This is a genomic window from Rhizobium sp. MHM7A, assembly GCF_005862215.1.
Lineage (GTDB): Bacteria > Pseudomonadota > Alphaproteobacteria > Rhizobiales > Rhizobiaceae > Rhizobium > Rhizobium bangladeshense.
This window is the reverse complement of record NZ_VCHT01000022.1, coordinates 1-57125: the sequence shown is the minus strand read 5'-3', so window position 1 is coordinate 57125 and position 57125 is coordinate 1. Positions and strand designations below refer to the sequence as shown.

53 protein-coding genes and 10 pseudogenes are annotated in these 57125 nt (G+C 55.6%); 28 read left to right on the top strand and 35 right to left on the bottom strand.

What is annotated here, in order from left to right:
- Window positions 1-33 precede the first annotated feature (33 nt).
- Together FFR93_RS36950 and FFR93_RS36945 are read right to left on the bottom strand one after the other, a co-directional pair.
- Window positions 34-736: pseudogene (locus FFR93_RS36950) on the bottom strand (IS6 family transposase).
- Window positions 737-920: 184 nt separating this feature from the next.
- On the bottom strand, window positions 921-2156 hold the full coding sequence (locus FFR93_RS36945) for a PLP-dependent aspartate aminotransferase family protein (RefSeq protein WP_138396820.1): 1236 nt from the start codon (window positions 2154-2156) through the stop codon (window positions 921-923).
- 79 nt (window positions 2157-2235) lie between these two features.
- On the opposite strand from FFR93_RS36945, the gene FFR93_RS36940 reads away from it, so the two are divergent.
- On the top strand, window positions 2236-3714 hold the full coding sequence (locus FFR93_RS36940; RefSeq protein WP_138396819.1) for a PLP-dependent aminotransferase family protein: 1479 nt from the start codon (window positions 2236-2238) through the stop codon (window positions 3712-3714).
- A gap of 122 nt (window positions 3715-3836) precedes the next feature.
- Window positions 3837-4640 (top strand): annotated as a pseudogene (locus FFR93_RS36935) (AMP-binding protein); the annotation flags it as partial.
- A 292-nt stretch (window positions 4641-4932) separates the two neighbouring features.
- Here the strand turns inward: FFR93_RS36935 and FFR93_RS36930 are convergent.
- The 3 genes and pseudogenes from FFR93_RS36930 to FFR93_RS41165 form a co-directional block, all read right to left on the bottom strand.
- Window positions 4933-6051 (bottom strand): ferritin-like protein, encoded by a 1119-nt coding sequence (locus FFR93_RS36930; protein WP_138396818.1) that lies wholly within the window; start codon window positions 6049-6051, stop codon window positions 4933-4935.
- Window positions 6052-6150: 99 nt separating this feature from the next.
- A pseudogene (locus tag FFR93_RS42105) lies at window positions 6151-6882 on the bottom strand (GMC oxidoreductase).
- Window positions 6883-6894: 12 nt separating this feature from the next.
- Window positions 6895-7059: a hypothetical protein gene (locus tag FFR93_RS41165; protein ID WP_164054955.1), complete on the bottom strand. Its 165-nt coding sequence runs from the start codon at window positions 7057-7059 to the stop codon at window positions 6895-6897.
- Between the two features lie 326 nt (window positions 7060-7385).
- Between FFR93_RS41165 and FFR93_RS36915 the strand changes: the two are divergent.
- A pseudogene (locus tag FFR93_RS36915) lies at window positions 7386-7829 on the top strand (transposase); the annotation flags it as partial.
- Between the two features lie 55 nt (window positions 7830-7884).
- On the opposite strand, the pseudogene FFR93_RS41725 reads toward FFR93_RS36915, so the two are convergent.
- Window positions 7885-7980: pseudogene (locus FFR93_RS41725) on the bottom strand (transposase); the annotation flags it as partial.
- A gap of 195 nt (window positions 7981-8175) precedes the next feature.
- Here FFR93_RS41725 and FFR93_RS36905 point away from each other — a divergent pair.
- From FFR93_RS36905 to FFR93_RS36850, 12 genes are all read left to right on the top strand, one after another.
- The gene (locus FFR93_RS36905) at window positions 8176-8544 is read left to right on the top strand and encodes a transposase (RefSeq protein WP_138396816.1); all 369 of its coding nucleotides are present in this window, start codon (window positions 8176-8178) and stop codon (window positions 8542-8544) included.
- Window positions 8541-8942, top strand: coding sequence for an IS66 family insertion sequence element accessory protein TnpB (gene tnpB, locus FFR93_RS36900; protein ID WP_138396815.1), 402 nt, complete (start codon window positions 8541-8543; stop codon window positions 8940-8942). Before FFR93_RS36905 ends, tnpB (FFR93_RS36900) begins: the two co-directional genes overlap by 4 nt.
- Before the next feature lie 8 nt (window positions 8943-8950).
- Window positions 8951-10573, top strand: a complete 1623-nt coding sequence (locus tag FFR93_RS36895) for an IS66 family transposase (protein ID WP_138396814.1) — start codon at window positions 8951-8953, stop codon at window positions 10571-10573.
- On the top strand, window positions 10573-10869 hold the full coding sequence (locus FFR93_RS36890) for a hypothetical protein (RefSeq protein ID WP_138396828.1): 297 nt from the start codon (window positions 10573-10575) through the stop codon (window positions 10867-10869). The genes FFR93_RS36895 and FFR93_RS36890 overlap by 1 nt, the downstream gene beginning before the upstream one ends.
- Window positions 10870-11494: 625 nt before the next feature.
- Window positions 11495-12163, top strand: a complete 669-nt coding sequence (locus tag FFR93_RS36885) for a hypothetical protein (protein ID WP_131624552.1) — start codon at window positions 11495-11497, stop codon at window positions 12161-12163.
- Window positions 12164-12272: 109 nt separating this feature from the next.
- On the top strand, window positions 12273-12551 hold the full coding sequence (locus FFR93_RS36880; RefSeq protein ID WP_018068327.1) for a hypothetical protein: 279 nt from the start codon (window positions 12273-12275) through the stop codon (window positions 12549-12551).
- A 244-nt stretch (window positions 12552-12795) separates the two neighbouring features.
- Window positions 12796-13221, top strand: a complete 426-nt coding sequence (locus FFR93_RS36875; RefSeq protein ID WP_138396813.1) for a hypothetical protein — start codon at window positions 12796-12798, stop codon at window positions 13219-13221.
- A 140-nt stretch (window positions 13222-13361) separates the two neighbouring features.
- Window positions 13362-13859 (top strand): hypothetical protein, encoded by a 498-nt coding sequence (locus FFR93_RS36870; protein ID WP_138396812.1) that lies wholly within the window; start codon window positions 13362-13364, stop codon window positions 13857-13859.
- A 114-nt stretch (window positions 13860-13973) separates the two neighbouring features.
- Window positions 13974-14975 carry a hypothetical protein gene (locus FFR93_RS36865; protein WP_077988171.1) on the top strand — a complete coding sequence of 334 codons (1002 nt, stop codon included), beginning with the start codon at window positions 13974-13976 and terminating at the stop codon, window positions 14973-14975.
- Between the two features lie 84 nt (window positions 14976-15059).
- Window positions 15060-15998 (top strand): hypothetical protein, encoded by a 939-nt coding sequence (locus FFR93_RS36860; RefSeq protein ID WP_138396811.1) that lies wholly within the window; start codon window positions 15060-15062, stop codon window positions 15996-15998.
- Between the two features lie 339 nt (window positions 15999-16337).
- Window positions 16338-16574: a type II toxin-antitoxin system VapB family antitoxin gene (gene vapB / locus FFR93_RS36855; RefSeq protein WP_018496487.1), complete on the top strand. Its 237-nt coding sequence runs from the start codon at window positions 16338-16340 to the stop codon at window positions 16572-16574.
- Window positions 16574-16993 (top strand): type II toxin-antitoxin system VapC family toxin, encoded by a 420-nt coding sequence (locus FFR93_RS36850; protein ID WP_018068333.1) that lies wholly within the window; start codon window positions 16574-16576, stop codon window positions 16991-16993. Before vapB ends, FFR93_RS36850 begins: the two co-directional genes overlap by 1 nt.
- A gap of 635 nt (window positions 16994-17628) precedes the next feature.
- On the opposite strand, the gene FFR93_RS36840 is transcribed toward FFR93_RS36850, so the two are convergent.
- The 3 genes from FFR93_RS36840 to FFR93_RS36835 all read right to left on the bottom strand — a co-directional run bounded on the left by FFR93_RS36840 (window position 17629) and on the right by FFR93_RS36835 (window position 20333).
- Complete coding sequence (locus FFR93_RS36840; RefSeq protein ID WP_138396810.1) at window positions 17629-19224, bottom strand: asparagine synthase-related protein; 1596 nt, start codon at window positions 19222-19224, stop codon at window positions 17629-17631.
- A gap of 73 nt (window positions 19225-19297) precedes the next feature.
- Window positions 19298-19456 carry a hypothetical protein gene (locus FFR93_RS41160; protein ID WP_018484260.1) on the bottom strand — a complete coding sequence of 53 codons (159 nt, stop codon included), beginning with the start codon at window positions 19454-19456 and terminating at the stop codon, window positions 19298-19300.
- 322 nt (window positions 19457-19778) lie between these two features.
- The gene (locus FFR93_RS36835; protein ID WP_028734672.1) at window positions 19779-20333 is read right to left on the bottom strand and encodes an acyl-homoserine-lactone synthase; all 555 of its coding nucleotides are present in this window, start codon (window positions 20331-20333) and stop codon (window positions 19779-19781) included.
- A gap of 566 nt (window positions 20334-20899) precedes the next feature.
- Between FFR93_RS36835 and FFR93_RS36830 the strand changes: the two genes are divergently transcribed.
- Together FFR93_RS36830 and FFR93_RS36825 are read left to right on the top strand one after the other, a co-directional pair.
- The gene (locus FFR93_RS36830) at window positions 20900-21595 is read left to right on the top strand and encodes a protein rhiA (protein WP_077988165.1); all 696 of its coding nucleotides are present in this window, start codon (window positions 20900-20902) and stop codon (window positions 21593-21595) included.
- Between the two features lie 49 nt (window positions 21596-21644).
- On the top strand, window positions 21645-22304 hold the full coding sequence (locus tag FFR93_RS36825; RefSeq protein WP_131624562.1) for a tail fiber protein: 660 nt from the start codon (window positions 21645-21647) through the stop codon (window positions 22302-22304).
- A gap of 755 nt (window positions 22305-23059) precedes the next feature.
- Here FFR93_RS36825 and FFR93_RS36815 read toward each other — a convergent pair.
- On the bottom strand, window positions 23060-23803 hold the full coding sequence (locus tag FFR93_RS36815; protein WP_131624566.1) for a LuxR family transcriptional regulator: 744 nt from the start codon (window positions 23801-23803) through the stop codon (window positions 23060-23062).
- 363 nt (window positions 23804-24166) lie between these two features.
- On the opposite strand from FFR93_RS36815, the pseudogene FFR93_RS36810 reads away from it, so the two are divergent.
- A pseudogene (locus FFR93_RS36810) lies at window positions 24167-24271 on the top strand (IS6 family transposase); the annotation flags it as partial.
- Window positions 24272-24299: 28 nt separating this feature from the next.
- Here FFR93_RS36810 and FFR93_RS36805 read toward each other — a convergent pair.
- Together FFR93_RS36805 and FFR93_RS36800 are read right to left on the bottom strand one after the other, a co-directional pair.
- Window positions 24300-24950 (bottom strand): outer membrane beta-barrel protein, encoded by a 651-nt coding sequence (locus FFR93_RS36805; protein WP_138396827.1) that lies wholly within the window; start codon window positions 24948-24950, stop codon window positions 24300-24302.
- 536 nt (window positions 24951-25486) lie between these two features.
- Complete coding sequence (locus FFR93_RS36800) at window positions 25487-25753, bottom strand: hypothetical protein (RefSeq protein WP_138396809.1); 267 nt, start codon at window positions 25751-25753, stop codon at window positions 25487-25489.
- Window positions 25754-25855: 102 nt separating this feature from the next.
- On the opposite strand from FFR93_RS36800, the pseudogene FFR93_RS36795 reads away from it, so the two are divergent.
- Window positions 25856-26110, top strand: a pseudogene (locus FFR93_RS36795) (acyl-CoA dehydrogenase family protein); the annotation flags it as partial.
- A gap of 320 nt (window positions 26111-26430) precedes the next feature.
- Window positions 26431-27288, top strand: coding sequence for a calcium-binding protein (locus tag FFR93_RS36790; RefSeq protein ID WP_138396808.1), 858 nt, complete (start codon window positions 26431-26433; stop codon window positions 27286-27288).
- 704 nt (window positions 27289-27992) lie between these two features.
- On the opposite strand, the gene FFR93_RS36785 is transcribed toward FFR93_RS36790, so the two are convergent.
- The 10 genes and pseudogenes from FFR93_RS36785 to nodD1 all read right to left on the bottom strand — a co-directional run bounded on the left by FFR93_RS36785 (window position 27993) and on the right by nodD1 (window position 36342).
- Entirely contained in the window at window positions 27993-28478 is a 486-nt protein-coding gene (locus FFR93_RS36785) for a MaoC family dehydratase (protein ID WP_138333862.1), read from the bottom strand.
- Window positions 28479-28552: 74 nt separating this feature from the next.
- A complete protein-coding gene (glmS, locus tag FFR93_RS36780; protein WP_138396807.1) occupies window positions 28553-30379 on the bottom strand; it encodes a glutamine--fructose-6-phosphate transaminase (isomerizing) in 1827 nt (608 codons plus the stop codon).
- Between the two features lie 391 nt (window positions 30380-30770).
- Window positions 30771-31091, bottom strand: a pseudogene (locus tag FFR93_RS36775) (transposase); the annotation flags it as partial.
- Window positions 31092-31162: 71 nt separating this feature from the next.
- The gene (gene tnpB, locus FFR93_RS36770) at window positions 31163-31519 is read right to left on the bottom strand and encodes an IS66 family insertion sequence element accessory protein TnpB (protein WP_138396806.1); all 357 of its coding nucleotides are present in this window, start codon (window positions 31517-31519) and stop codon (window positions 31163-31165) included.
- Window positions 31516-31947: a transposase gene (locus tag FFR93_RS36765; protein ID WP_138396805.1), complete on the bottom strand. Its 432-nt coding sequence runs from the start codon at window positions 31945-31947 to the stop codon at window positions 31516-31518. Before FFR93_RS36765 ends, tnpB (FFR93_RS36770) begins: the two co-directional genes overlap by 4 nt.
- Window positions 31948-32312: 365 nt before the next feature.
- Window positions 32313-32885 (bottom strand): nodulation O-acetyltransferase NodL, encoded by a 573-nt coding sequence (gene nodL, locus FFR93_RS36760; protein WP_138396804.1) that lies wholly within the window; start codon window positions 32883-32885, stop codon window positions 32313-32315.
- Between the two features lie 378 nt (window positions 32886-33263).
- The gene (locus FFR93_RS36755) at window positions 33264-34475 is read right to left on the bottom strand and encodes a beta-ketoacyl-[acyl-carrier-protein] synthase family protein (RefSeq protein ID WP_138396803.1); all 1212 of its coding nucleotides are present in this window, start codon (window positions 34473-34475) and stop codon (window positions 33264-33266) included.
- On the bottom strand, window positions 34476-34754 hold the full coding sequence (locus FFR93_RS36750; RefSeq protein WP_138396802.1) for an acyl carrier protein: 279 nt from the start codon (window positions 34752-34754) through the stop codon (window positions 34476-34478). It abuts the gene before it with no gap.
- A 136-nt stretch (window positions 34755-34890) separates the two neighbouring features.
- Window positions 34891-35205 (bottom strand): hypothetical protein, encoded by a 315-nt coding sequence (locus FFR93_RS36745; protein WP_138396801.1) that lies wholly within the window; start codon window positions 35203-35205, stop codon window positions 34891-34893.
- 204 nt (window positions 35206-35409) lie between these two features.
- Window positions 35410-36342, bottom strand: a complete 933-nt coding sequence (gene nodD1, locus FFR93_RS36740; RefSeq protein ID WP_138396800.1) for a transcriptional regulator NodD1 — start codon at window positions 36340-36342, stop codon at window positions 35410-35412.
- Window positions 36343-36599: 257 nt separating this feature from the next.
- Between nodD1 and FFR93_RS36735 the strand changes: the two genes are divergently transcribed.
- Genes FFR93_RS36735 through FFR93_RS36715 form a run of 5 tightly spaced genes read left to right on the top strand, consistent with a single transcriptional unit; the run spans window position 36600 to window position 40989 of the window.
- Entirely contained in the window at window positions 36600-37190 is a 591-nt protein-coding gene (locus FFR93_RS36735; RefSeq protein WP_017958626.1) for a NodA family N-acyltransferase, read from the top strand.
- On the top strand, window positions 37187-37837 hold the full coding sequence (gene nodB / locus FFR93_RS36730; RefSeq protein ID WP_138333873.1) for a chitooligosaccharide deacetylase NodB: 651 nt from the start codon (window positions 37187-37189) through the stop codon (window positions 37835-37837). The genes FFR93_RS36735 and nodB overlap by 4 nt, the downstream gene beginning before the upstream one ends.
- A gap of 22 nt (window positions 37838-37859) precedes the next feature.
- Complete coding sequence (nodC, locus tag FFR93_RS36725; RefSeq protein ID WP_138396799.1) at window positions 37860-39134, top strand: chitooligosaccharide synthase NodC; 1275 nt, start codon at window positions 37860-37862, stop codon at window positions 39132-39134.
- Between the two features lie 37 nt (window positions 39135-39171).
- Window positions 39172-40206: a nodulation factor ABC transporter ATP-binding protein NodI gene (nodI, locus tag FFR93_RS36720; protein ID WP_138396798.1), complete on the top strand. Its 1035-nt coding sequence runs from the start codon at window positions 39172-39174 to the stop codon at window positions 40204-40206.
- 3 nt (window positions 40207-40209) lie between these two features.
- Window positions 40210-40989: an ABC transporter permease gene (locus tag FFR93_RS36715; RefSeq protein WP_138396797.1), complete on the top strand. Its 780-nt coding sequence runs from the start codon at window positions 40210-40212 to the stop codon at window positions 40987-40989.
- 605 nt (window positions 40990-41594) lie between these two features.
- Here the strand turns inward: FFR93_RS36715 and FFR93_RS36710 are convergent.
- The 3 genes from FFR93_RS36710 to FFR93_RS41720 form a co-directional block, all read right to left on the bottom strand.
- Window positions 41595-42623 carry an LLM class flavin-dependent oxidoreductase gene (locus tag FFR93_RS36710; protein WP_138396796.1) on the bottom strand — a complete coding sequence of 343 codons (1029 nt, stop codon included), beginning with the start codon at window positions 42621-42623 and terminating at the stop codon, window positions 41595-41597.
- A 408-nt stretch (window positions 42624-43031) separates the two neighbouring features.
- Window positions 43032-44135, bottom strand: coding sequence for a histidinol-phosphate transaminase (locus FFR93_RS36705; RefSeq protein WP_138396826.1), 1104 nt, complete (start codon window positions 44133-44135; stop codon window positions 43032-43034).
- A gap of 309 nt (window positions 44136-44444) precedes the next feature.
- A complete protein-coding gene (locus tag FFR93_RS41720; protein ID WP_077988149.1) occupies window positions 44445-44642 on the bottom strand; it encodes a hypothetical protein in 198 nt (65 codons plus the stop codon).
- A gap of 486 nt (window positions 44643-45128) precedes the next feature.
- Here FFR93_RS41720 and FFR93_RS36695 point away from each other — a divergent pair.
- A pseudogene (locus tag FFR93_RS36695) lies at window positions 45129-45380 on the top strand (DUF982 domain-containing protein).
- 119 nt (window positions 45381-45499) lie between these two features.
- Here the strand turns inward: FFR93_RS36695 and FFR93_RS36690 are convergent.
- The 10 genes from FFR93_RS36690 to FFR93_RS36640 all read right to left on the bottom strand — a co-directional run bounded on the left by FFR93_RS36690 (window position 45500) and on the right by FFR93_RS36640 (window position 55161).
- Entirely contained in the window at window positions 45500-46549 is a 1050-nt protein-coding gene (locus FFR93_RS36690) for a class I SAM-dependent methyltransferase (RefSeq protein ID WP_138396795.1), read from the bottom strand.
- Window positions 46550-46685: 136 nt separating this feature from the next.
- Window positions 46686-46892 (bottom strand): putative nitrogen fixation protein NifT, encoded by a 207-nt coding sequence (gene nifT / locus FFR93_RS36685; protein ID WP_017958633.1) that lies wholly within the window; start codon window positions 46890-46892, stop codon window positions 46686-46688.
- A gap of 267 nt (window positions 46893-47159) precedes the next feature.
- On the bottom strand, window positions 47160-47354 hold the full coding sequence (locus FFR93_RS36680) for a 4Fe-4S dicluster domain-containing protein (protein ID WP_018484288.1): 195 nt from the start codon (window positions 47352-47354) through the stop codon (window positions 47160-47162).
- Between the two features lie 15 nt (window positions 47355-47369).
- Entirely contained in the window at window positions 47370-48863 is a 1494-nt protein-coding gene (gene nifB / locus FFR93_RS36675; protein ID WP_138396794.1) for a nitrogenase cofactor biosynthesis protein NifB, read from the bottom strand.
- Window positions 48864-49077: 214 nt separating this feature from the next.
- Complete coding sequence (gene nifA / locus FFR93_RS36670) at window positions 49078-50637, bottom strand: nif-specific transcriptional activator NifA (RefSeq protein ID WP_138396825.1); 1560 nt, start codon at window positions 50635-50637, stop codon at window positions 49078-49080.
- 194 nt (window positions 50638-50831) lie between these two features.
- A complete protein-coding gene (locus tag FFR93_RS36665; protein ID WP_138396793.1) occupies window positions 50832-51128 on the bottom strand; it encodes a ferredoxin family protein in 297 nt (98 codons plus the stop codon).
- A gap of 11 nt (window positions 51129-51139) precedes the next feature.
- Entirely contained in the window at window positions 51140-52447 is a 1308-nt protein-coding gene (locus FFR93_RS36660) for an NAD(P)-binding protein (protein WP_138396792.1), read from the bottom strand.
- Window positions 52437-53570, bottom strand: a complete 1134-nt coding sequence (locus FFR93_RS36655; protein ID WP_138396791.1) for an electron transfer flavoprotein subunit alpha/FixB family protein — start codon at window positions 53568-53570, stop codon at window positions 52437-52439. The genes FFR93_RS36660 and FFR93_RS36655 overlap by 11 nt, the downstream gene beginning before the upstream one ends.
- A 17-nt stretch (window positions 53571-53587) precedes the next feature.
- Complete coding sequence (locus tag FFR93_RS36650) at window positions 53588-54439, bottom strand: electron transfer flavoprotein subunit beta/FixA family protein (RefSeq protein WP_138396790.1); 852 nt, start codon at window positions 54437-54439, stop codon at window positions 53588-53590.
- Window positions 54440-54636: 197 nt separating this feature from the next.
- On the bottom strand, window positions 54637-55161 hold the full coding sequence (locus tag FFR93_RS36640) for a TlpA disulfide reductase family protein (RefSeq protein WP_138396789.1): 525 nt from the start codon (window positions 55159-55161) through the stop codon (window positions 54637-54639).
- Window positions 55162-56241: 1080 nt separating this feature from the next.
- Here FFR93_RS36640 and FFR93_RS41715 point away from each other — a divergent pair.
- Both FFR93_RS41715 and FFR93_RS41710 read left to right on the top strand, forming a co-directional pair.
- The gene (locus tag FFR93_RS41715; RefSeq protein ID WP_138396824.1) at window positions 56242-56427 is read left to right on the top strand and encodes a hypothetical protein; all 186 of its coding nucleotides are present in this window, start codon (window positions 56242-56244) and stop codon (window positions 56425-56427) included.
- Window positions 56428-56781: 354 nt separating this feature from the next.
- Window positions 56782-56931 (top strand): annotated as a pseudogene (locus FFR93_RS41710) (threonine transporter RhtB); the annotation flags it as partial.
- Between the last annotated feature and the right edge of the window lie 194 nt (window positions 56932-57125).

Here is a 57125-nt window from a genome sequence, read left to right as displayed (position 1 = left end):
AGGCCAGCGAAAGACGCCATCCGCAGATATCTCTCATGCTCGGGCAATTTTCGCCCACAGGCTCATCGCCGCCGTGCGCAGTTCGCGATGGTGGCCGGAGGAGATATCGTGGCGCGGGATTTGAAATAGGTTGGCGATCGGATCATGGATGGAGACGAAGCGTTGTAGATGTCGCTGTGACTTGAAGCCCTTCATGATCCGCTCTCGCCGCCGGACTGGTTGGTGAGAATTCCCCGCCCGATTATTCAACCATTTGTGGGAGCGATGCTCTACACCCGGCATGATCTCTCGCTTTGCTGCGCCGTAGGACTGCAGCTTGTCGGTGATCATCGCACGCGGCGACCGTCCCTGACCCTTCAAGAGCTTGCGCATCAGGCGCTTGGCGGCCTTTGCATTTCGGCGGCTTTGTACGAGAACCTCCAGGACGAAACCGTCCTGATCAACTGCGCGCCACAGCCAATGCTTCTTGCCGCGGAATTGAAACAACGGCTTCATCGAGATGCCACTTGTCCCCAAGCCGACCGGATGATCGACGACGGATCTCGTTGGCAAAGGTGTGGCGGAATTTCTCCGCCCACAGCCGGACGGTCTGGTGCGAGACAATGATCCCACGGGCAGCCAGCAAGTCCTCGACCATTCGCAGGCTCAGAGGGAAACGGAAATAGAGCCACACGGCGTGGGCAATAACTTCAGCGGGAAAGCAATGTCGACGATAGAGTGGATCACGGTCTGTCATCAACCTTCATCGCACATCGAATTCCACATTCCGTTAAGTTGACGATGCCGCTTCCGCATCGATCTGGCCGTCGCGATCCATGGGCGTGATAGGGAACGCGGACAGGCCGCTCAAAAATTTCATTTTATACTCCGGGGTTCGTCTCATTTGCCGAGACGTTGGTTATCGATTGAGCCCTGCCACGTCATAAATCTTGCAGAGCCTGACGCAGATCGGCGACGAGGTCGCTGACATCTTCAAGCCCGACCGAGAGACGGACGAGGTCTTCCCCAACTCCTTCGATCAGATGAGCATCTTTCCGGAGCGCCTGGCGCGCCCGGGTTATGCTGGCCGGATGATAGATGAGACTGTCCGTGTCCCCCAGGCTCACGGCGCGCGTCAGCAGTTGAAGCCGGTCCAGCATCGTCCGTGCACCGTCGAAGCCCGCATGAAGGCCGAAAGCAAGCATGCCGGCCCCCTGCGTCATTTGCTTGTGGGCGATCGTATGATCGGGATGGGAGTCCAGGAAGGGATAGCTCACCCAGGCAACGGCGGGATGCGCCTCAAGCATGTGCGCGATTATCAGTGCCGAAGCACTGTGTCGCTCCATCCGCAGAGACAGCGTCTTCAGGCCGCGCAGGATCAGGAATGCAGAGTGCGGCGACAATGTCGCCCCTGTGATGTAGCGCAGGCCGGTTTCGTGCAGCGTATGGAGTGTTTCAGCGTCTCCAAGCAGCGCTCCGCCCAGGGTATCGCCGTGCCCGTTGATGTATTTCGTCAGCGAATGCAGCACAATGTCTGCGCCGTGCTCGATCGGGCGCTGCAGTGACGGCGAAGCGAAAGTGCTATCGACCGCGACCTTTACATTCCGCGCATGGGCGCGCGCTGCGATGGCGGAGATATCGGGGATGGCGCTTAGCGGATTTACCGGCGTCTCGAAATAGACCAAACGGGTTTTATCTGTGATCGCCGCGTCGAGATTGTTCGGATTCGATAGGTCAACCGGGACTACCCTGATCCCGAAGCGAGGCAGACACTGCTCGACCATCGCAACCGTATTCGAATAGAGCGTCTTGTGCACGACAAGCTCATCTCCCTGCGACAGCAAAGATAGGACCAGGGTGCCGAACGCGGCCATTCCGGTCGATACCACAAGCCCTGCCTCGGCCCCTTCCAGGTTGGCGAGCCTCTTCTCGAGGATCTCTGTGGTCGGGTTATATTCGCGGGCATACAGCCTGCCCCCGAGCGCTGCGGCGGCATCATTTGCCGCAACGCTCTCAAAGCCATAGGTCGATTTCAGAAAGACAGGTGGCTGCACTGCTCTTGAGAAGTCAGCAGGATCGAACGCGTGATGGATTGCGCGGGTATCAAATCCGAGACGCGCGCCATGCGACGGATCGGAGTGGTCCTGGACATTGTCTTGTTCGCTGCTGGCCGTCATTGGTTCGGTATCCTCTTTGCTTCCTACCACAGTGGCAGCATACTGGTCCGCTCGAAACATCCAGTTCTGCGGAAAGAAAATGGTCCAGTTGGAAAGCCAGGCAATAGCCAAGCACGCGAAAATGGGAGCACGCCAGATCTACGAGGCGCTCAAGGATCAGATCCTGAGCCACGTTTATGAAGCTGGCGGTCAGTTGCCATCATCGCGAAATCTGGCGAATGAACTTGGTGTGTCGCGAACGACGGTGACAGTCGCCTATGAGCAGCTTGCGGGGGAGGGCTTCGTGGAGCAGCGCCAAGGTGCCCGCGCGCGGGTTGCAGCGTTTCCATTCGGACAGCGTCCGAGCGATGCCAGGCTCAAGCAGCAGGGTGCTCAGCGCCTGTCGGCCTATGGCGAAAGACTTCGGGCGACACCGCCATGGCTCGATTGTTTGCCCAACTCACTTATGATTGATTTCCGTTACGGAGACCTCGCTCCATCCGATTTTCCGGCGCTTGCCTGGAAGAAAGCTGTCAATGCGGTCATCGCTCAGCGACCGAGCCGACTTGCCTATGATGACCCGCGAGGATCGCGGCGTTTACGGCAAGCCCTGCGAGGATATCTTTGGCGCGCCAGAACATTGCAGTGCGATCTGGAGCAAATCATCATCGTGAACGGATCCCAGCAAGGCTTAGACCTTTGCGCACGGCTTCTGCTCGACCCTGGCAGCGAGTTCGTCATCGAAAACCCTAGCTATCGAATGGCTCGTCAGATCTTCGCCAGCACCGGCGCCTCTCCGGTCCCCCTCGCCGTCGACGGCGAGGGTCTGAAGACCGAGCTCTTGGAGGGAGTACGGGCTCATCTGGCCTATGTCACCCCTTCCCACCAGTTTCCGCTTGGCGGCGTGATGCCGATTTCTCGCCGTCATCAACTTCTCGAATGGGCGCGGGAAAACAACGCCTACGTGATTGAGGACGATTACGACAGCGAATACCGCTATGACATCAGTCCGGTGCCTCCTGTTCATAGTCTGGAGGCTGGAAGCAACGTCATCTATCTCGGTACGATTTCCAAAACGCTGTCGCCGATGATGCGCATCGGATATCTCGTTGTGCCGCCGAAACTGCAGGACGTGTTCGCAACCGCCAAGCAACTGTTCGACAGACATTCGCCGGTGACCGAGCAGGAAGCCTTGGCGGCTTTCATCGAACGCGGCGGTTATGAAGGCCATGTGCGCCGCGTACGGCGGCTGAACAGAGACCGCCGTGAGACGTTGTTGAAAGCACTGCAGTGCGCATTCGGCGAGCGGGTCACGGTGGAAGGCGCTGATGCCGGATTGCATGTTGTGGTCTGGTTCAACGAATTGCCGAAGTCGTCCGAGACGGCTTTGCAGGAAACCGCACAACGCGCCGGCATTGGAGTTCATGGCATCTCAGCCCTTTATGAGCCACAACCAGATGAGGCGACGGCAGACAAGCTCGGGCTTGTAATGGGGTATTCAGCCCTGACCCCACAGCAGATCGAGAAGGGGGTTCATCTCCTTCTGGCAGCGGTCGACACAGTGAAAGGGCAATTCTGACAGTTGCATTCGGCATCGCCAAAACCGAGGAAAATGCGAGAGGCGGTGCTGCATGACAGCCACTCGGATGCAGAGTGGGAGACTGGACCAGCAACAAGGGATCAAACTGGCACTGTGCGGAAGGCCAGTTCCCCGCGCCTGAGGCCGTGCTGGACATGGTCGAAACGTTCAAACCAACCGTACTTTTTGGGTTGCCGACCCTCTACACTGCTCTAGTTCGCGCAAATTCAGCCAAGACAACGGATCTCTCGTCGCTGCGGCAATCGATGTCGGCGGCCGAAATCCTCCCGGAAGACGTCTACAATGCCTGGAAACATCTTACCGGGCACGGTCCGACCGAAGGGCTGGGTTCGACCGAGCTTTTACACATCTATCTTTCCAATCAACTCGACGATCACCGTATCGGTGCCGCCGGCGCGCGCGTTCCGGGCTACGAAATCAGGCTCGTCACGCCAGATGGTGAGCCGGTAGAACCGGGCGAGGAGGGCGCAATGCTCATCCGCGGTCATTCTTCCGCGCCTTGCTATTGGAACCGCGCCGACAAGACGAGCGAGACGATGCGTGGAGACTGGATGGTTATTATTACTTTCTGGGTCGCACCGACGATTTGATCAAAGTCTCCGGGCAATGGGTCTGGCCGATGGAGGTTGAACGCTGCCTCAACGAACATCCCTACGTGCATGAGTGCGCCATCCTCGCACATGAAATTGGAGGATCGCCGTATGACATTGCGGGCCGCGGTGAAATTGCGCGATGGCGCAGTGCACGGCGATGTGCAAACCCGCATCCTGCGCGACTACGTGAAATCGACTTTGATGCCCCACAAATACCCACGCATAATTCAGTATGTCGCCGAACTGCCGAAGACCGGAACAGGCAAGATCGACCGGCAATCATTGTTAAAATTGCCGGTCCCCGTGGATTGAACGGCCCGCGGCCCGCGCGGTTTAGTACGGCTCGGCTGTCGTGCGATCTCCCATCTGAATGCGAAGAGGAACAGTGATTTTATGTCTTATGTTTTCTGGCGTTGGTGCACGGATGTGGAACTGAACGGATGGGGCAAGGTGACGAAGGGCGGTGAGCAGCGTGTCGGCGACCTCGCTCCCGACCACCGTGTCGAGCGTGTCGAGAGTTCCGCCAGGCCCCCTCCCAAAAGATCGAAGCGGGAAAAGGCCGTCAATTCGACAGAAAGGTCGAGAAATGCATCGAAACGGCTACTCATGCGATCACCTCCGCCTGCCCGGTGACAGCTGCCTGTTTGGCACTGTGGGGAATCTCGTAGGTGGGGCTGCTGTACTTACCGGGATGGCCCGGCAGGGGATTGCGGATCAGTTCAACGATTATATTGCGGAATTCGAACATGATCGGAACGGCTTCCAGCAGCAAGCTCGGCTGGCCATTATAGGCACGCGTCAAAAGCTCCAGAAACTCGCCATAACATGTATTGAAGTCGGTCGCCGCCTCACGCAATTCCGAGCCTTTGGATATTTCCGCCACCTTGAGGTTCGGTTTGATGGCATAAGCGCCTTCCCAGTCGACCTGCAAATGCGGACCCGTGGGGTGGTCGGGCTGATCACCTTTCCGGTAATAGCGGCCTTTGACCAGTTCATCGAAACGATAGTAATGGGCCAGTTCGTGCTCGTCATCGTCGTAGATACCACCACCGTCACCTTCGCCCTGTTCCATGATGAGCTCTATGGCTTCGAGGGCGCTTTTCAGATCGGTCACGGGAAACAACTCACCGCCGCCCGAATAATAATATTCCGAGGTAATCTGGCGAAACTTGTCGCCGATAAAAATCGTTGTGCCCGCCCGGCGCGCTTCGGCTTCTAAGTATTTGATGCCGTCTGCGATTGCCGAATAGAACTCGCCAATACTGTAAAAATGGAGATCTTCGTGCCTCGGATCACTGCCAAGCGCTGTGATATGCGGGGAGTTCTTGCGTTGTATCAGGCCCTTGCCAGCGAGATGTTCGGGGCGCCGGGCCGGCCGCTCGATTTTCAAGAATGTCGCCAGCGCTTCACGGCTGAAAGCCTGTATGCTGACCTTAAAGTCGGTCTCGCCGTCAGGGAGCGAGGCGGGATAGTTAACCGCGAAATCTGGCCTAGTAAGATCCGGCGTGCCACCGATGGCATTGAGGATATTGGCCGCAATGGTCAAATCCAGCATTTCTTCCACGACGATCACGCGAAGAACTTGCGCCGCATCCCGGTTTACACCGGGCTTAATCGAGTAAAGTGCAGTCAGATACGGCGGAATCGTCGCATGTTCGAGCTGCATCGCACGGTGGAGAAACTCTTTCAGCTCATCGAGCGTCTTAATGCCATAAGGATCCATCCTCAAGCTCCCTGGAATATAGTTAGGTGCACAGTCCGGCTTCGTGTCGCTTGCGTCGAGTCCCGCAGTTCGTTCCGCGTATCGGATATTGGTCTTTGTTCAGTGCAGAGACTTCAGAATGTCGCGGCCGCTTCGGAAGCACATGGCGGCCAGCGTCAAGGTGACATTGGCCGTGCCGATCGTCGGCATGCTGCCGCCGCCCACCAGATAGAGGTTTTCGTGGTCCCAGCTGCGCTGGTTCTTGTCCACGACGGAATTGGTCTTCGTCGTTCCCATGATGTGGGTGCCGGCCAGATGATTGCCGCCGCGGATCGCATAGCCTTGCCTCATAGGCCACACAGCCGAAATCGCTAGGGTCGTAATGGGTATGATCCTGCGCGCCCAGACGCGTAAAGACGGTGCGCGCAAACTGGCGGCCATAGGCGGCACCCTTCATGGTATATTCCGGAACCGTGAACGACAGGATGGGCCGCATATTGCCGCATAAGGTCCGGATTGAACGATATAGGTCGAGCTATCGGTTTCCCCCGCCTGCAGCTTGCGAAGCTGCGTGCTGCGGGGCATGGCCGCGTTCGCATTCAGCGGAAAGGGCGACTGGTTATCCTTGGTGGCTGCCGAATAGAAGGTCGTCAGCAGATCGTTATAGCCTGCCAAAGAGCTATTGGCACCGGTTCCGGCTTCAAGCACAAGGACACGCTTGCCAGCTTCTGCAGCCTGCTTGGCAATTATAGCTCCGGAAATGCCGGAACCAACGACGACGATATCGTAGTCGCCAGACGCTGCGACAGACTTGGAATCCGCCTTCAGCGCTGATTCGAGTGGGAAAAGCACTTTGATCCTCCATCATTCCCGCAAAGCCGCATCAGGAAAATAGCGCGACAACGCAACCAAGTCGGTCTGCGCGAAGGCAGGTGTCAGAGTAACCACACGCGCAAGAGCGCCGATGGCCACGCCTGTACTGGTCAAATCCGCAACTGTCGTCGGCTGACTCCAAAACGCTGCTGTCATCGGCTGACTCCACAATTGATTGAAATTTGGCGGGACAAGACGCCGCTAGACTAGCTATATTTGTGATGTCGTAAATAAGTACTATTGCTCAGTTTGTTGCCGTTTCCGATGAGGTCGTCCTTTGTTTCGAGATGATTGCGCCGCCGGCTCCCGGATGGGCGGTGTCACGTTGTTTGAATGTGGCCACGTGAGGCCGAGCCTGCGCTTTTCAGGCAGGCCGTGCACTCACGGCTTCCCACGCGGCCATTGCCTGGCGTCGATGGGTTCGAATTTGTGCTGCGGAGCGGTTGGTCTGGGATGGGACGAAGAGGTTTCGGAGGGACTGTCAGGATGCTGGCGATGTCTCTCAAGTTGCGCCACTCCTGGACCAGATTGGCGGTCCGATCGGACAGTTCACAGCCGACGGTGCCTATGATGGAAAACCTACATACGAGGCAGTCATCGATCATAGCGCGGCGGCGGCTATCGTCATTCCGCCTCGCGCCAACGCGGTCGAGCCAAGCGACGATAGACCTCTCGGCCAACGGAACCGGCATATCGCCGCAATCAACAGTGACGGCCGGATGAAATGGCAGGTCTCTAACGGCTACGGCTAACGCTCGCTGGTTGAGACGGCAATCGGGCGATACAAGTCCGTCATCGGGCGGCGTCTGCGGGCCAGGTCGCTGCCTGGTCAGCAGACCGAAGTCGCCATCGGCTGCGCCGTCCTCAACCGCATGCTTGCTTTCGCACGCCCGAAAGCCGTCCGCCGCAAGGCAGCCAAGCCATAATCAGCCGTTTCAAAGATCCCCATCCCTTCAGTTCCACATCCGTGCACCAACGCCATCGCCATTTGTAAAATGACGCCGTGCTCATGCCATGTTCCCGGCAAAGCTCGGGTACAGGGACACCGCCTTCCGCCTGGCGAAGAATGGCAAGGATTTGTGGTTCGCTAAATCTGCTCGTCTCATCGAAATCTCCTCGATCATAAAGCCGGAGAAAATTCCACTTTTGAAGCCCCTTAATGGCGGGGAGGGTGTAACCGCCCGATTGGAACCGCCTGCCGCCTAGCGCCCTGATGGCCTAAGACACGTGTTTAACGACGTCGTTAGCGACGTGTCTTAGGCGAGGATTGCGATGCGCGTTGAAATTCTTGGGCAGGAACGTCGACGGCGGTGGCGCGAAGAAGACAAGCTTGCAATTGTCATGTCGGTTGGGGTTTCTGGAGCCACGATCACAGAGATTGCTCATCGTCATGATGTAACGCGGCAGCAGATATACGCCTGGCGTAGCGAGCTCAAGAAGAAGGGGCTGCTCCCGGTGTCTTCGAATGCATTGTTCATTCCCGTCGATCTGAATGCCGTGCAGAACGATGCCCCTGAATTGAGGGAGAGCTGCTCCGGGATGATTGAGCTACGATTGATCTGCGGCCGCACGCTTCGTTTCGAGAGTTCTATGGCTCCCGATGTCCTGACGCAGATTATCCGGGCAGTGGAAGCAGCATGATTGGGCCTGGGACCGGCGTTCGGGTGTATCTTGCGTGCGGGATCACGGATATGCGCAAGGGAGTAGAAGGCCTTGCCGCGCTTGCGCAGGATGTTTTGCGTCAGAAGCCGACTGGCGGCGCGGTCTTCGCCTTTCGCGGCAACCGTGGCGATCGTTTGAAGCTGCTGTATTTTGATGGCCAGGGCTTCTGCCTGTATTACAAGATCTTGCAGAAGGGGCGGTTTCCTTGGCCTTCGGCATCCGACGGGACTGCCCGGCTGACGTCGGCCCAACTGGCGATGTTGTGGGAAGGGATCGATTGGCGTCGTCCTGATTGGGGTGCGCCACCGGCCGTGTCGGGTGATTTTATCCCACTGAAACCACTGGTTTTTATGGAAATTTATCCTGGCTCGTGGTAGTCAGGATCATGTCTAGCACGACGACAAATCTTCCGGACGATCCAGCCTTTCTCAAGGCAATGATTGCCGCTTTGCAGGCGGAAAACGCGAAGATGTCGGCCACATTGCAAGCGCATGATCAGTTAATCCAAACGCTGCGGCTGCGCATTGCCAAGCTGAAGAAACAGGTCTTCGGCAAGTCCTCCGAAAAGATTGAGCGTGAAATCGAGCAGTTGGAACTAGCGCTTGAGGATCTGTTGATCGCCGCCGCTGAAGGCAGTACGGCGCCAATCGATGAACCTGATGAGGCGGCGTCTGTTGTTCCCTTGGCGGATACATCTGAAAAGATCATGCGCCGGCGCCCACGCGTCTCGGACAAGGCGGTTCGCGAGCGCCGAGAGCTCGATCCTGGCTCCTGCTGCCCGGAATGCGGAGGTGAATTGCGTCTTGTCGGTGAGGACGTCAGCGAAATCCTCGACATGATCGCCGCGCAGATGAAAGTCATCGAAGTTTCTCGACTGAAGAAGTCCTGCCGCTGCTGCGAGAAAATGGTGCAGGTGGCAGCACCCAGCCGCCCGATACCGGGCAGCATGGCCGGCGCTGGCCTCTTGGCGTACATTCTGGTCTCGAAGTTCGACGACCATTTGCCACTGTACCGTCTGAACGAGATCTTCGCCCGCATGGGCGCCGACATTCCCGACAGCACGATGGTTGATTGGTGTGGTCGCGCCATGCAGGTGCTTCGGCCTCTCATCGAGCGGATCGAAACGGCGGTCATGGCAAGTGACCTGCTTCATGCGGACGACACCCCGATCAGGGTGCTGGATCGCTCGCTGCGAGACAAGGGGTTGGGCAAGGGTGTGAAGAAGGGCAGGATCTGGACGTATGTCCGCGATCAGCGTCCATGGGCAGGCAGTTCCCCGCCCGGTGCAGTCTACTATTTTGCTCCTGACTGGAAAGAAGAGCACGTCCACCGCCACCTCAAGCAATCAAGCGGCATCCTTCAGGCTGACGGCTACAAAGGATATGGCAAGCTATACGCGCCTGGAGAAAAGGGAGAATCTCGCTTCAAGGAAGCCGCCTGCTGGGCTCATTGGCGACGAGACTTCCACGATATCTGGACATCAAACAAGTCCGAGATCGCGCGAGAGGCTCTCGATCGCATCGGAGCGCTTTATGACATCGAGCGTGGCATCAATGGGCAGCCTCCTGAGATCCGGCTTGCCGCGCGTCAGACCCAGAGCAAGCCTAAGGTCGATACATTCCGCCACTGGGCTGAAGCTCAACTAACGCGCATTCCGGGCAAAAGCGATCTGGCGACAGCTTTCCGCTACGGATTGAGCCGATGGTCTTCACTCTGTCTGTTCCTCGACGACGGCCGCGTCGCGATCGACAACAATTCCGCCGAGCGGGCACTGCGTCCGATAGGCGTGGGAAGACGGAACTGGCTCTTCGCGGGAGCCGATACGGGAGCGGAGACCTTGGCACGCGCCATGACGATCATCGAGACGGCAAAGATGAATGGTCTTGATCCGCAGGCCTATCTGGCAGACGTGCTCGATCGCATCCACGATCACAAGATCAATCGGTTAGACGAATTGCTTCCGTGGAACTGGTCGGCGATCACCACAATCGACGCGAAGGCAGCCTGATGGCGACAGTCACCTACGTCCGTACGATCAAATTTGTTGCCGAAATCCTCGAAGAGGACCCGGAGCTTCTTCAGGCAATTGTCTCCAACGATGATAATCTGAGCTACGGCAGCATCATCTCCGTGTACACCGGAGACGACGAATCGGTGACCGCACTGACAGACGACGGCATGGACGAATTGGAGCAGACGCTCAAAGATGCCCGTCGCTCACCCCAAGAATGGAACGACTTCCTCGACAGCTTTGTTGACGACGAGCTGCTCGTCGCTCGCATCAAAGCAAAATCTCGGCGGTAGCAATCGGGCGGTTACGGGAGGGTTACCAGTACCGTCAGGGATCGTAACTGGCAAATTCCAATTGGCCTATTCAATTGGGGTACGTCATGACGTTGCGGCATTGTCGCTACCTTTGTCGCTACCTTTGTCGGTTACGTGACAGGCGCCCTTGTTCTCAATCGCGTATTTTCGCGCCACATCACTGGAATCGCAGCGAATTATTGTTCGTCATCTCAATCGGCCTGCCTGGCACGAATCTTGAGAGCTATTGCGAGGCAGCGGAACGGCCTCCGCATCCGCATTGCGGGATAACCGCATTGCTTCGAACACATGAAGGAACGCCAAGCATGCCCAACCTAAAGGTAGGTGAAACAGCTCCCTCAATGGACTCCGCTGAACAATCCCTGATCGATCGCATCTGGACGGCGATAGACGCGAAGGATTGGGAGACGGCACGTTCGTTACTAGAAGATGGCATCAGTGTTATGCCGGACAGCCTCAACCTACTCCAGTTATGCAGACAGTTGACAAATTGCAAGACATGGAGGCCGGCTGCCTGATTCTACGCAAATTTGTCCGCCTTGCAATTGAGAAGGTCTCAAAAGACTGGCTTCTTGGAGCGATGGATCAACTTTTGGAGGATGTAATGAACGGCAGACTTAGAAAAGCACGCATCTTAACATTTGAACCAATCACGAATGTCGGAAGAATAGAGACAGTACTGCACCATATTTCTGTATTTAGATCCGATCCGGCCGTTGAGAACGGAGTATCAATTACCTCCTACGGTCGCGGACAGCTCATAGGCGTGATGTATACAGTGCCTGCACATGGGCAAATTGATGTCGCCCTAAATATTAAACTTCAGTGTGTTACTCCATCAGACGTGATTGCATTGAACAACATGATAAAAGGAATGCTTGACGCTTCGCATTCTCATAAATTTGAGGAAACAGAATCGACGAACGTTAGCGGAGGCTTAGGATTCTTCGCTTTTTGGTCGGGCGGCGTGTCAGCAAGTTATAGTGATGTCAAACACACGTTGGACGGTTGGGGCCTGAGTGCGGAGGACCAGCGGAAAATCGTTAACGGCATGATGGAGATCGCTCAGAACGAGTCAACGTTCAACTACAAGGGCACTATATATAACCGCGACTTCGATTATGACGTGACCGGTAGTCTCTTTGCAATCGTTATGGATGCAACAATCCAACAAGGGCAATATCACAAGCAACTGCGATTTTTGGCCCCCAAAGTACACCTCAATACAAATGACGGCGACAGCCTGCCGGTAGTTGGCACACTATACTCCTGATGTATCGCGCTCGCCGAACGTGGCTTGGCTCCTGTATTGCGGACAGACGATTCACAAACCATGGCAGCACTAAAGCCATTAAACGTCGTCAGAAAGGAGTTGTACGGGCATGGATTACTACCCAGCGCAGATAATATCTAAAGGCGTAAATAAAAGCGTAAAGATCTATCGTCTTCATGGGATCGATAAGGCGCAAGCAATACAGCGGCTGAAGGACGGCAAGGACGTATATACGACCAAATCAAAGGCTAATACCCTGGCGAAGGAGCTCAGCCGAGGCCAGGGCATTTGGAAGGACGACGCCCATGTGATCGGTGGCTATCGGCACTACCATGACGTAGATCACCACTACCGCAGCCACATTTTTTTTGGCGAACCAAAAGTCTAAATCCACGAAGATTCCTCCTGAAGGGTTAAAATCAATGGCAGTTCAGAAAATACAATTTTCGCTTTTGCATGGGGTGTTAGCTCCTGATGGCGCTCAAGGCCCGTAAGCGGAAGATTCATTATCGGTCGATGCTCATGGCGACGGAATAAATTCGGGCATCGACTATACGATCCAGCGCATTCAGAGGGCTGGGTGGACGCAGAAATTAAGGTCCCAGCACTGACGAGCCAAGAAGCTCAGGATATTGACGCGCTGTTCAAAATCCCTTCTTTCGGCATCAGCTCGTGAAGAGGTCCAACATTATGAAAGCGTCCATGGAAAGGGGAACCTGAATTTCTTCCGATATCTTTTCGGCGGCGTTGAGGCAGGTTATGATAAAATACGCCACCTTCTAAAGAACGTAGGCCTGTCAGAGGATAACATTAAAACACTTGTTTCGACGATCGCAGATATGGCGGATCGTATCGCTCAAAGCATCAATACCGGCAACGACTATTCAGTGGCCGGTGAACTGAAGATCTCGACGATTCAAGGAAAGGTCATCTCAGGCAAGAACATGATCCAATATCGTGTTCTGGCGAATAAGGGGACCGCTGGTTCGGACGGTGCAACAGCTCCGGCGAATGTGGAAGCGATCCTTTGCGGGAGGGCCGGACATAGGCTGCCATGAGCTTGGGTTCGTAGGTGAGCGTGGCCCGCCCCCGGTAAGCTAAATCGGGGGTTGCTCTCGAAAGGCCAGAGCCGAACCCTAATGAGACAAAGCAGTAAAAGAATTCAGCGGCCAACCACCAAAACGCAGTGGTGACAAACATGAAGTTTGAAGGCGCCTCAAGATTTCCCACTCGTAATTTTCCTTACCACCGGAATGCCTCCGGGCTGTCTCGTGACGGGCTCGCCGATCCCCTAAAGGATACACCGACCGGCGCCGCGGCGCGCTTTATCCTAGGGATCGACCGTAAGGCGTCGGTGCTCGATCCAAGGGCAGAAGCTTCACCAGTCAATGACGCTTTTGCGAAGCTGGTCCTTGCTCCCGGGCACCGGCCGGAGACCCTGCTTGAATTGCTGGCTGTCCTTGATGCTGTTGTCGGCCCAGATGCGCTCCCAGATCAGCGGATCTATCGGGTCGCAGACGGCGGGCAAATTGCCTGGGATCCTTCCACTGCAGATCTAGATCTGCCATTTGAGGCTGGTTGTGACACGGCACCGCGAACAAGATGCCGAGATATTCGTATCGACGGCGCCTCCTTTCAATTCCAGCGGCATCTTTTTACAGGTTTTTGCCTAGGATCCGGTCGCAGGCGCTTATAATTTTTACGAGCGGCGTAGTGGAACCTGGTCTTGGGCTGGGAACTCGTGGCATTCGCTACAAGCGCCAACCCGGGGGCGCGGTCCGTTCGACAGCCATGTAACGGCGGACCGGTCATGAAAGAGCTGAAAGTGCCATGGCTACACTGGCACTCTCAGGCGTCGCCGATTCAAGACGAGATCTTTGCTCCTGACGATCCGTTGCGATCAGACACTCTCTACCACAGTTCGCAGGTCAAGGGTGCTGAGGATCTCGAACTTATCGTGCGCTCTGGCACCTCCCGTTGGACGAAATCGAGATTCGATCGTGAGGCTCAAAATGGCATCCTTTCCAATGCCCAGAGCTTCCTACGACAAGTTGTCACGACGACGACGGTCAATCTTACATCCTCTCCTCAACAGTCGGCATCACTGGCGCCAGATGAGCTGCTTCGCTTGCCCACGACGTTCTTCTTGAACACAGAGTGCCTGCTTGATGAACTGAACATACCTGCGAACATCCAGCGTCTGAAAGTTCCGGGCGCGTTCTATACGAATTGCCTCAGTCGATACGCCGTCCAACGGCAGGACGGGGGCGTCGTGGTTCAAGGGGATGTCGATTTCGCCTTCGCCGTTCCGGAGCCGTCTCTGGAGGACCGGGTTATTCTAGCCGGCCTGCTGGGAAGAGGTGTTCTGTCCCGTCGCCTGGCAGCCTGTTTGCTTATGGTCGATTTCCAGAACCCGATCTTTTCCCGAAAACGAGAATATCTGCTGCGGTTTTTCCCCACCCAAATGAAGCTGGACGGCAGCGGCGAGGCGCTTTTCGTTCAGGCCGTTCGCGATCCCGGAGGCGAAATGGGGGCAGAGTTCCTCTCCCTATGGGACGTCGATCCAAGCGGCTGGGAACAGTCGTTCGCAACGATGATCGAGACCCATTGGACGAAGCTCACCGAGAAGTTGGGTACGGCAGATGGCTTTGACGAAATTTTTCGGCTGGCCGAATCCAGACGTCGGCAGTTCCGTAAGCGCCCCTTGTCGGAGTTCGGTCTGACATTGCCGATCGCCAGCACTCTTGAGATCACTGATTTTCTACGCATGGATGTCGACGCCCATGTTTTACCCGACCCGGAGGAAGCGTGATGCCAAGTCTTGACCCACCTGGATTCTTGCAGGACTTCAACCAGCAGCAACAAGAGGCTTGGAGTGACTGGATGTCGCAACAGCTTGACGATGCGAAGGCCGGACAGCCGGACGTACGATTTTGACGCCCCGCGCCCACGCTTCTTCAACGTCGCTAAGACGCCGTTGGCGGCAGATGCTGTCGAAAAAGATATAAGCTGGACCGCGTTTCCCCGCCTGGTGGCAATCGATGCGGCCACCGACGAAGAGCGTTGGAAGACCGCTGACGGAAGCAGGGACGTGCAGGACGAATATTGCGAGTGGAGTGTAACCCGCTTGGCCGACGGGCGTATTTCGCGCGTGACATTTACCTGCGAGGGGCCCGAATACTGGCAATTTCTCGCGGCAACCGATCCAGCTAAAGTTTTGGACCTTTACCGTGGCCACATAGACCCTGCGGTTCAGCCGAATGATCTTTTGACCTCGGCCGGAACTTATAATCCGAGAAACAAGTGGAACAGCGGGACGTCTAAGGGTGCCATGCACCTGATCCAACAGAACAACACTCTTGGCGCAGAGATTGAACTCGCCGCCGGGGCGAGCAATACGCGTGCGCCCAAAGGCGTGTTGTTGACGAACGACCAGGACCTCATTCGATGCGGCGCTTATGGGCAAGCGGAAAGGCATAGTGACCCGACCATCGGGGGCGGCGTCAATTTATTGGCGCGGACTGACGCAAACATTTCACTCGCCAATCCGGTTGGTATCTATTTCGCAGGTTTGAACACGGCCGGTTGGGCAAGCCCCGATGGGACGCAACCGGCCCTCTTCTGGAAAATTACGCGTGGAACAGCTGAAAAGGCTGTCCGCGCTGTTTTTGAAGTACCCGCCGATCGGGGCTATTTGGTCAGCGACGTCACGATAAACGGCAAGCCTATCAAGTTCGGTGGACAAATTTCTGATTTCATTTCGATGAAGTTGACAGGGGTGGCTATGAACATCGGCAAAAGTGCTCACCCCTCCGATCGCGGGATGCAAGAGTAGGGCGGCCAAAACCGCGGGGTTGACGAAGATTGACGTCGCATCGACGCTTCGGCGACCCGCTACCCCCGCCAGATACTAGGATCAGGGCCTTCCTCGCGGCCGCGCTCAGAAGAAACGGGGGCTCGCGCGACCCGAGCCGCCGAAGGATGGGCGCCTTGATGCCCCGCTGGCCAATACCCGTTGGCGGGTGGACCAGCACACGATTCGGCACGAGCGACCTCACCCTGTTGCGAGATGCGCCCCGTCGCCGCAAGCGCCAAACATTTACGTACACACTGGGGATGTACTATTTGGAAAGCCTAGGATATAGTACATCCACGTACACACAAGGTTAATGACATGCACACCACTAAAGCTTTCAAGAATGGAAATTCCCAAGCGGTTCGCATACCGGCGGAACTGGCGTTTGAGCGAACCGATGTTGAGTTGGAGATCGAGCGCATCGGCGACGAGCTTCGCATCCGTCCTGTGCATCGCTCCCTGGCCGGCGTTCTGGATGTATTCGCCCGCTTCTCTCCGGATTTCATGCGTGACGGAAGAGAGTCCCATGAGCAAGACGAGCGGGACAAGATCTGATGGCGCGCTACATGCTCGACACGAACATGTGTATCTACCTGATGAAAAACCAGCCGGAGCAGGTCGCTCGCCGCTTTGCCAGTTGCTATGTGGGGGACGTGGTGATGTCCGCCATCACCTTCGCGGAACTCGAGTACGGTGTTTCCGCATCCGATGATCCGGAACGAGAACTTGATAATCTCACCGCCCTGGCCGAGCTAATCACGGTAGAGCCGTTTGGGATCGCAGCAGCGCGTGCCTACGGTCCGGTTCGAATGGCGACGAGAGACCGGAAGAAAGATCATCTCGACAAACTGATCGCATCGCATGCGATCGCTCTGGACACGGTATTGGTGACCAACAACACGCGGGACTTCCTGGCGTATCCCGGACTGAAGCTCGAAAACTGGCTGGACGCGGAACGCAGAGAAACCAATTAACCCGTCCCAGCGGCTATGCCGTGAGGGGCGGGCAGGAGGGGACCTTGCCGGCGCTCGTGCCGGTAAGAGGGCGATGTTAGAGGTTAGTTTTCGCTCGATGAAAATAGGTTTCTGGAGACAGCCTCCAGTCGGAGCGCTTAATGCTGAAATCGATATCGCTGTGTCGTCAGCGATGGAAACGCTAGCAGATCAGGGCGCATCCATCATCCCATTTACACTTCCAATCGATGACGTCTTGGACTTGTTCGATCATCATTGGATGTGGCTTTAAACGGCGTGGACGTCGTTATCTCGCCCGCCGCCGCCCATCTCCCTTTTGCAACGGCCATGAACGCTCCACCCGATACCGGAGTCAAGAGTTGGACTGAATGGACTGGCTTTAGCTACCCGCTAAATTTGACAGGGCAACCTGAATGTGTGGTCTCCTGCGGTTTTAGCGCCACGGGGCTACCTATCGGTATTCAGATTATTGGTGCACGAGGTGCGGACGGCCGGGTTCTATCTGTAGCGAAGGAAATCGAAAGTCTTATTGGCCGGTATTGCGAGAGTAATCACGATCTGCCTCGCGACGGCACCAGGCGGAATTGTAAGGGACCTAATTGCAGGCGTGTCGAAGTCCCGATGGGTGATCTCCTTCAAGTTCCGTCAATTCGCCGAAGCATGTGTTCAACGTTAATTGCGTGGAAGATAAAGCCAAGCTCGCTAAGCGGAGAATCGTATCGGATGTCGTCTATTGTGGCGATCAGGCGGTCAGCATCGATCAGCCCCAGTTCATGCAGCAGGCAACGACGGGATAATTGACTAGTGATCTCGCTAGCACCGATAATCAGCGAGCCGGTCAGATAGTGTTCGAAGTTTTCTCTTATAGAAACGCCGAAAAACCGTTTGGGATATCCAAGCCGTTCCAACATCCGGCGATGCAGCGCCTTTTCGTGCCTCCAGGCAAAAGGCAAACTCCGATAAAATCGTACGGCTTCTGGCTGGGCGAATGGGCTAATTGGCCATATGCCATGGCTCGCAAACAAAGGAGCACGCGCGGCGTGTGCCTCCAGTACCGAGATTGGCAGGATAGGGAAGGGTGCCCGATCGCAGCTTGCTGCATAGTCGGGCAATCGGTTTTTGAGCACCAGCGTCATGGCGGAGGGAAGGATCGCAGGAAGGAATGCATCGCTAATATTACGAGCGAATTGCTCGTGATTTTGCTCGAAAGCATGGGCCATTAGCAACTCATCACCGCCTGTACCAGTTGCGACCGCCCGCGGGGCTGAGGCAGTGGCGAGCGACTTCAATAGTTGATGGAGGGGCCGCTGCAGATCGGCATTGTAGGGAGCGGGGACGTAGTCGCTACTCACTTCGAACCCACACGGAACCATTGGTATCGTGTCAACACGCAGCGTTTGGTCGCGAAAGCCAAAGTGCTCGATTGCTATTTCGCGCCGCGAAGTCTGTTGACTTCGAGCTGGCCCCTCGACCTCCAAGGCATAAGTTTGCAGGGCGTCAGGTTGCTGCCCCGCCAAAGTGGCGGCAACGACTGCCGAATCCAATCCTCCGCTGAATTCGCTAGCCGTGAGGGCCGGCGTGAGGGGCCAGCGACGCAGCAGGGTGTCGATCAAACGGCATGCTGCGGCTGCAACATCGGCCTCATCCACAAGCGGGGTCGGGATGAAGTACGGTGCCGGAGGGGGATATTTCGTCTCGACGGCTCCCGTCCTGCTGATGCAAAGTGACGCGCGCTCCGTCAGCATGAAAACACAGCGAAACATCGTGGTTGTTGCATAGGGGAGCGTCCCGACAAGACGCAGGCCAGTTCGGTCCGTGTCGACGTCGGCGAGAGTCATGCCCGAATAAAAGTCCGCTATCGACCAGGAGAGATCAATGCGCTCACCGCTGACCTTCAGATAAAGTGGCGCAACACCTCCATGTCCGGCGCTGAAGGTCACCGTGCCGGAATGGCGATTGATCGAAATTGTCTGATAGTCCAATGGCCATTGCCCAAAAGCACAGAAATCATGTGCTCGTTCTATCGGCCAATCCCTGAGTGCTACAACCTGCCCACCCGCTTCGGCGGAACGCTCGCGGCAGATCAGGATGATTTGATCAGTGGTGTCCCAACGGAAAGTTTCGAGTAAAGGATGGTCCAGGATCTTGATAGAGATGTTGGGGTATGACGACGGGATCAGCGGTTCATCCACGCACTCGAGATGACCTCGGTCAATCGTTCCCTTGAACATGGGTGATCGCCTAGTTGATGAAAATCTAAAGGGGCAGTGACCGCCGCCTTGGCGACGGTCACACGGATGAGACTTAGACGTCGAGTTTGTCCATGTCGCCCGGTTTTCCCCCCTTGATCATGGCAGCAATTTCTGTGGTCGAAGGGGTCGGTCCGACGCGCGGCGCCTTGGCAAACACGCTCAACTCGCCACCGATGAGTTTAACGGGCTTGCGGGTAGTTATCGTTTCCATGTTATGATTCTCCGTTGGTTGCTTTCCTCGCCGTTCCCTTAAAGGGGTGCCAATGACGCGAGTGACTGAGTTACACTGACTGTCCCATACCGTTCTAGGGTGGCATAGGCTGCGGAATCATTAGGCTACAATCGATCCGGGCGGCTACGTGACTGGCTCTCTGACCTAAGCATTGATTGCGATGTAGCACCGCTTGTGCAAAAGAATTCCAGGCGGTGACTTGTGTGCGCTTATGAGCCGGACTGGCGGCGAATTGGTGACCAAAACTTCCTGAGCCGTAAGGTTCAAACATCGAGCGGAATTTCCTATGCTAGTTAGTTGCCTACAACGTCTGGGGGGCGGACGAGGGGATGACTTCGAGTGGCACGACTAACTCGTTTTCGAAAATGCTAGGCTCTGAGAGGATGTGTGTTTGCCACCCGTTGGCGCGCAAGGTGTTTATCAGCTTTGGGTGCGTCTCGCCGATAAGCGAGGTGATGCCAGCAACGCGGCAAAACTCCATCAACCCGATCATCAAAACACGCGATACTGGAACCCCGTCAATCTTTTCATCACCGCTTGCAACCGCCCACCGCGTCCATTCGAAAACGTCGTGCGACCTTGGCCACTTTTGGCCCCGCATGATTTGCGGGTAGACGGTTGAAAGAAGATGTGGCTGCACCGTAGGAAGGAGCCGAGAATACCCGATCACCGTATCGTTCTTGAGAACGCTAAAATGAATAGCGCAATCGTGATCAAACTGATCTATTTCCCGTCTGTCACTCTTGCGTAATGCCTGCCACCCACGTCGCTCCACAAATTGCTGGTGTCGAAATCGCCAGATTTTCTCCATGATTACGGCGTTAGCCCGAGAGTCCCCAATGCAAATCTTCATCATCGTTTCTGACCCCCGGGGATCACTATGCGCGATCTTTCTGTCCTTCAAAATGAGTAGAAATACTCATTTCTGAGTTAGGTCGCGGATGTTTAACGTCGTTCGTCGCGCTACCATGGTTTTAAATCAAACAATCTCGCGCGGCATGGGAAATGGCGGCAACGGAAAGATCGGCCAACGGGTTTAGAATGCCAATATCTCGTGCCGCTAGAGTGAATTTGCAGAGCATCGGTGTGCTCAAAGACCCCTAAAGGCTCGATCGAGCCGGCTCTCAGGCCGCTTTTCGTTTGATGTGATTGCGTTAGAAACCCATCTCGGCCGGTGCTTATCTGCTACCGACCAAATAGGCTTCGACCGCTCTTACCGTCCCGGGTCTCGGGGGCATGACTATGGGTTAATGGTAGTCTGTCAGGGAGTATATCTACTCATTTACGTCACCCAGAAATACTTATAGCTGAATTGGTGTCTCCAATAACACTCGCCTCAGTTGGAGCTGGGCAAAGAAGCGGTCCAAACGATTGGATCAGTCCTGGCGTGAAGACAGAAAATCAGCGGAAAGGGAGAATCAAATGTCCTTGCATGTCAGCTACGTAGACAAGGAAATGACGGATCATGCCCGTGCATCACAGCCGGGAAGCGCGGCGCTTGCCCAAGGAACGCAATATTCGTTGCTGTTGAAGAACCGATCGGCGCAACCTTGGACCTTCTATGTCTATCAAAAGATGCCTCAACCTGTTGCCAATGTCTTCTCTTTGGCATGGTTCTGCTCTCCGTATAAAATTCGGGTTGGCAATCAAATCAAATTCAGTTGGGAGCTCGCCTATAATTTCGTCTGGAGCGACACGGGACAACTGATTCCTGGCGTGGACTTTCTTTCCTCCGGGGTGGAGGACTGCAGCCCCAGCGGGAGAAACACCACTACTTTTTCATTAAGTGATGGACCTGGCCTGACCGCGCCGATCAAGGGTGATCCTGCAGGATCACTGGTCATTAACGATGCTGCCAATGTGCCAAACAACCGGTTCTCCGTGGGCATCGGCATGTCCGGAACGGGAACTTATGTTGCACAAGCGGGCACCAATCTGCTCCACACGTTCACGCCGACTCCGAGCTATTGGATTGCGGCGGGAACAAATGTGAATATCGGCTCGGTGCTCAGTATCGACACGATCACCCAGACCAGGGAAGCCAAGTTTCCCTCTGCCGTCTTCAATCTCGTAGGCGTGCTCCAAGAGGACAATACCTGGGATATCAACCCGGCTTGATGGCAAGGTGAATAGGCATCAGCTCCGCCCGTCAGGGCGGAGCTGATGCTTGGGAGTACCTGTTGTTGCTGATAATTGGCATTCCTTCCCTCACGCATCAATCTTGACCGAGGAACCAAAGATGTTTGCAGGGCCTCCAATCGGTGCGGTCTGTCCCTTTGCGGGGCAAGTTGCCCCCTTCTCGAGCTCGGTCAATACAATCTGGAGCAACACACCATGCGCAAGCTCTGGCGTGGCTGCGGGTACAAATGCGGAAGCTCCTATCAGCTACGTCGAAGCCCAGGGATGGATGCTTTGCGATGGACGCTATCTCAGGGCAACCGCCTATCCAGAACTCTACGCCGTTCTCGGCGGACTCTATGGAGAGCGGAATTCTACGGCCGATCTGGAATTTCGGATTCCAGACTACCGTGGGTTGTTCCTGCGTGGTTTCGATGCCGGTGCCGGTATGGACCCTGACGCGAAACGACGGCTGGATCCAACCGGCAATAATGTTGCGAATGTTGTTGGGTCCCTCCAATGCGATGCTATGCAAGTTCATGCGCATCCCTATGAGATAACGACGCCGGCGGGAATTTCGCAACAGGGGAGTGCCGCCGGAACTTCCATTTCAAGCAAATCGACAGGCTCACCGGAAAATCCGGCACGCACAGCTCTTGAGACGCGTCCCAAGAACGTGGCCGTGAACTACCTGATCAAGTTTCGGTAACTTGAAAGGGTCGCAGATCCTTTCATTCGATTCGGAGACATCGGTCCGGAAGTGACATCTTGCCGGCCGGCAAAAGAGGAGAAGCTTAATGACTGCTACTTTGAGAGCTTTCGGATACCTAGCTGCTGTCGCCCTGACCGTCACCTTCGCGCAGGGAGCCGCGGCTGAGGAGCACCAAAAAGGCAAGGTCGCGGCGAAGCCCGTAGAAACTGGCGTTGTGATCCGCGGCGTCACGCTTGCCGGCCCGGTTGGAAATCCGGGTACGTCAACCGGGAAAACATGCGACTTCAGCGGTGAGCCCGTGGATCCATCCGGACGTTTGGAGGGGGCAAGCGTCAACTGCAGACCAAATGGTAACCTGGCGAATACATTGCCAGGGCTACCCGCACGCTTTAACGCGTATTGCATGATAAATGCTCCGGTCAAAAGTGCGCGGCTAATCCAAGCTGCCCGACCAGAAAATGCCAGCCACTGCGATCTGTCGGGGATCACCCCAAAAGACGCGACTGGTCAATTCGGGGGGGCCGTCTGGCGGTAGGTGGTCATTGGACGACTTCTGAGGAAACAAATTCAAAACACGTCCTCGCAGCCACCCAATGGATCCTGTCTGCTCGACCTACCGAAAACTGTGTTGCGCCTGTCTATCAATTCAGGCGCAAATTTAGCTCTGCATTTCAACGGGCTACCATCAGATCATGATGGCTGTCGTGATCCAATAGGCCCAATCTTTGAAGTGCCCGAAAACTCCACATGTTTCAGCGAATAATTCTGAGACGAAAGCTTTCGGCAATCATTTGAGGTGTATTAACCACATTGAGCTTTCGCTGGATGTTCAAAATGACATTTTGAATGGTTCGATGGGATCGTCCGAGAATCGTTGCGATCTCTATTGCTGTTTTGCCTGCGGCACACCAATGGATGATTTCGCGCTCTCGCGTTGTGATCATGGGTAAGGCCATAACTTTTCGACTGGCATCATTCCCAATTTGGGCGCGGAGCAAGCTGTGCGCGTAAGCCGCCATCACATAGAGCGCGCTTCGGTCGCAGGTTGAGAGCTCCACCTTTTCCGCTCCAAAACTGACAATCGATTGAAACCCGCCGGCAGTGTGTAAAGGAACGCTAAAGCCGTCAATCAACTTGAATTCGCGTGCCTCATTCATGACACGACGGCTCTGCCGAGCGAGTTTTTGATCTCGCAGAGCTTCCGACCAAACAAATGCGTGATCACATGTCTTGCTAAGCTGCACTATGGGGTCGGCGTGGACATAGTTGTTTTCACGATAGCGATCAAACCACCCGGCGGACCAATTGCTAAAAACGAAATAGGGATCAATTCGCTCCGGAGGCGAGGGGATGCCGGATATCGCGAAATAGCTAAACCCGAAATATTGTGAAATTTTTCCAAGTAAGAGTAACACATCGTCTTTGCTCTTTGCACTGGCTGACTCTGACAGGAAATCGAACACCAGATTCGAGACCGCTGAGGATTCTTCCTTCACGACAACCTCCCGGTTCGGCGCAAGATTAACGTCGTCACATCTAAGCAGTGAGTGCCCAGTTCCGTGGGCGGCTAAACTCTGAAAACCATATTAGATACCCTTGATACATACAACCAAAAAGCGCATCTTCCAGGCGGGATCGTCGTCGGCAAACCGTTTGGCGCCGCTCGTCTGAAAAACAATTCGAGCCGTCAATTTAACCGAGTGCATCAGCCCGATCGCTATAGCTTGGCATCCACTCGGAACCGTACGGCAGACGACTGACAACTTCGCAGCGGGGCATGTCGCAAATTTCGGCGCTTAACGGTATGTTGACCATGGGAAGAGAGATTGCCGCTCCGAAAGTTGTGGAGCGAGCCGACGATTCTGAATGCTATTGCCGAAAAGCTGAAGCGGCAATCGATCGATGATTTCAAGGGCCGGCATTTCGAGGCATGGCCGATCGTGCGGGCGGTTGCCTGGTATTTGGGTTTGCTCAAGGCTTCAGACGAGTTCGTCAGAAGCGAAAGTTAAGGCCCGCCTTAATTACATTATCGTTGAGGTCGGACTTCGAGCTGGTGCCTCCGCTCGGGGTCGGGACAGCGTTGTTAATGACGTAGTTGTACTCGATCTTTGCCGACACGCCGCCCGAAAACGCGTGCTCGACGCCGCCACCGCAGAGGTAGCCCTGTTTCCAGCTATCCGGTCCGGATTTCCATTTGTCCGATCCGGATACGAGGCGGCGGCCCTCGAACTCGGTCGTTGTGACGCCCGCGGTGCCGTAGACGAAAGTGCGATCAAAGCCCAGGCCAGCCTTCGCTTTCGCGGCACCACGGAAGCGGCTTTCCACCCTCCCGCCGGGCACACGCACTTCGTTGTTCATGTAAGAGCCTTCCAGTTCTGCGCCGAAAACGCCCGGTCCGGCCTGGAAATTGTAACCTACCTGAGCGCCCACCGCTGGGGCGCGATCATTGTTGAACGGGTTGAATTTGGAGGCCGCGACACCTCCGTGAAGACCGGCGTAAGCCCCGACCCACGAGAAGGTTCCCGGTGCGTCATAAGAGGGGGCGCTCGGAACGCTGTGGTCAGCTAGATCGGCCGCCGACGCGCCGCATGCCATTAGGGTCGAGACGCCTACGAATAAGATTTTTCTTTTAATTAGCGACATATATAACTCCGTAACGAGCGAAACTAACATCCGGTTCTGGGCTGGACGCCAAAGGTCTACAAACCCCGCCTGACCCGCGATAGCCGCGGAGAAGGCATCATGAGCTTCCATGAGAAAAGCCAGGTCGCTCGACTGGATCAAGTTTCGCATCACATCCGTTGGATCTTGTGTGGACCCAACGCTCTTTGGGACATGGGGGGCGTTGTCCCTGCTGTCCCTGACCCTACCTTCTGGACCATAGCCCCCGACGTTCCTCACTGCGACTGCCCTTCGCCTTTTGAATATTTCAGCATCGTCATACCTCCTTCATAAGCAGACTCTCTACAATTGCCTGATTTAAGACAAGGGGCGCGGAGGATATATTTAAATATATATTTGTCTACGTTATGTCAAAGAGCGGCAATACATTGATATTCCACCAAGACTGGAAAACATACGGACTTATATTTACGAATATATTCTGGCTAATTTCCCAGCTGGCGGCATTTGCCGCGCCAACGTAGGCTCGCACAACGAAAGCGCGACTGTAGCTGAGCTTATGCCACGACGGAATTCACGGCGCCCGTCCGGGCGGCCAGATCCGGAGAGCGTCCCTGCAACTCCTGGTCCAGGAGCCTGTAATCCGCAGTGATATGATCGTCGGTCAGCCAATGGGTGGGGCCGAGCGGCTGCCGACCCTGCGGTGCGATGCCCGATCCCGAGGCCGGTTCAACCGTCTGGGCAACTCGCGAGTGATGGGTGAGACGCCCGTCCGACTCCGACCCCGCCGTGTTGGGCTCACCGTTGGTGGAGAAGCGTGTCATAAGGACGCGACGGTCGGCTCGAGGATATTCACAACATTAACGGCGTCGTCGGGACCAGTATCTCGGTGCTGTTCCTGCTGGTGATCAGCATCGCCAATTTGTTCTTCCTGAACCGTTGCGGAAGCCCAGATCGTTACCGCCGAAGCGAAGATCCTCTCCACTGAAATCGCGATTGCAGCCACCAACAAGTTGTTCGAACTGGCAGGAACGCGCTCAACCCTTGCAGAGCACGGGCTTGATCGCCACTGGCGCAACGCCCGCACCCATACTCTGCACGACCCGGTCCGCTGGAAGTACGCCATTTTGGGTAAGTATTTCCTGAATGGCGAGAAGCCACCGCTCCATGCCTGGAGCTGAGGATTCCGATCTGCAAAGCACCCTAAGATCAGGTGCTCTGCAGATTATGTCTGCAGCGCATACGAGGGAGGAAGCTTTCGCCTTCGTCAACGAGGTGTCGCGGACATTGTTGCCACTGCTCGGCGGCCGATTGTCATAGCCGCAAGCCTTTTTTATATTCTGCCGGCCATCTACGAAGGGCGCTCAGTGCATCCGGACGATAAACATTTTAGCATCCATCATTCAAATCGTTCGGATCAAATCAATGGATTTCACTAATAGGCTCTTAGAAAACATAAGGGGTGCTGGCAGCTTCGGCTGCCTCATAAGGAGTATATGTGATGATGATCAAAGGCACTGATAAAAGCCCCTTTATTATTAATGGATCCGATGACGACGACACAATCTATGGACTCAATCGCAATGACTGGATCAAAGCCGGCGGCGGCGATGATCTGATTTGGGCTGAACGCGGACACGACAGGATCGAGGCCGGTCCCGGCCATGACATCATCTGGGCCGGGGATGGCTCAGACGCTATCCATGCTGGTGATGGTGACGACCTCCTGTATAGCGACGGCTCATTCGCCGCCTTCAACCCCTTCGAAGTGCACCGCGTAATACCACATAGCGGCGAGAGCGACGACTGGCTCCACGGCGATGACGGGAAGGATACTCTGGTGGCTGGTGACGGCGCAGATGTTTTGGCTGGCGGCGAAGACGCTGACGCCTTCGTGTTTCGGTTCCACGATCCTATGGTTGGAACAACGCACTGCTATACGACTGTGAAAGATTTCGACCCGAAGCAAGACCGTTTTGTCATGGACGCCGATCACTTCGGTAAAGGGGATCTGTTTGGCGCAAATTTCATCAACCACTCGAAGGGTTTCCCAGGCCAATTTGTGGACACTTTCTACAATGGCAAGGCCGCGAACGCGCACGGTGAGCACGTTGTGGTAATCACAGATCGTGGGTTCACGTCTAGCTCTGCCGCCGCGACCGCTATTCACGGGGAAGCCCGCGGTGACATCATTGTCTACTATGATGAAAAAACTCTCGGTCATGATGGCAAAACTCACGGTGCGACACTAGCCTATGTCGATTCCGCGAACCACGCGCATGCCTTCGCTCATGTCGACAATCTGCACGACATGTCAGATCTTACCTCGTTTACGGGGGAAAATTTCGGCTTCATTTAATTCGAAGACCCGAGGAGCGTTCCACCCTTGGGGCGCTTCTCTTTTCCAACGTGGCGCAGTACGGAAATAGAAACGACGTAATTTTGTGATCGAATGCACCGGCCCGTGAACAAGGTCCAATGGCCGGTCGCGTGCGTCCAATGTCGGCGTTGTTCAACCGAAAAGACGCGACCCTGGTCGAGAGGATGGTGAGATGCTGGCGAAGTTGCCCTGCTGCTGAAGACCAGCGTGGTATCAGGAGCGACGCCTGCGTAGCGTCCTCTTCTGTACAGGGCCGCGAAGCAATTCCATCTTAGTGAAAGTCCGCGTTGAGGGCCTTAGCAGGATTACGTCCCGTTTCATGGCTCCATGGCGAGGGGCCACGCGGTCACATCCTTTTGGTAGCGGTGCGTCTTCCCTCGAGGAAGGTTAACAGTGCTGTCGTCAACATACTGGCGTTGGCGACAGGCTTCGGTGATCTGCTCGGCCGGAAATGAGTAACCGCCATTACTTCAACAATCATTTACGTTGAACGAGCCTGGTGATCTCGCTGATAACGGTATGTCGCGCATGATGCCAGTCTGCCGCCTTGCTTGCGGCGCAAGTCTAGTCAACCGGCTGAAAGCAATAGGCGTTCGTAAGGGAAAACAGACGCTCAATGCAAAAAAAGCGCCTAGGTCCATGGCGGTACTATCCGTAGACCAGGCAACTGGCGCGGGCTGGCGTCAAATTCCTTTAGGCCTGTCGTTTGGGTCAAACTGAATGATCGTGATCCAATTGGCAGTGAGTGCCGGTCGGCTCTCGTTCTCGATCTCGACCGTCACCTCGTAAGTGGTCACCAGCATGCTTGCGCCGCGAAATTGACATTCAGAGAGAACGAAGCGACCGCGCACGCGGCTACCGGTCTTAACCGGTGACATGAAACGCACCCGGTCTAAGCCGTAGTTAAGGCCCATGGTCTGCTCGCGGATCCTTGGCATGCCGCTGAAGTTCATCGCCGACAGAAGCGAGAGCGTCAAGAAGCCATGAGCGATAGTGCCACCAAACGGGCTTTCGACTGCTGCGCGTTCCGGGTGCACGTGGATGAATTGATGATCGTGTGTCGCATCGGCGAAGAGATCGATTGTGGTTTGATCGACGGTGATCCATTCGGATTTACCGAGTTCCTGGCCAATTCGCGACGGCACGTCGGCGAGCGAAAGTTCGTGCATACGACCTCACTTATTTGATGTCTGGTCAAGTCTTGGATTTTCTCGGAGGCGAGTTGCGAATTAAATCGTCACAATCATTCGACTGTGACTGATTTAGCCAGATTCCGCGGCTGGTCCACATCTGCCCCCATGACGACGGCCGTGTGATAGGCAAGAAGCTGCAGCGGCAGAGAAAAGATCATCGGCGCGATAATCTCCTCAACATTAGGCAACACGATGGTGTGCATGGTGGGGAGTTTCGACATCGACGCACCCGTCTCGTCGGTGATCAGAATGATACGGCCGCCGCGGGCGGCCACTTCCTGCATATTGGAGACAGTCTTATCGAAGAACCGATCATGTGGCGCGATGACGATGACTGGCATATTTTCATCGATCAGGGCGATCGGACCGTGTTTTAATTCTCCTGCCGCATAACCTTCAGCATGAATATAGGAAACCTCCTTGAGCTTCAGCGCACCTTCCATGGCCAATGGGAAATTTGTGCCACGGCCGAGATAGAGCACGTCGCGGTAATGCGACAATTCCCGTGACAAGAGCTCGATCTGCGGCTTGATGTCGTTCAGCACTCGTCGCATAACGCCGGGCAACGTCGCCAGACTTTGGACCAGCGCCTGCTCCTCGTCGTCCGTGATTGTGCCCCGCGCCTTGCCTGCGCCGATGGCTAGTGCAGCGAGAACAGCAAGCTGGCAGGTGAATGCCTTGGTAGAAGCAACGCCGATCTCTGGCCCGGCGAGGATCGGAAAGATGGCATCTGCCTCGCGGGCAATAGTTGATTCTGCGGTATTGACGACAGCGCCTACTCTCAGACCTTGTGCTTTGCAATAGCGTAGCGATGCAAGCGTGTCAGCCGTCTCACCAGATTGAGAGATGAAGAGCGCTGCCGACCGCAGCGACAACGGGATTTCGCGATAGCGGAATTCAGAGGCGACATCAATTTCAACCATTAACCGTGCGTAGCGCTCGAACCAATATTTGCCAACGAGCCCCGCTAGATATGCAGTGCCGCAGGCAGAAATTGCGAGGCTCTCAACCCTGCCAAAACCGATGTCGGTTGCAATGGCATTGACCTGATTATCGTTGACATTGATATAGTGACCAAGAGCACGGGCGATGACCTCGGGTTGCTCGTAGATTTCCTTCTCCATAAAATGCCGGTGATTGCCCTTGCCGACCAGGTCTGCGGTAGCAAGCGATATGTGCCGTGGGCGCGTAACGACGTTGCCTTCCGTATCGAAAACCTGGACACTCGTTTTGCCTACAGCAGCCCAATCGCCATCGTTCAGATATGTGATGTCGTTGGTGAAGGGAGCAAGAGCGATCGCGTCGGAACCTAAAAACATCTCACCATCGCCATGGCCTATCACTAATGGTGGTCCATTGCGCGCCACCATAATGGTCGCTGGATCATCCTCAAACAGGATGGCAAGAGCAAATGCGCCCTTGACGCACTTCAACATGGCATGCATGGCCTCAAGGCATCCCATGCCATCCTGACGGAATTTTGTCAGGAGATGCGCAATCACCTCGGTGTCAGTGTCGGTCTGGAACTTGGCCCCTACCTCTGCCAATTCGTCCTTCAGCTCGGAAAAATTTTCGATGATGCCGTTATGAACAACGGCTACGCCATCGGCAAAGTGGGGGTGAGCGTTGCATTCTGTCGGTGCGCCATGGGTCGCCCAGCGGGTGTGGGCGATGCCGACAGTGCCGCTCAGGGGCTCTTTTTTCAATCTCGCTTTAAGGTTCCCGAGCTTGCCTTCTGCACGGCGTCGGTGCAATTCTCGCTCGAAGATCGTAGCAATCCCGGCTGAATCATAACCGCGGTATTCCAGCCGCTCCAAGGCTTCGATCAGCCGCTCCGACACGGGCTTATGTCCCACTATGCCAACAATCCCACACATGCTTGTCACCCATGTCCCAAGAGCCCCCGACCGGTAATCAGGAAGGCGGACGCCGCTCGGTGCGTGTCCTCCAGCGGGTGCTATTAAATCCAAACAGATTAGTAAAATTGATTATTGCGATAGCTATCATCCACGATATGGATGCGACTCCCTCAGTAGGGTCGATTGACGCTGTATGCGGTGAATGGTGCCTTCTGCAAAGTGTCGATGATAAGCTTCGCCCGGGTTTTGGGCGCCTGCCTCTGAAAATGTTCGAGCCAACAGGAATTGGTATCTGCCGACGACATGCCGCGCGCATGTCATTAGTAAGCGCTGTTTTCAGGCCACGGCTTTGAGTTCATGCGTTGCGGCGTAGACCCAAGGCAGCAGGTCGTCGACGACAGGCGTGGTCATCGATATCGACCACGACCTCGATGCGCGGCAGGTGCGCTGGTAGCGAGCCCCGGTTCGTGCGCCGCTTGGCAACTTGCGACTGGCGAAAAGCCGTGGCAGCCTGTTCCTTCTCTTCCAGTCCGTCGGCTTCGACCTGCTCGGCTTCTTCAAACCCAAGCAGAAGCTGATCCTCGGGAAGCGTCTCTGCCCGTCGACCAAAGCGGTGGCGCTGCAATTCCTTGATGATCTGACGCAGGCGGGCATTCTCCGCCTCACGCGAAAGCACCATGGCTTTCAGCGCGTTCAGGTCATCCGGAAGTTCGTCCGCCGTTATCGTCATGGATCGAGAACAGCATATTTTACCGCTCGGATCGAGAGGCTGGATGGTGCTGATTCAAATGGTCGCGGCCGTCATCCAGCCCTTACCGGCGTGCGCGTTTCGCTCGGCGCATGAACGCGTTTCCAGTCCAGTCCCTCGAACAGCGCCGAGAACTGTGCGGCCGTCAGATGCATCGCGCCGTCCTGCATTCGAGGCCAATGGAACTCGCCATCCTCAAGCCGCTTGGCGACCAGGCGCACGCCGCTGCCATCCCAGAAGATCAGCTTGATCCGGTCCGTTCGTTTGGCGCGGAACACGTAGATCGTGCCAGAGAATGGGTCAGCACCCATCTCCGCCTTCACCAGTGCTGCCAATCCTTCAGCACCTTTGCGGAAGTCGACGGGCTTGGTGGCGATCATCACCTTTACCGCACCGGACGGACCAATCACGACTGAGCCTTCAAGGCCTGGTTCACGGCAGCAATGGTCGCGCTGTCCGTGCCAGATGCGATCCTGACGATCGCGCCGCCAACCTCCAGCTCGATTGCCGCAATTGGAAGTGCGCTCCTCGTTATCGTCTTTCGCCGTGTCGGGGGTGGCTCTGCCGGACGATCAATTACCGCTGGCACAAACATTGACGGCGAGTCTTGCTTCGCCTGACTTCGCACCTGCCGACGCCAGGTAAACAATTGTCCGGGCGACAACCCATGCCGACGCGCAACAGCACTGACCGACATCTCGCCGCTATAGCTCTCGGCGACAATGCGGTCCTTCTCCTCGTCGCTCCAGTCGCGGCGACGGCCTGTTCCCGTGAAAACCTCAAACCGTTGCAACGGCACATCTTCACTGGTGCCATGCGTAAATCCTGTAATCGTCATATGTCGAAGCCTCGTTCGGCAACAACATCAACAATCACACGCTGATCCGGAAGGTGGGGTCAAGGCACCGCTTACTGTCATTCGGCACGACCAATTGTCTTTCATCATGTGCACGGAGGCAATTCGTTTTTCTGCAGGTGAAGCGGTATGGGTCTGCGGGTTGACCCTAAGTCGTAATTGCCCCTTTGCATGCAAACGTGATCACGAATCGGTCAGCAGGGCTGCCCAGCCGCATTTGCAAAGAGGTTTGCGTCAGATTGAAAGTGCCGACAGTTGGAACCGCAAGGGCCATGGCGGCCCAGAAGTTCCGTTCGCACAAGCAAAGAAACTACCCCTTACCGCCGGATTTACCCCAACGCCTGCTTTTATGATTTCGGCAAGCGTCCACCAGCCTTGACCCGAGCTGGATTTCCCATGGCCGTGCTTCCTGCAGGAATATCTCGCGTGACCACACTACCAGCGCCAACGACAGCGTGATCGCCAATTGTCACGCCCGGGAGAATGATTGCTCCACCGCCAATCCAGGCGTGCCTGCCAATGCTGACAGGCCGTCCCAACTGCAGTCCAGCCTGGCGCTGCTCTGGATCATGTGGATGGTCCGCAGTATAAATCTGCACAGCAGGGCCAATTGCGGTTCCGTCACCGATAGTTACCGCTGCCACGTCAAGAATGACGCAGTTGTAATTGATGTAGACCCAAGCTCCGATCCGGATGTTAAACCCGTAATCGCAGTGGAACGGAGGACGAATAACCGCTCCAAGCCCGACTGCTCCCAATCGTTCTAAAAGGAGCGCATTCCACCGCTCGGCGGAGTCGCCCAGCGTGTCATTATACCGCTTCAACCAAGCCCCGGTGAGGAGCAGCTCGGCTTGGATCTCGGGGTCCGCTGCGTTGTACATTTCGCCTGCCAGCATCTTCTCTTTTTGGCTGCGTTTCATCGTCACTTCTCAGATCTTGTTAGCGGGAGGACGGTACTTGAGTGCGACTACTTCGCGATCAAGCTAGCTGGCACCTGGCACGATATCGGGTGCAGGCGGAGGTGGAATTGATAGTAACACTCCTTGTTCGTGGCAGAAAAGGATGAGGCGTCAACTTTAGTCGACCGGCGAGCCGAGTGAGAACTCCGGCGACGAAAATAGTCAGGCTCCAGCTCCCCGCGACACGTGGTGAAAGCGGAATAGCGTGGCTGCGCAACATTTTTCAGATGCGCGAGTATCTGGGGAATTGCAGCGAAACCTCGCTGACGGGAATCGGCGGCGCCTGCTTCAGGCACTTGAAGCTGGCCTTACAAGGGGTCAATCGTGACGATCTTCACTTCATTGCACCTGCTTAAACGCAAGGACAGCATTCATGCCGCCCATGGCGAAGGCGTTGCTCATGGCCACGCGCACCCTACGCTCCCGGGGCACATTTGGCGTGATGTCCAGGTCACAATCGGGATCCGGCTCGCGATAGTTTGCGGTCGGCGGCACGACATCTTCTTGGATCGCCATCACGCAGGCAATCATTTCGAGCGCACTTGCTGCCCCGAGGCAGTGCGCGTGAGTGGATTTGGTGGAAGAGATGGACATCGATCGAGCATGGTCACCGAAGACGCGCTTAATCGCCATCGTTTCGATCTGATCGTTGGCCTTGGTGCCGGTGCCATGGGCGTTGAGGTAGTCTACATCCTCGGCATTTAAACCCGCATCAACAAGGCAGGCGCGCATCGCCGCCTCCGGCCCATGCACAGCTGGTGCAGCGATGTGGTAGGCATCGGCGGAAAGGCCAATGCCGGCGACCTCGGCAAGCATTGTTGCACCGCGGGCGGCGGCATGCTCATAACTTTCCAGCACCGCCATGCCCGCACCCTCGCCCAAAACTAGTCCTTTCCTGTCGGCGGAGAATGGCCGGCAAGTATCTGGAGCGAGTACGCGCATTGCTTCCCATGCCTTAAGCACGATCCACACGAGTGGCGCGTCGCTTCCTCCAGCTAGCATAACGTCCGCCCTACCGAGCTTGATCTGGTCTACCGCTGAAGCGATCGCATGGTTGGCCGAGGCGCAGGCGGAGGTGGCACCGAAGACTGGCCCCCGCAGCCCGAGGTTCATGCTTACTTGACAGGCAGCCGCGCTAGGCATTGCCTTTACCCCAGTGAATAGCTCAGTGCGGGTCGCGCCGCCCAGTAGGAGGGTGCGGTAGGCCTTCTCGGTAGCGTCCCAGCCGCCAAAGCCAACGCCCACTGTCGCGCCGAAACGGTGGGCATTTTCTTCATCGCACGAAAGGCCGGCCTGTCGCATGGCTTCTCTAGCTGCAAGCACGGCAAGCAGGCTGAAGCGGTCCATGGAGATGAGCTGCTTGCGATCAATGTCGTGTTGAGGCAGCACCTTGATCTCGGTCCCGATCATCCCCTTCAGCTCATGAATCTCTGAATTTGAAATCGGGCCGATGGCGGAGCGGCCTTCGCGCATCTCCGTCCAGATAGAGGAAGCATCGGTGCCCAGTCCGCACAGTCCGCCCAATCCGGTGATAACGACGCGCTTGTCCATTCAGACCTCCCTAGTGAGCAAGCCACGGACGGCTTCCACCACGTCGCCGATATTGTTGAGGTTCGACCAGGCATCCGCCGTATTCATCTCGATCTTGATGCCGTAGATTTGCTCCAGATCCCAAAGGACATCGGCCAAACCCAGCGAATCGATGCCAAGCGAAGTCAACTCCGTGTCAGTCGTTATTTCGCCGAGCGCTACGGTCGTTCTCTCGCCGTTTTCAGCTTTGACGAGCTTATTGATCGCACTGATAATTTCCAGTGTGAGTTGATCAGCCATTTGTGTTCCTTTCCATCATGCCTAATTTCGACAAGCCGCCGGCCTTGCGAGAAGACCCGATCCAATTGCTGCTAACATCGGAAGATGTTCCGGCTCGTCTGCGAAGTGATGACAGAACCGACAAAATTACCCAACCTCACCGCGCGGCTGCCTTGCTATGGATCATATGAAATGATTGGTAAAATTGATTGTGTGGATCAAAAGCATCCACGCCATGGATCGTGGCTCGGCGCATTGCGCGGCTGAATTCATTAGCGGGCGGCGTTTCAAACCCTCCAGGAAAAGCGTGATTACGCGGATCGAAAGTATTGAGCTTTGGCCCTTCCCGGGCCGGCGCGTTATCAGTGCGGCGCAGGAAGCATGTGCGGGAGGTCGATGAAGTCGCCGTGGCGTGATGCTGGTTTTCAGCATTGAGCCGAACATAAATGACAGGAATAAAGTTTTGAATCACTTTGCATTAGGCCAGGTAAAGCATACATGGCACCTTCTCAGGTAGAAACGATCGCTCTCGGCACAATGGCTTAAATCGCTGGATGAGCTGAGGCACCGGGACCCGCCTATAATGCGTTGCCTCGTTAGGGGACCGAATGCATCGGTTCCAATGATCAGCGCCCATCTAACTACTGGGGCTGTGGAATGAACCCGGGGGTGCCGCTTACGACGTGCAACTTTGCATCTCAGATTCCATGCGCGAAGCCTCTTTGATCATAATCTTGCGCATCCATATGTTTCCAGGATCAGTGTTGTGAAGAGCCGGCCATTGGACAGCCTCAGTGAACGAAAGCAGTGGCAAAGGATGCTCGATGATCCGTAAGGGGATAGTTTGTTCGTAATGTTTGACCAGCCGGAGCGGGATGGTTGCTATTCGGTTAGTGCCTGACAGCAACGGCGGGATCAGGTTAAACCCCGGCACGACGAGTTCAATACGCCTCTTGAAGCCGTGCTCCAGCAATAACCATTGCTCAACAGAAGGCTTAAGACCACGTCCGAACTTAGCCGCAACATGCCCCATGGACATATATTGCTCCAGGGAGAGCTTCCCTGGCAGCTGCTCGTTCGTAGGGCAGCCGACACACACCAGTTCCTCTTCGAAAAGCCTTGCTTTTGGGTGGGCGCCAGACATGAACAAATCCGGAAGGATCAGAAAATCAACATCCCCACGGCGGAGAAGCTCCTCCGGATCGTCGTCAAGTGGCAGCAACTCGAAGCTGACCCCCGGCGCCTCTCGAGCTAAGCGCAAGATGATCTTGTCGAAGAAGACCAGTGCCATGAAGTCTGAAAGGATAATTCTGAATCGGCGGTCGGACTCCGCAGGGATTATTGGATCCCATGCGATGACGGAGAGCTGAATATGCAAGAGAGCATCGCGAACAGCGGGGGCGAGTGCCTCCGCACGCGGGGTCGGAATTAGCTCCCGTCTCTGCATAATAAAAAGCTGGTCGTTGAAATAGGCGCGCAACCTGGAGATGGCAGCGCTCATGGCGGGTTGGCTGAGGTTGATGCTGCGTGCCGCTGCTGTGAGCTTGCGCTCGGTCATTAGAGCGTCGAGCGCTACAAGAAGGTTGAGATCAAGGCCTTTAAAACGCATGAGTGTATATCCATTCCATAGATGATTGCCATCCAAACAATCAATTTTACCAATCTTTCGGATCACTTATAGAAAAGCCGGAACTTGATCAATATCAAGGCCGGGAACGAAAAATCGAAATGCCGGGCAAGGGCCCGATTTCAATTCTTTACTTCTCCTAACCGCTCGATTGTCTAACCGGCAATCCAATAGTCATGCGCAACAATCTCGCGCGGCTTTGATCGTGGCTGGGTGAAGGAACAACGTGGAGCTTTTGCATGTCTTCTGAAGTGCGATGGAAAATATGCTGGGAAAATGAGTTGGAAGCTTCAGACCACGCGGAGCTCGCTGATTTTTTTTGCAAGACCTATGGGCCGACGGGAGCTTTCAATGCCAAGCCGTTCGAGACTGGCCGAAGCTGGGGTGGTGCGAGGCCCGAACGCCGCGCAATCGCATATGACTCGCGCGGTGTCGCTAGCCACATGGGCTTGTTACGCCGCTTCGTAAGGGTCGGTACGACTGATTTGCTTGTGGCCGAGCTAGGCCTGTACGGAGTGCGACCGGATCTAGAAGGATTAGGCATCGCTCACTCGGTCCGCGCTATGTTTCCGGTTCTGCGCGAGTTGAGCGTTCCATTTGCTTTTGGAACAGTTCGCCACGCCATGCGGAATCACATGGAAAGATACTGCCGAGACGGAACCGCCAATATGATGACGGGGCTGCGTGTGCGCTCCACGCTTCCAGACGCGCATTCCGACCTGCCAGCCACGCGCACTGAAGATGTCCTCGTATTGGTAGTTCCCGTCGACCGTCCGATGACTGAGTGGCCTGCGGGCTCGTTGATTGAACGAAACGGGTCGGAACTATGAAGCGGCCTGCCTATATGAGCGAAGTACCGGTCAATCACACAAACGGACCGGAAGATCGCTGCGTTTACTTGACGTTCGATGATGGTCCCAATCCATTCTGCACGCCGCAAATCCTTGATGTTCTAGCTGAGCACCGCGTCCCGGCAACATTTTTTGCTATCGGTTCCTACGTGAAGGATCACCCGGAACTCATTCAACGCCTTGTGGCGGAAGGTCATGATGTCGCCAATCATACCATGACGCATCCCGACCTCGCCACCTGCGATCCCAAGGATGTGAAACGTGAAATAGACGAGGCGCATCAAGCTATTGTCTCGGCCTGTCCCCAAGCCCAGGTCCGGCACTTACGAGCGCCTTACGGGGCGTGGACTGAAGACGTGCTCTCAGCATCGGTGAGGGCTGGACTTGGAGCCGTTCACTGGTCGGCCGACCCTAGAGATTGGTCTTGCCCGGGCACCGATGTGATCGTTGATGAGGTGCTTGCTGCTGCTCGGCCTGGGGCAATCGTACTTTTGCACGACGGGTGTCCGCCCGATGAGGTTGAGCAATGCTCGCTTGCCGGACTGCGTGACCAGACGCTTTTAGCACTCTCTCGAATTATTCCGGCACTGCATAGCCGCGGATTCCAAATTCGTTCACTTCCCTGAAACACTGGACAAACGAGAAACCATGACCCTGCTCGCAACAACCAGCATCGCCGCCGTCTCGCTTTATGCAATGCTCTCCACTGTTTATAAGAGCGCGCAGGTCTTTCATGCTAGGCGGACAACGATCTCAACAACACCTGCGAAACATATCGACGCCACCTCTGTGCCAAGCGTTGATGTCATTGTGCCGTCCTTCAACGAGGACCCAATCGTTCTTTCGGAATGCCTCGCGTCGCTTGCGGAGCAAGATTATGCCGGAAAATTGCGTATTTATGTAGTAGACGACGGTTCCAGAAATCGCGACGCGGTTGTGGCTCAGCGCGCTGCCTATGCAGACGATGAAAGATTCAGCTTCATAATTCTCGCTAAAAATGTTGGAAAGCGCAAAGCGCAAATCGCCGCTATCACCCAGTCCTCTGGGGATCTCATCTTGAACGTGGACTCAGACACCACGCTCGCCCCCGACGTCGTCTCCAAGCTCGCCCACAAAATGCGCGATCCAGCGGTCGGTGCGGCGATGGGCCAATTGAAAGCCAGTAACCAGGGGGACACTTGGCTGACTCGCTTGATTGACATGGAGTACTGGCTTGCCTGCAACGAGGAGCGCGCGGCGCAAGCTCGCTTCGGTGCAGTTATGTGCTGCTGCGGCCCATGCGCGATGTACCGGCGTTCTGCTATGCTCTCGCTGCTGGATCAGTACGAGACGCAACTTTATCGCGGCAAGCCGAGTGACTTCGGTGAAGATCGCCATTTAACGATTCTCATGCTGAGCGCAGGTTTTCGAACTGAGTATGTTCCGAGCGCCATCGCGGCGACAGTTGTTCCTGACACAATAGGTGTTTATCTGCGTCAACAACTACGGTGGGCACGCAGCACTTTTCGGGATACTTTGCTTGCGTTCCCCGTACTGCCTGGCCTTGATCGATATCTCACGCTGGACGTAATCGGGCAAAATGGCGGCCCTTTACTTCTTGCGCTGTCGGTGTTGACGGGTATTGGGCAGTTTGCGATGACCGCCACAGTACCATGGTGGACGATCATGGTCATCGGCTCCATGACTCTTGTGCGATGCAGCGTGGTTGCCTATCGCGCCCGCGAACTTAGGTTTCTGGGCTTTGCTCTCCACACGCTCGTGAACATCTTTCTCTTAATTCCTTTGAAGGCCTATGCCCTTTGTACCTTATCCAATAGCGACTGGCTGTCGCGCGGATCAGTCGCGATTGCGCCGAATGTTGGTCAGGGAGCTACCAAAGTGCCAGGGCGGGCGACATCTGAAATTGCCTATAGTGGCGAGTGATGGACGCGTCACTGCACCTCAAAATTTGGGACAAGAAATGAACGGGCAATTAGCGAATTTGAAGACGGCGATCGCTGATCCGCACCAGGATCATATCATCCTATCGGAGCGGCAGGGCCAATCAAAAAGTAAGTCAATGGATTCGCCTTCTGGGTCCTTGTCTTCAGTTGCAATCGACCTGGCCGGTGTTTCGAAATCATATGGTGGTAAAGTCGTCGTCAATGACTTGTCGTTTACTATCGCCGCCGGAGAATGTTTTGGTCTTTTAGGGCCGAACGGCGCAGGTAAAAGTACGATCACCCGTATGATCCTAGGGATGACGTCGCCAAGTGCAGGCACAATCACTGTACTCGGAGCACGGGAACCGCGCCAGGTTCGCTTGGCACGAGCGAAAATCGGGATCGTGTCTCAGTTCGATAATCTCGACCTGGAATTCACGGTCCGCGAAAACCTTTTAGTATACGGCCGCTACTTCCGCATGAGCACCCGAGAAATCGAAGCGGTCATCCCGTCTCTGCTTGATTTTGCGAGACTTGAGAGCAAGACGAATACGCGTGTGGCAGACCTATCTGGAGGAATGAAGCGGCGCCTCACTTTGGCGCGTGCGCTCATTAATGACCCACAGCTACTCATTTTGGACGAGCCGACCACTGGTCTCGACCCACACGCACGACACTTGATCTGGGAGCGGCTTCGATCGCTGTTGGCACGAGGCAAGACAATTCTTCTGACCACCCATATCATGGAAGAGGCGGAGCGCTTGTGCGACCGGCTGTGCGTGCTTGAAGCTGGGCGAAAGATCGCCGAAGGCCGACCGCATGCCCTGATCGAGGAGCAGATTGGCTGTCCCGTGATCGAAATTTATGGTGGCGATCCGCAGGAGCTTAGTCTTTTGATCAGGCCAAACGCTAGGCGACTGGAAATCAGCGGAGAGACCCTGTTCTGCTACACGCCTGATCCAGAGCAGGTGCGCGCGCAACTGCGTGGATATTCGGGCCTGCGCTTGCTGGAGCGTCCACCAAATCTAGAGGATGTCTTCTTGCGGTTAACCGGACGCGAGATGGAGAAGTAGACGATGAGCGTAGCAACATTACCCGCTGGCGGTTTGAACTGGCTCGCAGTTTGGCGCAGAAACTATCTGGCTTGGAAAAAAGCGGCGCTGGCATCCATTCTCGGAAATCTAGCCGATCCCATAATATACCTATTCGGGCTCGGCGCTGGATTGGGAGTGATGGTAGGGCACGTTGACGGCGTATCGTACACCGCATTTTTGGCGGCTGGAATGATCGCGACAAGCGCGATGACTGCTGCAACTTTCGAGACTATCTATGCGGCCTTTGGCCGAATGCAGGGCCAGCGCACCTGGGAAGCAATGTTGTACACACAGCTCAGGCTAGGGGATATCGTCGTTGGGGAAATGGCGTGGGCGGCAACTAAGGCGTCGCTCGCAGGCACCGGCATTGGTATCGTCGCCGCCATGTTGGGATACACTCACTGGCTGTCTCTTCTCTATGCTCTTCCGGTCATTGCCCTTACTGGCTTTGCCTTTGCGAGCCTCGGTATGGTGGTCACGGCCCTCGCGCCCAGCTACGATTATTTCATATTTTATCAAACGCTTGTCATCACACCGATGTTGTTCTTATCAGGCGCAGTCTTTCCCATCGACCAATTGCCTGTAGCATTCCAGCAGCTTGCGGCGTTCTTGCCCTTGGCACATGCGGTAGATGTTATCCGCCCGACGATGCTGGGCCAATCAATCACCAATGTCTGCCTGCACATCGGCGTTCTCTGCATCTACATAGTCGTACCATTCTTCTTGTCTACCGCATTGCTTCGGCGGCGACTGATGCGGTGAAGAATGCTGCTTAGCAAGTAAAAGGGCACATCGCGTCTCCGCGGCCATCATCGCTAACCATATTGGGGCAGCGACGACCCCCGGCACCAGCGGCGTGATGCCGCCTCACCAATTTGCTACGGCTGCCACCGTCAGCACCTCACTACGATTGCGCGGCCTAATGCCAAGGTCAAACGACCATTTTTCCGGCCTCGGCCAGCATGGTCTGCGTGAGCCCAGCGATGCCGCCGATGACGACCGTGCTGTCGAGCCCCGTCAGCTGATCAATCAGGGTCGGCGATAGCCGTTGGTCTGTACGCGATCTTGCGGTTTCTAGGGACGACACAATCCTCGATGGCATGACCCACAGAAACTAGGCCGGAACCGCCACGTTTTCGGCTAGAGAAAGCAACAGACAGCCTGGCAATTCCCCTAAACCAGCCTTAATCTGATCGTCACAAAACTGTTGGAGGGAACTCCAAAAAAACTTTGGAGCAAGGTCGGCCGGGGCTCCTTCGGGCCGACTCCTTGATTCAATTGGTGTCGTGGAGGCGGCATGGGATAACTGGTGTTAGTTGCGGAGTCCACGGGGAAAGGTCAGGCGGCGCGCCAAGTGGTTGCCGAAGTCAACCAACCCGATCCATAATGTCGGACTGAATGGTCATAGCAGTGTATATTGAAGCGTCCAATGGCAGATCTCCAAACGCGAGTTGACACAGAAGATAGTTGGCGCCTGCCTCTTCCAACTGATCAAGAAGAGACCGTCGCACAGAGGCTGCCGTTCCTACTACGCACAATTCACTCTCAATTGCGGCATCCAAGGTCAGCGGCAGGTTTGACGGAACTGGGATCGCATTGATATCGAATAGAAATTTGAAGCTCTTAACCCATCGTTCGTAAGCAGGTGCCGCGAGTGAATAGGCATGCGCGGCAGAACGTCCGACCACCACCATTCGGAGCAATCCGAGAAATGAGGCTTGGTCGTCCGTGCCATCGTAGTCCTCTCGATGGGAATGGAAGGCATCAGTAATTTTGCGAACAACAGACGCGGGTCCTAGGCACGCGATATTCGCGCCATTTGCGGCGGCCCAAGCTGCAGACTCGGGCCGGTTGGTGGCGATCCAAATGGGCGGATGCGGACGCTGATAAGGCTTCAGCGTCAATGGTACGTTGTTTAGCTCAAAGTGATCGCCTTGGTAGGATAGCGTACCGCCCTTCATTGCCTTGACAAGGATTTCACTGGCTTCGACGTAACGCTCCGGCACCGCGTCCGCATCAATTCCAAAGTAACCCAATTCGATTGGGAGTGATCCGCGGCCTATGCCCAACTCGAGCCTACCACCGCTCAACTGGTCAAGCATACAGATCTCTTCAAACGCGCGTAGCGGATGACACAGGCTTAGCAGCATGACCATGGGGCCGACGCGAAGATGACGAGTGCGCTGTGCCACGCTCGATAAGAACAAATTCGGCGATGGGCCTCTGCCATGCGGAGTACAATGGTGCTCTGCGAGATGATACGCATAAAAACCGAGCCGATCGCAGGTCTCTGCTAGCGTAAGGCGATTTGCATATTGTTGTGCGAGGTCGCGACCATCCTCGTCCAAATGATCAAAGATGCCGAAGCTTAGCTTTGCAGGAAAGGCGTTTCTCATTCCGTATCTCCAACGTTCATGCACATCCTTCAGGCACCGATCCAAATTTAAGACTTGGATTGCTGAGCGGACATGATCTCATGCTCAGGGCGAACTTACCTCTGAGCTTTGCGTCTGCGAGGGCAGATCATTGAGATCTCGAAATTGCCCGCAGCCATCTGTGATTTTGCTGTTGCCGAAAGTCCACCGTCAGGCGTCGGCCCGCTCTACATCACCAAGACCTAGAGAATGCCGACCCGGTGGCGTCGTCGACGCTTTGCAGGTCGTGCCGACGCGCGCCTTTTGTGAAGATGGTTCCTGATTTGACTGTGATGGCCGGTCCAAACCGGGCGGATAGTATCGAGCAGCGGCCTCCCGTTGCCCGCCATATCATGTTTATGCAACGCATAGAGCAGAGGCAGCGTTGCTTTAAGGCCGGCCTTCGAGATCCTCAGCTCCCATAATATCGCTGACCGCCGCAAGAAATGCATCCATCTGCGCTTTTGTACCGATGCTAACGCGGATGGAATATTCCAGTCCTCTATCGGGGAAGACAGCAATGAGTATCTTTTTCCGCTCCAGGGAGGCTTGCCACCAGACGCTATCTCTTCCTGCTGGCACACGGGCCAGCAGGAAGTTTGCATGCGAGGGAGTTACGGTGAAACCAAATTGCGAGAGCGCTGCGCTCACTCGCTGTCTCTCATACTTAATTTGCTTGTGGTTCTCGTCGTAGGCGGACCGATTCGAAAGGATGCTGACGCCAACAGCATGGCCAATCACGTTCATGTTGAAGACGTTCTGTATGTTTCGCAGTCTGCCGATGACCTCAGGATGACCGAATCCGAGCCCAACTCGAATGCCCGCAGCAGCATAGCTCTTCGAAAATGTTCTTAAGAGCAGGAGGTTCGCATGACGCTTAACCAGACGTAGAGCATCGTCAGGTGCAAAGTCGACATAGGCTTCATCCAAAACAATCAACCGATCCGATTGTGCCACAAGGAGTTCGATGTCAGCAATCGGAATAAATGTTCCGGTTGGGTTGTTCGGATTAGCCAACAGAATGAACTTGGCATCTTTTGCTGGTCCGAGGAGTAATTGCTTTGACAGCAATGAGTGAATTTCCCCCCACCCAATTTCCAGAAAATCAGCTCCTTGCAAAAAGGCCAGTTTGCGGTTGAATGAAAACCCCGGCGACACCATCGCGACAGTGTCACCCGGAGCAAGGAATGCCCTGTAGATAAGCCCGAGAAGTTCAGATGATCCGTTCCCGGCGATCACCTGATCTCTGGAGAGGTCATAGGTAAGGGCGGCTGCTTCCCTCAGACTGATGTTGTCATTTTCCGGATACAGATACTGCCGTTCGAGGGCAGCAATAGCGCTCTGCATGACAACTGCCGGCAACGCAAATGGATTTTCATTCGTGTTTAGCTTGATGCAACCAGCATCCGGCGCCTTACTGGAAGGCAGAGCGTTCAGCTGTCTGGGCACTTCCGCAAGAGCCGAAAGCACGCTCTGCAATTTTGCATCCGACATGTTTTTCTCCGTTTCATTCGCTGGGGCGATCACATTGTGCCGGTACAAATACTCCTGTTCGTCCATTCCATATCGGCTCGCGACTTTTTTATTGGATTTTCATACGGTTGGTAAAATCATTTCTATGCATGGCATCCATCCACGCTATCAATTGACTGGCAGGCTGTGCGGGAAGGGACAGGAGAGCAGGGACGTTGCCGACTGTCCGCGAGCACATGTTTCGAAAATGGCAGCGCGATAGGAAGTCGATCGAAATGGCCTTCTCGAAACTTACCCGGCCAGCGTTACGATACAATTGGCGTGGCTCATCTAATCGATGACATCGATTTCGACATAATCCTTGGCGACAACTAATTCCGCGTCATACGGGTTCTTTCTAAGGATACGACAACGGCTGTCAGGTGCGCCTCGCGCGGCAAGAACGCCGAGGGCTGAGGCGATAAATTTTGAATCGCCGGCTTCCATTGCCTCGTCTGAATCGAGCAGATTGGCAATGTCGAAATCCATGATCTTTTCAGTCGTCGTGTTACCAGTCTAGCCGATAAGCGATGACCCTGAACAGAATCTCAGTAGGCTATCGACACTTCAGAACGGCTTTCATTGAGATTGTTCAGGGATTTTCGATATCGTTGCTATAGCTGACGATAAATCGGACCACGACGCTTCCCAGACATAAGCGATCACCGGCGTTTATGATCATAGGATCAACAACCGTTGCGCGGGAGGAATAACGATCACGCCTGAGGCCAAAGCCCCCTTGCACAATGTTTCGGCATTAAATCGAGGCATTGGCAGCCAGACATGAAAACCATCGTAAGCGGGCGTTCGTAAATCATTACCAACAACTGAGCGAGCCATCTTCGGACGGTGTCTCGCCTCACTTTCAATTGCCTCTCGAATACCGCTACGGTCCCGTCAGAAAGCCACTCGGCTAAAATGGCGCAGGATAGAGGCGATACAGTCAACGACGAAGCACGCTGGGTCCAAGGCACGCTGGACAAAGAATGCGGGTTTGCGTTGCAAGGCCCGGCATCTCGCAAGATCGTGTGAACGCTGGGCAACGCGGCGCGTCTCTTGATCAACGACGCTATGACGGCGAGGAATATGTGGCTGCCGTCAAAGCTTGCGTCGACGCATTGAGCGGTAAGACTGCCCCGGAACAACTCCGGTAAGCGCTTCTGCATGTGGCCGATGAGGCGGGTATCGCAGCTCTCTCTCGTCCGGCAGGGAGTTAGAGCGCGATGACCGGATCTGCCCTCGAGCCCCAGGATAGTCCGAATCTCAAAGGCTACCCGCTTTCGACGTCACGTCTGCGCGGAGCGCCCGCCCCAGCTGGCCGGACACGGACGCGCCACTCCTTGCCATCAGGTTGCTTCGAGCACCATGTTGAGCGAGCTCTGGGCCGCGCGCCTGATATGGGTGAAGCCGCCGGACCGGATCACCTCCGTCAGCCGCCGTTCGCCTGCCTGCGCGCCTAGCGCCAGCCCTGTCTCCTGCGCAAGCGAGGTGGGAACGCAGATCATCGTCGACGCCGAGTAGTAGAGGCGCCCGACCGGATTGATGTTCTCCTCCAACGTATCTCCCGTGATCGGCTCGACGACCATCCACGTGCCGCCGTCCTTCAGCGCCTTTCTGATATGAGACGCCGCGGCTTTCGGGTCGCCCATGTCGTGCAGGCAGTCGAAGCAGGTGATCAAGTCGAAATCCCGGCCGTCGAAATCTTCCGCTCGGCCCACCTCGAACTGCACGTTCGTCAACCCGTGCGCCTCAGCGTGCGCTTTCGCAGCCGCGATCGAGCCCATATGGAAGTCGTAGCCCACAAACCAGGAATTGGGAAAGGCCTGCGCCATCAGCACCGTCGATACCCCGTGCCCGCAACCGACGTCGGCCACCGTTGCACCCCATTTTAACTTGGCGATCACGCCATCGAGCGCCGGCAGCCACTCCTGGACCAGCGCATTGACGTAACCAGGGCGGAACAGCCGCGCTACAGCGCAGAACATGCAGCCAGCCTGGTCGCCCCAGGCAACGCCTTCACCGGTCTTGAAGGCAGACTGCACCTTCGGCTGATTTCCGACCATCGCGGCAGCGGTATCGAACGCGCCAATCAGGTTGAACGGGCTGTCGGGTTCAGCAAACACATAGGCCTGCTCCGGCGTGAGCGAGAACTGGCCATTCTCGTAATGCACATAGCCCGAAGCCGCCTGCGCTGCCAGCCACTCGCGCACATAGCGAGGCGCGCATCTAGCGGCCACGGCAACCTCCTCGGCCGTCGCGGGTCCGATCTCCTTCAGCGTCTTGTAGAGGCCGAGGTCATCGCCGATCCGCACCAGCGGCACGCTGAATGCACCGCCAAGGTCGCCAAAGATGCGGTCCACGAGCTTCTCAAGCGTTGTGTCGTTGAGTTGGGTCATGTCGGACTCCTCCTTATTTACGGGCGGCCTCTTGCCGATGGCCGCCTTCAAGGGATCGGGAACTCGATGCCCTCTATTTGGGGTGTATGCCCGCTTGCACTTGGAATCGACGCTCATCTATCGACCCGCGCACACGCTAACTGGATAGCCTCCTCGCGTCGACAGTAACGGGCAGGCGCCTGTTCTGCGATAGGTCGGGGAGGGCTATCCGCCATCCATTTTTCAGCAAAATGAAGCCGCCCCATAGGTTTTTGTGCTCAACCGAGATGATCGGTTCCTCAAGGTCTTTCTTGTGAATATAGACCGATAAGCCGACGTCAGTTCTGCTGATTGTCACTCTCATGCATGTCCCTTCTCGCTACGGCGGCTTTGAAGATCGAAAGTCGAGCGTTATCAAAGCCTATTATTTTGGTACGACATATGACCAGGCCGACACCTCCGTTATGGCTCTGTCTTGGACGGCATCCGTTCCGGGGCCCACGTCGGCTACTCAGGTTGCGCGCATCGCTCACTGGATGGGATATTGGTGGTACGTGAATTTTTAACCTCATATTCGCCTAGGAGACCACTGGCCACTCGTCCCATTCTTTGCGCTTTAGTCTGGTGACGATCAGGCAGGGACGCAGGTCTTCGGCATCGGACACACCGAAGCGCATTGTTGCGTGTCGAACTCACCCCTGCACTCGGTACATTTTTTTGAATCCACAACATATCCCTCACCTTTGAAACTGATCGCATCTGAGGGACATTCAAATTCGCAAGCGCCGCACTGGGTGCATTGGGATATAATGATCTTGAAGGCCATGTTTTAGCTCCTGATTCAATTAGAGGGGCCTAAAGCCGTCGGCATCGCCGGTTTGCCGCCAAACTCGGCGGCGTATAGCGCGCCAATCGCAGTCTCGATGTAATCATAGGAAAATGCGTCACTGGCTCGCACGCCAGTTTCTGCCAGCCGCTTCTTTGGGCAATCGCCGATTTTGGAAGAAAGCAGAATGTCGATGCCGTCGAGTGCAACGATAGTGTGATCGAGATTGGCCTTCTCGCCTAAACCACCGAGGCAATACTGCTCGACCTTGCGGTGTCCCACCAAGTTGATCCCCTTTCGTGAGACTGCATACACTTGGAATTCTCTTGCCTGACCGAAATGTTCGTTGATCCGGCCGCCACCTTTAGTCGCCACGGCAACAGCAAGGGTTCCCGAAGAACTCAGTGACTTGACTGCTTTGTTCGCGTCCAATTTTGCTGCCAGTTGATCCCCTCGCTCGTGCTGGACCAGCTTGCGATAGGCCTCGCGCTTGCTGGTGTCGAATTCAACTTTGGTGGAGATCTGGTCGAGGGCAAACTCTCGCTCGCGATCATCGCCCAACAAACCGATGGCGTCGGCCCGGCATTGTTGGCAGTGACGCATAAGCTTGACGTTGCCATCGAGACAATCTTGAAGTGCCTTCAGTTCGAACGGCTCCGGGCAACGCTGACCCGTAAGACCGTAATAAGTACCATGCGAAGGCTTGGAAATCAGGGGCACCACATTGTGCATGAATGCGCCGCGGTCTCTGATCCATCGGTTAACTTCGACGAGGTGCGTGTCATTGACGCCTGGAATCATAACCGAATTGATTTTGGTGAGGATGCCGCGCTTGGTCAGCAATTCCAAACCCAACATTTGGCGCTCGTGAAGGATCCTGGCAGCTTCTATGCCAGTGTATCGACGATGCCCGTGGAGTATCCACGGATAGATCTTCGCCCCGACTACCGGATCCACCATGTTGATGGTGATCGTCACGTGATCGATATTCATGTCAGCTAACTCATCGACATGATCCGGAAGCGCCAATCCATTGGTGGAGATGCATAGTTTGATGTCAGGTATTTCTCTCGCAACTCCTTCAAACGTCGCTACGGTCTTCCTCCAGTCGTAACAAGCGTCGCCCGGTCCGGCAACGCCGATTACGGAAAGCTCCGGCACTTTGCTGGCGACGGCAAGCACCTTGCGTAGTGCCTGGTCGGGAGTTAGCTTTACTGATGCGACCCCGGGACGGCTTTCGTTGGTGCAATCATATTTGCGATTGCAGTAGTTGCACTGGATGTTGCACGCAGGTGCGACCGCGACATGCATGCGAGCGAAATAGTGATGGGCTTGCTCTGAAAAGCAGGGATGATCTTTGATTCTCTCCCAGATCCGCGCATCTATGTCATCCGTCACCGAAAGGTCATAGGACGAAGATGCGCGGCCGCCGTGCATAGCGGGAGCCATCGGCGCCCGGTCGAAGGGGGCACTGGTGGTCGTCCCGACCTTTATCTCCGGTTCCGACATTGCACTGTTCCACTGGTGAGGAATGGTTACAGCTCCAAAAGCAAGAGAGATTCCGGTCGACGCGACATTGTTGTTTCAGCGCTTATGTCGCCTTTACCGCCCTCTTTTCCCGCTTGCTGCCGGAGATGTTTTGTAGAAATCAAGACAGGATCGCGCCCGAAGTCGTTAGGCCGACTCAACCAAAGCTTACGACATTCTTCATATCGTTCTCCGCTTAGTCTTTCTTCACATCGATACGATGCCGGCGTAGCGCATAGCCGACCTGCCGCGGCGTCTTACCCAGGATACGAGCCGCTTTGGCCTGTACCCAGCCAGCCTTCACCATTGCATTGATCAGCCGATCACGCTCAGTGAGACCCGCTGCCTCGATTGTGGCTGCGGCACCGCTGGGAGTACCTACGTTGGCCCCCAGTCCGCCTAACATTGTATCTCGCGGGTTGAGACTATGCACCGGGCCGTTGCCAGTGCCGTCGCGGGCGTCTTTCCAGAGGAGCGCCGAAGAACACTGGTCTTGCTGACAGGCAAAATCCGATGAAGTGATGGTATTTGAACTGGCGAGAGTGGCGGTCCTTTGAACGCAGTTGTCCAGCTCGCGAACATTGCCGGGGAAGGCGCATTTCGACAAAATGTCTATGGCCGACGGGGCGAAGTCGCAATTTCGATCATTTGCCTTGTTGAATTGCTCGAGGAACACTTGCGCTAGAAGCGAAATGTCACCGTCGCGCTGCCGAAGTGGCGGCAAAATGATGGGCACCACATTGATCCGGTAATAGAGGTCGGCTCTGAACTCCCCTCGAAGGACGGCCACTTCAAGGTTTTTGTTGGTGGCGCATATAACTCGAACGTCTACTTTCAATGTCTTCGTTCCGCCGAGACGTTCGAATTCGCCTTCCTGTAACACGCGCAATAACTTCGCCTGGAATTGTGGTGATACATCGCCGATTTCATCAAGCAACAGCGTTCCGCCATCGGCCAGTTCGAAACGTCCAGCTCGTTGAAGGAGAGCGCCAGTGAAAGCGCCCTTCTCATGGCCAAACAATTCGGATTCCAGAACGGTTTCCGACAGCGCGGCGCAATTCAACTTAATAAACGCCTTGCTTTTCCGTATCGACAACGCGTGTATTGCTCTTGCAAAGCATTCCTTGCCAGTGCCGCTCTCTCCTCTCAAGAGCACCGCGGAGTTCGTCGCGGCCACGATCCTGGTGGTAGCTAATACCCTCTTGAGCGCGGGGCTCTCCCCGACGATCCAGCCGATTTTATCGAGTTGGGTGGGATGAGGCTTCGGCCTGATTTTCGGAATCTGTCCCGCTTGTTGTTCCTCGGCGACTGAGCCGCCATCGCTGCACAATTCGCTATAGCGCTGGCAGGTTAAGCCGATCAGGACGGCAATCATTGCCAGAAGGCTTTCGTCCTGAGCTCCGCTTTTCTGCGCGAAATCAATCCACAATGCGCCAATTGATTTCCGGTTTACATTAACGGGGAGAACGGCAGAATTTTTCCCAAAGTGCTTTTCACCGCTAGCGATGACACGATTTATTGCGTCCGCCTGGTCAATCGTAAGAGAACGTGAGCGAACGTCGTGCCCAATGGGAGCCCGCACGTTTATCCAGGGCTCTCCTCCGGAGCCGTGAATCACGATTCCGCCATCGCGCAATCGCAGATGCTCGACGAGGGCGTTCATCGCAGCCTTCAGCACGTTGTCTAGAGGAAAAGAAGAGAGAAGCTCTTTGGATATGTCGTAGAGTATATGGAGCCGCGTCTCTGGTTTAATCATGCCTACAAACAGGGGAGGGTGCACTGCTTTTTACCCTGGTGCGCGAAATATGCTAACGCATATTCCTGAGTTATAAATACGTGTTATCGACGGCGCAAAAATTAGCCTTTCGAAAGGTTGAGTGGAGCACGTTCAATCGCCGCCGCTAATGCAGCTGGATCGGTCGCTGCTATCCCGGCGGAGGTAGGGACTCGTCATCCGAATTTGAAGAGGACCCCGAACCCGCCCCGGGGATAATTCCACTTGATGTCGCCACTCGCTTCGCATAACACTCTGCATGTGCCGCATTCCAAGCAGCCATCCGAAACAATCACCACCTGACCAATTTCGTTCACCTCGTAGCATTTGGCCGGACAGATTTGCGTCAAGGCGAGGAGGTTTGGGCTTGGCGACCGGTGCGGTCGCACCGTAATGTGCGGACGTCCAGTGTCGACGAGATATCGGTTTTGGTACAGCTTATCCTCAATGCGCTCAATGATGGTCGCCTTCATCGAATTTTCCTTTAACGCCAAGATACGGCGGAGCGAACCGCGTCGCTAATCAACCCCCAACGGGATCGTGCGTTGATGAAGGAGGCAGCTGTAGCCTTCTCCCTGTTGATTTTAGGTGCACCGTCGACGCGCACAAAATTTTGCGCGGCCTGAGATATAAGCGTTGGATATGTCATGAAAAAATTGTGACTGTCGGTGTGGAGGAGGCTTGGAAGATCTTTGTGTTTGATCAGGTCTTTCATGACAAACGACTTGTCCAGTATGCCCTTGTAGAGAGAGAGATTGCGTTTCGTCATCAGACCGCCACGGCTCTTTATCTGGAAGATCGCTTCACCCGCCATGAGGCCGGATGTCATCGCAAGGTTCGATCCCTCCCTGTGCACGGCATTGTTTAGTTGCGCCGCGTCGCCGACGACGACCCACCCGTTGCCAAAGAGCTGTGGGATTGCCTTGAAGCCGCCCTCAGGAATAAGATGCGCGGCGTATTCTTTGATCTCTGAACCGGCCAGTAATGGTCGGATCGAGGGATGTTGCTTGAAGGCGTCAAGAAGGCGGTACGGATTTTCCATGCCTTCCGCTAAACCGGAGACGAGGCAGCCGATCCCCACCGAGACCGACTCCTTGTTGGTATAGAGGAAGCCCAGTCCGGCCATTCCGCGTGAGATCGTGCCGCCGGCTTCGATTACACAGCCTTCGCTACCGTTGAGGCCGAAGCGCTCTGCAATGACCTCTTCCGGCATGAAATGCATTTCCTTGACAGCGAGGGCCACATTTTCCGGCTTCGGCATATCGCGTAAGCCGGCTCGTGTCCCAAGCAGTCCGTTCACGCCCTCAGCAAGGACGACGACGTCCGCGAGGATCACACCGCCCTCTCGGTCCGTGTGAACGCCTATTACTTTACCGTTCAGGTCCCAAGCGAGTCTGGTCGCTGTCGTTTCACAAAGGACTGTGCCGCCCGCCTCGCACACTTTGCGTGAGAACCATTTGTCAAACTGGGCGCGGATGATCGTATACCGGTTTGGCTTCAGTTCATTGAAGTCATCAGAGCGATAGTGCACGCCCGTGTGCGACGAGTCATCCATTAGCCAGAATCGTTGCTCGACCAGATGCCGTTCAAGAGGAGCGTCATCGCGGAAGTTTGGGATAATCGCCTCCAACATGTTGGCGTACAATATAGCCCCTTGAACATTCTTAGAGCCCGAATGTTCTCCGCGCTCCAGCTGCAGCACGTTTAGACCGCGACTAGCCATCGAATACGCTGCGGCGTTGCCGGACATACCGGCACCGATGACGATCGCGTCGAACTTACTATTGGTCATCTAGCCTTCCTCGGTCCATAACCTTGATAGAGTTGTGCGGTGGCATTCGCTTGGCGAAAGCTTCTGTCAACGCCGGCAAGAACTCCAGCGCGCAAGCGACAACGCCGATGTGGGCGAAGTCAAAGATCGGAGCGTTCTGGTCGAGGTTGATAGCGACAATCAGATCGGCTCCTTCGACGCCAACGCGATGCTGGACCGCGCCAGATATTCCCGCCGCGATGTAGAGCTTGGGTCTAATGGTATGGCCGGACTGACCAATTTGTCGATCAGCAGGCATCCAGCCTTTTTGGACCAGTGGGCGCGAGCACCCGACTCCCCCGCCGATCGTCGTTGCCAGGTTTCTCAAGTATTGCAGGTTTCCTGCAGCACCGAGGCCGAGTCCGGCCCCGACCACGATGTCGGAGTTGGCCAGATCGGATTGCTCAGACCCGCTGTTACAAAGGAACGCGAGGACTTTGGTGACGATCTCCTCCTCAACCATCAGGAGTTGATGATGGATAACGCGCCCAATTGGCTTATCCGCACGTTGCGGCGTCGCCATGACCCTGGACCGCACCGTTGCCATTTGCGGCCGGCTAGTCAGCGTGTAGATCGTGCACAACAAGGACCCGCCGAAAGTTGGCCGCGTCGCTGCGAGTGAACCATCTCCATCAACATCCAGCTCGGTGCAATCAGCCGTAAGCCCCGTTTGTAAGGTCGTTGCTACAGCACCGGCGAGGTCACGGCCGAGCGTGGTCGCGCCGAGAAGGAGAATTTCTGGTTTGTGAGTAGTGACCAGATCCGTCAAAGCCTTGGTGAAGGGTTCGTTTCGATAGTTGGCGAGGAGGGGCGACTCTACTAGATAGGCGACATCAGCTCCGTAGGCGAAGGCCTCTTCGATCGCAGGCTTGGTGCCCACGCCTTCAGACGAACCGAGGATTACCCCGGCCAGTTGGACACCCAGCTTGTCAGCTAGTCTGCGGCCTTCGCCGAGGAGTTCAATCGATACGGGATGAACATTGCCGCGCTCAAGTTCCATGAAGACCCAGACGTGCCGGTGATCTTCGAAACACTTCAGCAGCTTTTTCCCTGAGCTGGCGCGGCCGACCGCATTTGCCGGCGTTTCATTTTTTCTAGCGACCAAAATCTACTCCTCGCTGCTCACCGATTGCCAAGGGACGTGAGCTTGCGTTCCAAAATAGGCTGGCGGGCAAAAATTGCAGCGACCGTGTCCGCGGCGACCTCGGCCAACGTTTTGTCGTTAATGTCCATTTGCATAGCTTTTTCGGCGCGCGGACCAGGAGCGAATACTCGCTTCACGACCGTCGGTGATCCCCTTAGGCCGCATTTGGTCAACTCCCCAATGCCGGCGTCAGCGGCCCCCCATTTAAGAACCGGGCTTCGCGCGGCACGGAAGGCGTCATCGAGAGAGCCCCGGCGGATAGCATTGACACCTTCCAGCACGGTGATGAGACATGGCAACGTGCTCTTCAGCATCTGCGTGCCGCTCTCCGCGTGCCGTTCAACCATGAGCTCGCGCGACGTGGGATCAATGGAGACAATCTTCGTTACGTAGGTCAATTGCTGGAGGTTCAGCCTCTTTGCAATTCCGGGTCCGACCTGGGCCGTGTCGCCGTCAATTGTCTGCTTTCCCGTAAAGACCATATCAGGCGCCCCATAGCTCTCGCCAATCTTCGCTACTGCTTGAGAAAGTGCATACGAGGTCGCCAGCGTGTCAGATCCAGCAAAGTGGCGGTCGGTCAGAAGCACTGCGCGATCTGCGCCGTGGGTGAGGGCTTTGCGTAGCGCTTGCTCAGCCATGGGCGGTCCCATCGTGAGAACGGTCACCTCGCCCCCATAGCGGTCTCGAACTTGTAGTGCCTCTTCGAGAGCAAACAGGTCGTAAGGGTTAATGATGGTCGGTACGCCTTGGCGCATGATCGTATTTGTCACCGGGTGGACGCGTATCTGCGCAGAGTCCGGCACTTGTTTGATACAGACCACGATGTGCATAGTCGTTTAAGCTCCCAATCGGATTCGGGCTTTAGGGACTCGGCTAACTCTGAGCACTGCTCGTGCCAATAAAGTTGCGCCGCAAGAGGATGCTGTCCGGGTTCAGGTTGATGCCCTCCTCAATGGCCGAGAGCGCCGACTTCCAATTCTTAATCTCTATCGCCGCCGAGACTCGATCATGGAACTATCTCCGCAGGCTAAGTCTCGCCTTCAGCAATCCGCTCCTCTTCGGCATTCATTGCTTCCGCGCTGGCGCGCCAGCTGCCGTCAATCACTTTTGCCAAAACGTCCTCGAGCACAACCAGATCACCGATAAAGGCGATGCTACCGTCTCGGTCGACAACGAACGCCTTTGGAACGTGGAACGACAGGCTGGCTTTGAGCCAATCCTCATCCATTTCGCCTGAGTGGTCGAATCCCATCCGAATGTTCGTATTCGGGAGCGATTTGGTTATGGACGCGTCCACCTGGGCTCGGGCGTCGTCAGCCGTTGCAGCTTCCTCACTTGCTGCGATCCCGATGAACTCAACTCCCGCCTCGCTCAATTTCTTGTGCAACTTCGCCAGCTCGGACAGCTCCGGCCCGCAATACCCGCAGGTAGTCGAAAAGAACTCAACGATGTATATCTCGCCGAGCTGGAAGTTGGAAAACGGTTCGCCGCGCAGCCAGTCCAGCGCTTTGATCGAAGGGGCTGGAGAGCCGCTACTTAAACTAGAGGCCATGTTTTACGCTCCACAGTATTTTATGGGCCGCTTCGTGCTCGAGGAATGAGCCCTTCCGGCCAAGTATCAGCTCGAGTTGCTCCGATTTCGAAGAGCGGCGCTCGTTCCATCGGTTGGACAACAAACGCTGGTGATCTCGTCTTCTGAAATGGCTTCTGCGGGTGCGTGCCATTGCAAATTCCTTCTTCTGAGAGCGTGACGATAGTCACCGTCGTGACCGGACGTTGCCGAGGTCTAATGCGTATGGAGCAGGAGGCCATTCCAAATCTCCTCGCCATGTAAGTCGATTGCTGGAGGTTCGGCCTCCTTCCGATGCCGGTCATACCGGGGCCGTGTCGCCGTCAATTGGCTGCTTCCCGACAAAGACGATACCAGGCGTCCGAAGCCCGGCACTTGTTTGATACAGACCACGATGTGCATAGGCGTTAAGCTCCCAATCGGATTTCGGCTTTAGGGACCCGGCTTACTCTGAGCACTACTCGTGCCAATCAGGTTGCGCCGGTAAGCCTTCGAGATCGCACATGTTTCGTTGTCGCTATGCGGTGGGGTTTTGTAGGGTTGCCGACATGTCGTGTCGCAATCCGCCCGATCACCACCGCGAACGGAGGGCGGTTCGATAGGCTTCAGGTCGGATAAGTCCGTGATAGCTGCGCCACGAGCCGGAAGATTTAAACGCCAAATAATGCGCCGGGATAGCACGGGGACTGAAGTTCTGGTGCCGTGGGCGTGTATCGAGCTTCGGTTTACCGTTGACAATCTGACTAGCGACACCGTATGCGCGATCAGAAGCACAGCGATCGAGAAAATAGCGCTGCGGGCGCCTAGTGAGGTTGGACGAGCGGTTTAGCTGATGTTGCGGCGTGAGCAAGATCGTCGCCAGAAGCGTGGAGAAACCCTTGCTGGAAATATCAATCGAAAGCCGTCCATAAAAACGCTGCTGCAGCGCATCGAGCTCTTGGCTTTTCTCCGTCTCAATCGTTTACATCAACGCCGTTCTGATCGGTTGACCAAACGAACAAGCCGAAGCCAGCTTGTGGTCCGTCAGACGCATGACAACGATTTGCGACATTGTCGTCACCTTTGTCAGATCAGCGACAATGCTACCTCCTCGATCGCGCGCCTTTTTCCGCCCACATAACTGGAATCGCAGCAACGGAGCGCGCTAAGACGATGCCCCCGTCACCCGAGCAGGACGATCCGCCAAAGATCGGCAATTCGATCGTAAGTTTGACCTGCATCAAAGACCACGAGCAGACGAGCCGTTAATCCTTAGCTCGTCAGGGACGTCCCAGCCGTGGTTCTACCCGCCAGCTCCTGCAGGCCACGCCCTCTGTCCAGGGCGTGGCCTTTTCCTTTTCGGGAAGATCACTTTCCCACGAGATTGCCTTTGGCAATTCTTGATCTGCATCAAGGAACCGATGTCCCGCAGGGGGGGAAGTGGAGGCCAAAATCGGACAGAGCCACTGACATGCAAACTCCGACTCGCCCCGGGAGGTTTTAGCCCTGCTGGCGGGTTTTTTCTTTGCTGAAAGCAATCACGCCGATGGCGTGTTCCTGCCCTGCAGGGCAGGGTCGGCAGGGTCTAGGCCGACAGGCAAATCCTGAAAGTTGCGATAATCCGTGGTTCTGACAGTCTCCTCCATCTGGCTGTCAATCGGCAGGGTCATTCTCGGACGTGAAAAATGGATACCGTCATTCGTCAGGCGGTGTGGATCCGCAACCCTCGCCGCATTCTCCGCCGTGCTCGCATTCAGCGCCCTTGGCAGATGAAACCTACGCCTAATGCCGTGCCGAGTGCGACGCAGTAAGGTCTAGTCAAGTCATTGATAAGGCACGTAAACATCCATGTTCCATAATTTTGTTTATGCCACTTTTGCATGTAAGGGGGGTACATTCTATTTCCAAGTGCGACATGCTTATAAAAACAATGGCTTCGCCTTGGAGATATATGCATGTCCCTTTGC

Bases quoted from the DNA above. Each gene is read 5' to 3' on its own strand.
- FFR93_RS36945 (WP_138396820.1), bottom strand. From the start codon at position 2,156: ATGACGGCCAGCAGCGAACAAGACAATGTCCAGGACCACTCCGATCCG.
- FFR93_RS36940 (WP_138396819.1), top strand. From the start codon at position 2,236: ATGGTCCAGTTGGAAAGCCAGGCAATAGCCAAGCACGCGAAAATGGGA.
- FFR93_RS36930 (WP_138396818.1), bottom strand. From the start codon at position 6,051: ATGGATCCTTATGGCATTAAGACGCTCGATGAGCTGAAAGAGTTTCTC.
- FFR93_RS41165 (WP_164054955.1), bottom strand. From the start codon at position 7,059: ATGACAGCAGCGTTTTGGAGTCAGCCGACGACAGTTGCGGATTTGACC.
- FFR93_RS36905 (WP_138396816.1), top strand. From the start codon at position 8,176: ATGCGCGTTGAAATTCTTGGGCAGGAACGTCGACGGCGGTGGCGCGAA.
- tnpB (WP_138396815.1), top strand. From the start codon at position 8,541: ATGATTGGGCCTGGGACCGGCGTTCGGGTGTATCTTGCGTGCGGGATC.
- FFR93_RS36895 (WP_138396814.1), top strand. From the start codon at position 8,951: ATGTCTAGCACGACGACAAATCTTCCGGACGATCCAGCCTTTCTCAAG.
- FFR93_RS36890 (WP_138396828.1), top strand. From the start codon at position 10,573: ATGGCGACAGTCACCTACGTCCGTACGATCAAATTTGTTGCCGAAATC.
- FFR93_RS36885 (WP_131624552.1), top strand. From the start codon at position 11,495: ATGAACGGCAGACTTAGAAAAGCACGCATCTTAACATTTGAACCAATC.
- FFR93_RS36880 (WP_018068327.1), top strand. From the start codon at position 12,273: ATGGATTACTACCCAGCGCAGATAATATCTAAAGGCGTAAATAAAAGC.
- FFR93_RS36870 (WP_138396812.1), top strand. From the start codon at position 13,362: ATGAAGTTTGAAGGCGCCTCAAGATTTCCCACTCGTAATTTTCCTTAC.
- FFR93_RS36865 (WP_077988171.1), top strand. From the start codon at position 13,974: ATGAAAGAGCTGAAAGTGCCATGGCTACACTGGCACTCTCAGGCGTCG.
- vapB (WP_018496487.1), top strand. From the start codon at position 16,338: ATGCACACCACTAAAGCTTTCAAGAATGGAAATTCCCAAGCGGTTCGC.
- FFR93_RS36850 (WP_018068333.1), top strand. From the start codon at position 16,574: ATGGCGCGCTACATGCTCGACACGAACATGTGTATCTACCTGATGAAA.
- FFR93_RS36840 (WP_138396810.1), bottom strand. From the start codon at position 19,224: ATGTTCAAGGGAACGATTGACCGAGGTCATCTCGAGTGCGTGGATGAA.
- FFR93_RS41160 (WP_018484260.1), bottom strand. From the start codon at position 19,456: ATGGAAACGATAACTACCCGCAAGCCCGTTAAACTCATCGGTGGCGAG.
- FFR93_RS36835 (WP_028734672.1), bottom strand. From the start codon at position 20,333: ATGATGAAGATTTGCATTGGGGACTCTCGGGCTAACGCCGTAATCATG.
- FFR93_RS36830 (WP_077988165.1), top strand. From the start codon at position 20,900: ATGTCCTTGCATGTCAGCTACGTAGACAAGGAAATGACGGATCATGCC.
- FFR93_RS36805 (WP_138396827.1), bottom strand. From the start codon at position 24,950: ATGTCGCTAATTAAAAGAAAAATCTTATTCGTAGGCGTCTCGACCCTA.
- FFR93_RS36800 (WP_138396809.1), bottom strand. From the start codon at position 25,753: ATGACACGCTTCTCCACCAACGGTGAGCCCAACACGGCGGGGTCGGAG.
- FFR93_RS36790 (WP_138396808.1), top strand. From the start codon at position 26,431: ATGATGATCAAAGGCACTGATAAAAGCCCCTTTATTATTAATGGATCC.
- FFR93_RS36785 (WP_138333862.1), bottom strand. From the start codon at position 28,478: ATGCACGAACTTTCGCTCGCCGACGTGCCGTCGCGAATTGGCCAGGAA.
- glmS (WP_138396807.1), bottom strand. From the start codon at position 30,379: ATGTGTGGGATTGTTGGCATAGTGGGACATAAGCCCGTGTCGGAGCGG.
- FFR93_RS36765 (WP_138396805.1), bottom strand. From the start codon at position 31,947: ATGACGATTACAGGATTTACGCATGGCACCAGTGAAGATGTGCCGTTG.
- nodL (WP_138396804.1), bottom strand. From the start codon at position 32,885: ATGAAACGCAGCCAAAAAGAGAAGATGCTGGCAGGCGAAATGTACAAC.
- FFR93_RS36755 (WP_138396803.1), bottom strand. From the start codon at position 34,475: ATGGACAAGCGCGTCGTTATCACCGGATTGGGCGGACTGTGCGGACTG.
- FFR93_RS36750 (WP_138396802.1), bottom strand. From the start codon at position 34,754: ATGGCTGATCAACTCACACTGGAAATTATCAGTGCGATCAATAAGCTC.
- nodD1 (WP_138396800.1), bottom strand. From the start codon at position 36,342: ATGCGTTTTAAAGGCCTTGATCTCAACCTTCTTGTAGCGCTCGACGCT.
- FFR93_RS36735 (WP_017958626.1), top strand. From the start codon at position 36,600: ATGTCTTCTGAAGTGCGATGGAAAATATGCTGGGAAAATGAGTTGGAA.
- nodB (WP_138333873.1), top strand. From the start codon at position 37,187: ATGAAGCGGCCTGCCTATATGAGCGAAGTACCGGTCAATCACACAAAC.
- nodC (WP_138396799.1), top strand. From the start codon at position 37,860: ATGACCCTGCTCGCAACAACCAGCATCGCCGCCGTCTCGCTTTATGCA.
- nodI (WP_138396798.1), top strand. From the start codon at position 39,172: ATGAACGGGCAATTAGCGAATTTGAAGACGGCGATCGCTGATCCGCAC.
- FFR93_RS36715 (WP_138396797.1), top strand. From the start codon at position 40,210: ATGAGCGTAGCAACATTACCCGCTGGCGGTTTGAACTGGCTCGCAGTT.
- FFR93_RS36710 (WP_138396796.1), bottom strand. From the start codon at position 42,623: ATGAGAAACGCCTTTCCTGCAAAGCTAAGCTTCGGCATCTTTGATCAT.
- FFR93_RS36705 (WP_138396826.1), bottom strand. From the start codon at position 44,135: ATGTCGGATGCAAAATTGCAGAGCGTGCTTTCGGCTCTTGCGGAAGTG.
- FFR93_RS41720 (WP_077988149.1), bottom strand. From the start codon at position 44,642: ATGGATTTCGACATTGCCAATCTGCTCGATTCAGACGAGGCAATGGAA.
- FFR93_RS36690 (WP_138396795.1), bottom strand. From the start codon at position 46,549: ATGACCCAACTCAACGACACAACGCTTGAGAAGCTCGTGGACCGCATC.
- nifT (WP_017958633.1), bottom strand. From the start codon at position 46,892: ATGAGAGTGACAATCAGCAGAACTGACGTCGGCTTATCGGTCTATATT.
- FFR93_RS36680 (WP_018484288.1), bottom strand. From the start codon at position 47,354: ATGGCCTTCAAGATCATTATATCCCAATGCACCCAGTGCGGCGCTTGC.
- nifB (WP_138396794.1), bottom strand. From the start codon at position 48,863: ATGTCGGAACCGGAGATAAAGGTCGGGACGACCACCAGTGCCCCCTTC.
- nifA (WP_138396825.1), bottom strand. From the start codon at position 50,637: ATGATTAAACCAGAGACGCGGCTCCATATACTCTACGACATATCCAAA.
- FFR93_RS36665 (WP_138396793.1), bottom strand. From the start codon at position 51,128: ATGAAGGCGACCATCATTGAGCGCATTGAGGATAAGCTGTACCAAAAC.
- FFR93_RS36660 (WP_138396792.1), bottom strand. From the start codon at position 52,447: ATGACCAATAGTAAGTTCGACGCGATCGTCATCGGTGCCGGTATGTCC.
- FFR93_RS36650 (WP_138396790.1), bottom strand. From the start codon at position 54,439: ATGCACATCGTGGTCTGTATCAAACAAGTGCCGGACTCTGCGCAGATA.
- FFR93_RS36640 (WP_138396789.1), bottom strand. From the start codon at position 55,161: ATGGCCTCTAGTTTAAGTAGCGGCTCTCCAGCCCCTTCGATCAAAGCG.